This window comes from Marinomonas atlantica, assembly GCF_001639725.1.
Lineage (GTDB): Bacteria > Pseudomonadota > Gammaproteobacteria > Pseudomonadales > Marinomonadaceae > Marinomonas > Marinomonas atlantica.
The window spans coordinates 1-53,186 of the sequence record NZ_LTAW01000015.1 but is presented as its reverse complement, the minus strand read 5'-3'; the positions used below and the strand labels follow the sequence as shown (position 1 = coordinate 53,186).

55 protein-coding genes and 2 tRNA genes are annotated in these 53,186 nt (G+C 44.6%); 20 read left to right on the top strand and 37 right to left on the bottom strand.

Going from position 1 to position 53,186, the window contains the following annotated elements; translation table 11 throughout:
- Positions 1-370: 370 nt before the first annotated feature.
- Complete coding sequence (locus tag AYW75_RS17920; protein WP_067102491.1) at positions 371-1,573, bottom strand: EAL and HDOD domain-containing protein; 1,203 nt, start codon at positions 1,571-1,573, stop codon at positions 371-373.
- Positions 1,574-1,734: 161 nt separating this feature from the next.
- Between AYW75_RS17920 and ilvD the strand changes: the two genes are divergently transcribed.
- From ilvD to AYW75_RS17905, 3 genes are all read left to right on the top strand, one after another.
- A complete protein-coding gene (gene ilvD / locus AYW75_RS17915) occupies positions 1,735-3,579 on the top strand; it encodes a dihydroxy-acid dehydratase (RefSeq protein WP_067102488.1) in 1,845 nt (614 codons plus the stop codon).
- A gap of 74 nt (positions 3,580-3,653) precedes the next feature.
- A complete protein-coding gene (locus AYW75_RS17910) occupies positions 3,654-4,496 on the top strand; it encodes a 23S rRNA (adenine(2030)-N(6))-methyltransferase RlmJ (RefSeq protein WP_067102485.1) in 843 nt (280 codons plus the stop codon).
- A 39-nt stretch (positions 4,497-4,535) separates the two neighbouring features.
- Positions 4,536-5,759, top strand: a complete 1,224-nt coding sequence (locus AYW75_RS17905; RefSeq protein ID WP_067102482.1) for a sensor domain-containing diguanylate cyclase — start codon at positions 4,536-4,538, stop codon at positions 5,757-5,759.
- A 52-nt stretch (positions 5,760-5,811) separates the two neighbouring features.
- On the opposite strand, the gene AYW75_RS17900 is transcribed toward AYW75_RS17905, so the two are convergent.
- Both AYW75_RS17900 and folA read right to left on the bottom strand, forming a co-directional pair.
- Entirely contained in the window at positions 5,812-6,231 is a 420-nt protein-coding gene (locus AYW75_RS17900; RefSeq protein WP_067102481.1) for a secondary thiamine-phosphate synthase enzyme YjbQ, read from the bottom strand.
- Between the two features lie 5 nt (positions 6,232-6,236).
- Positions 6,237-6,737, bottom strand: a complete 501-nt coding sequence (folA, locus tag AYW75_RS17895; protein ID WP_067102479.1) for a type 3 dihydrofolate reductase — start codon at positions 6,735-6,737, stop codon at positions 6,237-6,239.
- Positions 6,738-6,835: 98 nt separating this feature from the next.
- Between folA and AYW75_RS17890 the strand changes: the two genes are divergently transcribed.
- Positions 6,836-7,687: a thymidylate synthase gene (locus AYW75_RS17890; RefSeq protein WP_067102477.1), complete on the top strand. Its 852-nt coding sequence runs from the start codon at positions 6,836-6,838 to the stop codon at positions 7,685-7,687.
- 78 nt (positions 7,688-7,765) lie between these two features.
- On the opposite strand, the gene lgt is transcribed toward AYW75_RS17890, so the two are convergent.
- From lgt to AYW75_RS17875, 3 genes are read right to left on the bottom strand one after another with little or no spacing between them, the layout of a single operon-like run.
- On the bottom strand, positions 7,766-8,563 hold the full coding sequence (gene lgt, locus AYW75_RS17885; RefSeq protein WP_067102475.1) for a prolipoprotein diacylglyceryl transferase: 798 nt from the start codon (positions 8,561-8,563) through the stop codon (positions 7,766-7,768).
- 22 nt (positions 8,564-8,585) lie between these two features.
- The gene (gene ptsP / locus AYW75_RS17880; RefSeq protein ID WP_067102472.1) at positions 8,586-10,874 is read right to left on the bottom strand and encodes a phosphoenolpyruvate--protein phosphotransferase; all 2,289 of its coding nucleotides are present in this window, start codon (positions 10,872-10,874) and stop codon (positions 8,586-8,588) included.
- A gap of 36 nt (positions 10,875-10,910) precedes the next feature.
- A complete protein-coding gene (locus AYW75_RS17875) occupies positions 10,911-11,411 on the bottom strand; it encodes an RNA pyrophosphohydrolase (protein WP_067033679.1) in 501 nt (166 codons plus the stop codon).
- Positions 11,412-11,545: 134 nt separating this feature from the next.
- Between AYW75_RS17875 and AYW75_RS17870 the strand changes: the two genes are divergently transcribed.
- Positions 11,546-12,211 carry a histidinol-phosphatase gene (locus AYW75_RS17870; protein ID WP_067102468.1) on the top strand — a complete coding sequence of 222 codons (666 nt, stop codon included), beginning with the start codon at positions 11,546-11,548 and terminating at the stop codon, positions 12,209-12,211.
- 59 nt (positions 12,212-12,270) lie between these two features.
- Here the strand turns inward: AYW75_RS17870 and AYW75_RS17865 are convergent, their stop codons facing one another.
- Entirely contained in the window at positions 12,271-12,771 is a 501-nt protein-coding gene (locus AYW75_RS17865; RefSeq protein WP_067102466.1) for a hypothetical protein, read from the bottom strand.
- Between the two features lie 187 nt (positions 12,772-12,958).
- Between AYW75_RS17865 and AYW75_RS17860 the strand changes: the two genes are divergently transcribed.
- Genes AYW75_RS17860 through AYW75_RS17845 form a run of 4 tightly spaced genes read left to right on the top strand, consistent with a single transcriptional unit; the run spans position 12,959 to position 15,920 of the window.
- Positions 12,959-13,582, top strand: coding sequence for a nitroreductase family protein (locus tag AYW75_RS17860; protein WP_067102464.1), 624 nt, complete (start codon positions 12,959-12,961; stop codon positions 13,580-13,582).
- Positions 13,583-13,595: 13 nt separating this feature from the next.
- On the top strand, positions 13,596-14,414 hold the full coding sequence (locus tag AYW75_RS17855) for an arylamine N-acetyltransferase family protein (protein ID WP_067102452.1): 819 nt from the start codon (positions 13,596-13,598) through the stop codon (positions 14,412-14,414).
- A gap of 11 nt (positions 14,415-14,425) precedes the next feature.
- Positions 14,426-15,322, top strand: coding sequence for a DMT family transporter (locus tag AYW75_RS17850; protein WP_067102450.1), 897 nt, complete (start codon positions 14,426-14,428; stop codon positions 15,320-15,322).
- Between the two features lie 4 nt (positions 15,323-15,326).
- Complete coding sequence (locus AYW75_RS17845; protein WP_067102446.1) at positions 15,327-15,920, top strand: Crp/Fnr family transcriptional regulator; 594 nt, start codon at positions 15,327-15,329, stop codon at positions 15,918-15,920.
- Positions 15,921-15,960: 40 nt separating this feature from the next.
- Here AYW75_RS17845 and AYW75_RS17840 read toward each other — a convergent pair whose 3' ends face one another.
- Positions 15,961-17,157: a class I SAM-dependent rRNA methyltransferase gene (locus tag AYW75_RS17840; protein ID WP_067102443.1), complete on the bottom strand. Its 1,197-nt coding sequence runs from the start codon at positions 17,155-17,157 to the stop codon at positions 15,961-15,963.
- Positions 17,158-17,273: 116 nt separating this feature from the next.
- Here AYW75_RS17840 and AYW75_RS17835 point away from each other — a divergent pair, with 116 nt between their 5' ends.
- Positions 17,274-18,140 carry an HDOD domain-containing protein gene (locus tag AYW75_RS17835; RefSeq protein WP_067102440.1) on the top strand — a complete coding sequence of 289 codons (867 nt, stop codon included), beginning with the start codon at positions 17,274-17,276 and terminating at the stop codon, positions 18,138-18,140.
- A gap of 51 nt (positions 18,141-18,191) precedes the next feature.
- Here AYW75_RS17835 and AYW75_RS17830 read toward each other — a convergent pair whose 3' ends face one another.
- The 8 genes from AYW75_RS17830 to recJ form a co-directional block, all read right to left on the bottom strand.
- A complete protein-coding gene (locus AYW75_RS17830) occupies positions 18,192-19,262 on the bottom strand; it encodes an ABC transporter ATP-binding protein (RefSeq protein ID WP_067102437.1) in 1,071 nt (356 codons plus the stop codon).
- Positions 19,263-19,279: 17 nt separating this feature from the next.
- Positions 19,280-20,944 (bottom strand): ABC transporter permease, encoded by a 1,665-nt coding sequence (locus tag AYW75_RS17825; protein WP_067102434.1) that lies wholly within the window; start codon positions 20,942-20,944, stop codon positions 19,280-19,282.
- A gap of 27 nt (positions 20,945-20,971) precedes the next feature.
- Positions 20,972-21,979: a Fe(3+) ABC transporter substrate-binding protein gene (locus tag AYW75_RS17820; protein ID WP_067102493.1), complete on the bottom strand. Its 1,008-nt coding sequence runs from the start codon at positions 21,977-21,979 to the stop codon at positions 20,972-20,974.
- Positions 21,980-22,261: 282 nt separating this feature from the next.
- Positions 22,262-23,458 (bottom strand): UbiH/UbiF/VisC/COQ6 family ubiquinone biosynthesis hydroxylase, encoded by a 1,197-nt coding sequence (locus AYW75_RS17815; protein WP_067102433.1) that lies wholly within the window; start codon positions 23,456-23,458, stop codon positions 22,262-22,264.
- Between the two features lie 19 nt (positions 23,459-23,477).
- Positions 23,478-24,782, bottom strand: a complete 1,305-nt coding sequence (locus AYW75_RS17810) for an aminopeptidase P N-terminal domain-containing protein (RefSeq protein WP_067102432.1) — start codon at positions 24,780-24,782, stop codon at positions 23,478-23,480.
- Between the two features lie 31 nt (positions 24,783-24,813).
- Positions 24,814-25,404, bottom strand: coding sequence for a UPF0149 family protein (locus AYW75_RS17805; protein ID WP_067102431.1), 591 nt, complete (start codon positions 25,402-25,404; stop codon positions 24,814-24,816).
- A gap of 100 nt (positions 25,405-25,504) precedes the next feature.
- Positions 25,505-26,347 (bottom strand): bifunctional methylenetetrahydrofolate dehydrogenase/methenyltetrahydrofolate cyclohydrolase FolD, encoded by an 843-nt coding sequence (folD, locus tag AYW75_RS17800; protein WP_067102429.1) that lies wholly within the window; start codon positions 26,345-26,347, stop codon positions 25,505-25,507.
- Positions 26,348-26,464: 117 nt separating this feature from the next.
- Positions 26,465-28,189, bottom strand: coding sequence for a single-stranded-DNA-specific exonuclease RecJ (gene recJ, locus AYW75_RS17795; protein WP_067102427.1), 1,725 nt, complete (start codon positions 28,187-28,189; stop codon positions 26,465-26,467).
- Between the two features lie 346 nt (positions 28,190-28,535).
- Between recJ and AYW75_RS17790 the strand changes: the two genes are divergently transcribed.
- Positions 28,536-29,768, top strand: a complete 1,233-nt coding sequence (locus AYW75_RS17790; protein WP_067102425.1) for a sugar MFS transporter — start codon at positions 28,536-28,538, stop codon at positions 29,766-29,768.
- Between the two features lie 34 nt (positions 29,769-29,802).
- On the opposite strand, the gene AYW75_RS17785 is transcribed toward AYW75_RS17790, so the two are convergent.
- The 10 genes from AYW75_RS17785 to ffh all read right to left on the bottom strand — a co-directional run bounded on the left by AYW75_RS17785 (position 29,803) and on the right by ffh (position 38,975).
- Positions 29,803-30,912: a GGDEF domain-containing protein gene (locus AYW75_RS17785; protein ID WP_067102422.1), complete on the bottom strand. Its 1,110-nt coding sequence runs from the start codon at positions 30,910-30,912 to the stop codon at positions 29,803-29,805.
- Positions 30,913-30,989: 77 nt separating this feature from the next.
- Positions 30,990-31,697 (bottom strand): 16S rRNA (uracil(1498)-N(3))-methyltransferase, encoded by a 708-nt coding sequence (locus AYW75_RS17780; RefSeq protein WP_067102419.1) that lies wholly within the window; start codon positions 31,695-31,697, stop codon positions 30,990-30,992.
- Positions 31,698-31,765: 68 nt separating this feature from the next.
- The gene (gene thrC / locus AYW75_RS17775; RefSeq protein WP_067102416.1) at positions 31,766-33,151 is read right to left on the bottom strand and encodes a threonine synthase; all 1,386 of its coding nucleotides are present in this window, start codon (positions 33,149-33,151) and stop codon (positions 31,766-31,768) included.
- A 12-nt stretch (positions 33,152-33,163) separates the two neighbouring features.
- The gene (locus tag AYW75_RS17770) at positions 33,164-34,465 is read right to left on the bottom strand and encodes a homoserine dehydrogenase (protein ID WP_067102408.1); all 1,302 of its coding nucleotides are present in this window, start codon (positions 34,463-34,465) and stop codon (positions 33,164-33,166) included.
- A gap of 151 nt (positions 34,466-34,616) precedes the next feature.
- Entirely contained in the window at positions 34,617-35,324 is a 708-nt protein-coding gene (locus AYW75_RS17765; RefSeq protein ID WP_067102405.1) for a thioredoxin fold domain-containing protein, read from the bottom strand.
- Positions 35,325-35,429: 105 nt separating this feature from the next.
- Positions 35,430-35,792 carry a 50S ribosomal protein L19 gene (gene rplS, locus AYW75_RS17760; protein ID WP_067033609.1) on the bottom strand — a complete coding sequence of 121 codons (363 nt, stop codon included), beginning with the start codon at positions 35,790-35,792 and terminating at the stop codon, positions 35,430-35,432.
- Positions 35,793-35,862: 70 nt separating this feature from the next.
- The gene (gene trmD, locus AYW75_RS17755) at positions 35,863-36,615 is read right to left on the bottom strand and encodes a tRNA (guanosine(37)-N1)-methyltransferase TrmD (RefSeq protein ID WP_067033606.1); all 753 of its coding nucleotides are present in this window, start codon (positions 36,613-36,615) and stop codon (positions 35,863-35,865) included.
- An 18-nt stretch (positions 36,616-36,633) separates the two neighbouring features.
- Positions 36,634-37,179: a ribosome maturation factor RimM gene (gene rimM, locus AYW75_RS17750; RefSeq protein ID WP_067033603.1), complete on the bottom strand. Its 546-nt coding sequence runs from the start codon at positions 37,177-37,179 to the stop codon at positions 36,634-36,636.
- 15 nt (positions 37,180-37,194) lie between these two features.
- Positions 37,195-37,443: a 30S ribosomal protein S16 gene (gene rpsP, locus AYW75_RS17745; protein ID WP_067033600.1), complete on the bottom strand. Its 249-nt coding sequence runs from the start codon at positions 37,441-37,443 to the stop codon at positions 37,195-37,197.
- Positions 37,444-37,595: 152 nt separating this feature from the next.
- Positions 37,596-38,975, bottom strand: a complete 1,380-nt coding sequence (ffh, locus tag AYW75_RS17740; RefSeq protein ID WP_067033597.1) for a signal recognition particle protein — start codon at positions 38,973-38,975, stop codon at positions 37,596-37,598.
- A gap of 128 nt (positions 38,976-39,103) precedes the next feature.
- Here ffh and AYW75_RS17735 point away from each other — a divergent pair, with 128 nt between their 5' ends.
- The 3 genes from AYW75_RS17735 (at position 39,104) to AYW75_RS17725 (ending at position 41,750) form a co-directional block, all read left to right on the top strand.
- Positions 39,104-39,871: a cytochrome C assembly family protein gene (locus AYW75_RS17735; protein ID WP_067102401.1), complete on the top strand. Its 768-nt coding sequence runs from the start codon at positions 39,104-39,106 to the stop codon at positions 39,869-39,871.
- Positions 39,872-39,942: 71 nt separating this feature from the next.
- Entirely contained in the window at positions 39,943-41,199 is a 1,257-nt protein-coding gene (locus AYW75_RS17730; protein ID WP_067102398.1) for an HlyC/CorC family transporter, read from the top strand.
- Between the two features lie 11 nt (positions 41,200-41,210).
- Complete coding sequence (locus AYW75_RS17725) at positions 41,211-41,750, top strand: NUDIX hydrolase (protein WP_067102395.1); 540 nt, start codon at positions 41,211-41,213, stop codon at positions 41,748-41,750.
- On the opposite strand, the gene AYW75_RS17720 is transcribed toward AYW75_RS17725, so the two are convergent.
- The 10 genes from AYW75_RS17720 to AYW75_RS17680 form a co-directional block, all read right to left on the bottom strand.
- Positions 41,737-42,045 carry an NGG1p interacting factor NIF3 gene (locus AYW75_RS17720; protein ID WP_067102394.1) on the bottom strand — a complete coding sequence of 103 codons (309 nt, stop codon included), beginning with the start codon at positions 42,043-42,045 and terminating at the stop codon, positions 41,737-41,739. The genes AYW75_RS17725 and AYW75_RS17720 overlap by 14 nt on opposite strands.
- Positions 42,046-42,058: 13 nt before the next feature.
- A complete protein-coding gene (locus AYW75_RS17715; RefSeq protein WP_067102392.1) occupies positions 42,059-42,925 on the bottom strand; it encodes a DUF72 domain-containing protein in 867 nt (288 codons plus the stop codon).
- On the bottom strand, positions 42,925-43,428 hold the full coding sequence (gene greB, locus AYW75_RS17710; RefSeq protein WP_067102389.1) for a transcription elongation factor GreB: 504 nt from the start codon (positions 43,426-43,428) through the stop codon (positions 42,925-42,927). The genes AYW75_RS17715 and greB overlap by 1 nt, the downstream gene beginning before the upstream one ends.
- Before the next feature lie 81 nt (positions 43,429-43,509).
- Complete coding sequence (locus AYW75_RS17705) at positions 43,510-44,337, bottom strand: mechanosensitive ion channel family protein (RefSeq protein ID WP_067102386.1); 828 nt, start codon at positions 44,335-44,337, stop codon at positions 43,510-43,512.
- 24 nt (positions 44,338-44,361) lie between these two features.
- Positions 44,362-44,730 carry a hypothetical protein gene (locus AYW75_RS17700; protein WP_082856587.1) on the bottom strand — a complete coding sequence of 123 codons (369 nt, stop codon included), beginning with the start codon at positions 44,728-44,730 and terminating at the stop codon, positions 44,362-44,364.
- 2 nt (positions 44,731-44,732) lie between these two features.
- Positions 44,733-45,194 (bottom strand): DUF2489 domain-containing protein, encoded by a 462-nt coding sequence (locus AYW75_RS17695; RefSeq protein ID WP_067102379.1) that lies wholly within the window; start codon positions 45,192-45,194, stop codon positions 44,733-44,735.
- 111 nt (positions 45,195-45,305) lie between these two features.
- A complete protein-coding gene (gene ccoM / locus AYW75_RS19180; protein WP_331709533.1) occupies positions 45,306-45,419 on the bottom strand; it encodes a cytochrome c oxidase subunit CcoM in 114 nt (37 codons plus the stop codon).
- A gap of 77 nt (positions 45,420-45,496) precedes the next feature.
- Entirely contained in the window at positions 45,497-46,312 is an 816-nt protein-coding gene (locus tag AYW75_RS17690; RefSeq protein ID WP_067102376.1) for an inositol monophosphatase family protein, read from the bottom strand.
- Positions 46,313-46,325: 13 nt separating this feature from the next.
- Positions 46,326-46,991, bottom strand: a complete 666-nt coding sequence (locus AYW75_RS17685) for an alpha/beta hydrolase (RefSeq protein WP_067102374.1) — start codon at positions 46,989-46,991, stop codon at positions 46,326-46,328.
- Positions 46,992-47,063: 72 nt separating this feature from the next.
- On the bottom strand, positions 47,064-48,050 hold the full coding sequence (locus AYW75_RS17680) for a hypothetical protein (RefSeq protein WP_067102373.1): 987 nt from the start codon (positions 48,048-48,050) through the stop codon (positions 47,064-47,066).
- 299 nt (positions 48,051-48,349) lie between these two features.
- Here AYW75_RS17680 and AYW75_RS17675 point away from each other — a divergent pair, with 299 nt between their 5' ends.
- The 6 genes from AYW75_RS17675 to AYW75_RS17650 all read left to right on the top strand — a co-directional run bounded on the left by AYW75_RS17675 (position 48,350) and on the right by AYW75_RS17650 (position 52,203).
- Positions 48,350-48,976, top strand: a complete 627-nt coding sequence (locus tag AYW75_RS17675; protein ID WP_067102370.1) for an LPP20 family lipoprotein — start codon at positions 48,350-48,352, stop codon at positions 48,974-48,976.
- Entirely contained in the window at positions 48,976-50,166 is a 1,191-nt protein-coding gene (locus AYW75_RS17670) for a flagellar assembly protein FlgT (RefSeq protein ID WP_067102367.1), read from the top strand. Before AYW75_RS17675 ends, AYW75_RS17670 begins: the two co-directional genes overlap by 1 nt.
- A gap of 49 nt (positions 50,167-50,215) precedes the next feature.
- Positions 50,216-50,437: a cell division protein ZapB gene (locus tag AYW75_RS17665; RefSeq protein ID WP_067033555.1), complete on the top strand. Its 222-nt coding sequence runs from the start codon at positions 50,216-50,218 to the stop codon at positions 50,435-50,437.
- A gap of 9 nt (positions 50,438-50,446) precedes the next feature.
- Positions 50,447-50,914, top strand: a complete 468-nt coding sequence (locus AYW75_RS17660; RefSeq protein ID WP_067102364.1) for a hypothetical protein — start codon at positions 50,447-50,449, stop codon at positions 50,912-50,914.
- A gap of 181 nt (positions 50,915-51,095) precedes the next feature.
- On the top strand, positions 51,096-52,067 hold the full coding sequence (locus tag AYW75_RS17655; RefSeq protein ID WP_067102361.1) for a ProQ/FINO family protein: 972 nt from the start codon (positions 51,096-51,098) through the stop codon (positions 52,065-52,067).
- A gap of 52 nt (positions 52,068-52,119) precedes the next feature.
- Positions 52,120-52,203, top strand: a tRNA-Tyr gene (locus tag AYW75_RS17650).
- 902 nt (positions 52,204-53,105) lie between these two features.
- Here the strand turns inward: AYW75_RS17650 and AYW75_RS17645 are convergent.
- Positions 53,106-53,181: transfer RNA gene (locus AYW75_RS17645), tRNA-His, on the bottom strand.
- Positions 53,182-53,186: the final 5 nt, after the last annotated feature.

Genomic DNA, 53,186 nt, shown 5'->3' with positions numbered 1-53,186 from the left:
GAGGAACTGAGGAACTGAGGAACTGAGGAACTGAGGAACTGAGGAACTGAGGAACTGAGGAACTGAGGAACTGAGGAGTATGGAGCAGAAAATAAAAAGGGCAACCTAAGTTGCCCATCATTATGTTTCAAGTCCTTTACAGCGCTCATCATAGTGAATCGTTATCCATCAAACCACTCACTTGAGATCTGCCTAACCTTGGCCATGTAGCTCTGATCCATATTCGAATTATGGAAGAATGAAAAACATAAAGAGCTATAATGAAAATACAGAAATCATTTAAAATTCAAAAAGATAAGGGTTAGCCTAATACAGCTTTCCAGCAACATCTTACATATATGCAGGAATAATCAGACAAAAAAGCATATTTTTAAAAAGTAGCCTTAAACCCTTCCACCCACTTCACAGCTTCAGCATAAGTTTCAGCCAGCATTTGCAAATCATTTTCTGACTTAATAGGGCGATTTTTTTCGTAGGATTCGATCAAGTCTAGCGTATAGCCAACTCGACCAGAACGCTCAATGATGGCATTAGTGAATTCAAGCGGTAAGGGTAATTCAGACAACACATCATCTAGGTTTATACCGACACAAACATCCATCATAGACAACATGCCAGCTAAAAAATAGCGATCTTCATTGGCGTATTCCTGTGATTGAGCAAACAACTCAGCATGTTTTGCCCGTAACAACACTTGCCCTTGCAATACTTCACGATCCGCTGTCATTTCAGACATTAACAAGAGGTTAGTAATCGACTTTAACTGTTCAGTGCCTATCAGCATAATTGCAAGGCGCAGAGAATCTACTGAAGCAACTAACCCCATTAAAGGCGAATTTAAATACTTGAGCAGCTTGTGCACCAAACCAATGTCTTGGCTAACTATTTTTTCCAGTTCAGCAATTGACATATCGTTGGCACGCATAAGCGATGCCATCAACTGCAATAATGTCATCTGGTTGACGCTGGAAGCTTTTTTCGACATCGACTGAGGTTTTTCAAAGAAATAACCTTGGTAATAATCCACTTCAAGCAATTTTGCAAAATGATAGTCCTCCCATGTCTCCACCTTTTCGGCGATGATCTTCACTTTAAAGGGACGTAGGGCTTCCACTTGCTGATGAAACTCATCTTTGCCTAAAGCAAGAATATCGAGTTTCACATATTCAGCTAACTCTACAAACGGGGCCAATTTAGGCTCAAAAACAAAATCATCCAAAGCAATAGTGAAACCAGCATTATTCCAGCGGCGTAAGGAGGCTAACAGCAAAGCATCAAACCCAGCATCTTCAAGTACTTCAATGACTGTGTGTTCCTTAGGAAGCGGTACACCACTTGGATTGATAAGATAACCACGAGGAAAGTTGATAAAAGCTTTACCTGTACCAACAAGGTTATGCATACCAAGGTCTAGCAAGCAAGCACTTATAACTTGGGCTGTTGCTCCCATTTGATCATAAACATCGGCATCCTTAGCCTTAACATCACGACGGTATAGCAGCTCATAGCCAAACGTAGCCAGTTTATTGTCTACGATCGGCTGTCGAGCGAGCGCAACATTGTGATACATCATACGTTCAACTACCTTATCTCACGTTAATCGCCTTATGATAAGAATTCGGGCGAAACTAGTCATTATTTACGTAGTATATTGCTAAATTTCGCTTTGGGCGAGAGCAATAAACTTGGTAACATGAGCCAATAAATAAAGCAAAACAATTTGTGGGGATACATATGCCAGAATACCGCTCCAAAACGTCCACTGGCGGCCGTAATATGGCCGGCGCTCGCGCGCTATGGCGTGCAACCGGAATGAAAGACGATGATTTTCAAAAGCCTATTATAGCCGTGGTCAACTCTTTTACCCAATTTGTACCGGGTCATGTACACCTTAAAGATATGGGTCAACTGGTAGCTCGCGAAATCGAAGCAGCCGGCGGTGTAGCAAAAGAATTTAACACAATCGCTGTCGACGACGGCATCGCCATGGGTCATGATGGTATGCTTTACAGCCTGCCATCTCGTGACCTGATTGCAGACTCTGTTGAATACATGGTTAATGCCCATTGCGCCGATGCTATGGTTTGTATTTCGAACTGTGACAAAATTACACCTGGAATGTTAATGGCGGCTATGCGCATCAACATTCCGGTAATTTTTGTATCTGGTGGCCCAATGGAAGCGGGCAAAACTAAATTGTCCGAGAACAAACTTGATTTAGTCGATGCCATGGTGATCGCCGCTGATCCAACAGCAACAGATGAAAAAGTAGCCGAGTACGAACGCTCAGCGTGCCCGACTTGTGGCTCTTGCTCAGGTATGTTTACTGCCAACTCAATGAACTGTCTAACGGAAGCACTTGGTCTAAGTCTACCGGGCAACGGCACGACATTAGCTACGCACTCTGATCGACGTGAGTTATTTTTAGATGCAGGCCGTCGTATTGTAGACATCACCAAACGCTTCTACCAAAACGACGAAGCAAACTGGGCTCCACGCTCCATTGCAAGTTTCGAAGCGTTTGAAAATGCCATGACGCTAGACATCGCTATGGGCGGATCAACCAACACCATTCTTCACTTGTTAGCGCTTGCCCGTGAAGCGGGCGTTGATTTCACTATGAAAGATATCGACCGCCTATCCCGAAAAGTACCTCAACTTTGTAAAGTAGCGCCGAATTCACCCAAATACCACGTTGAAGATGTACACCGTGCTGGTGGTATCTTTGCTTTACTGGGTGAGCTGGATCGTGCTGGCATCTTACACAACCAATGTCATACAGTGCATTCTAAAACCATGCTCGAGGCATTAGAGACATGGGACATCATGCGCTCACCTACGCCAGAGATCATGGAGTTCTACAAAGCAGGGCCTGCAGGCATTCCAACGCAAACGGCTTTTAGCCAGTCAACTCGTTGGCCGTCTCTTGATGGCGATCGTGCAGAAGGCTGTATTCGTTCTCTTGAGAACGCTTTTTCCCTCGAAGGCGGCTTAGCTGTGCTTTACGGTAACATCGCTCAAGATGGCTGTGTGGTTAAGAGTGCTGGTGTAGACGAATCGATTCTTGTGTTTGAAGGCCGTGCGCATGTAACAGAATCTCAAGACGAAGCAGTTAAGAACATTCTGGACGACAAAGTAGAGGCAGGTGACATTGTCATCGTTCGCTACGAAGGTCCTAAAGGCGGACCAGGTATGCAGGAAATGCTTTACCCAACGTCTTACATCAAGTCAAAAGGCCTTGGTAAAGACTGTGCTCTACTGACAGATGGTCGTTTCTCTGGTGGCACATCAGGCTTATCTATCGGTCACGTTTCACCTGAAGCGGCTGCGGGCGGAGCAATCGGTCTCGTTGAAAATGGCGACCGCATTTTGATCGACATTCCAAACCGTACCATCAATGTTTTGCTGTCTGATGAAGAAATGGCCCACCGTCGTGCAGCAATGGAAGCCAAAGGTGCTGCAGCATGGAAGCCTATTGAAGAGCGTCCACGCAAAGTATCTACAGCATTGAAAGTGTACGCACACTTTGCAACCAGTGCGGACAAAGGTGCAGTACGCGATCTAGATCAACTAGACTAGTACTCACTTAACCTTATAAAGCCGCACCTTAATAAAAGAGGGGCGGCTTTTTTAATTATATTGGACTCTATGCCATGCTTAGTTATCGCCATATTTATCATGCAGGCAACCACGCCGACATTCTTAAGCATTTAGTTGCTAGCCAAGTCTGCCAACACTTAGTTAAAAAAGAAGCACCATTCTTTTATTTGGACACACATGCTGGAATCGGCCTGTATGAGTTGGCATCGGATCAAGCGCAGCTTAACCAAGAATACGACACAGGCATCAGCCGCTTAATTGAGCGTAATGATTTACCAGAACCTCTTGAACTGTTTGTTGATATCGTCAAAGACCTGAACCCTAAAGGTAAGCTAAAAGTCTATCCTGGTAGCCCGATGGTGATTGATCATTACCTACGTCAGAAAGACAAAATGCATCTATGTGAACTGCATCCAAACGACTACCCAAAACTTGCTGCACTTTTCCCCAAAAAAAGAATCGCAAATGTGGTAAAAGATGATGGTTTTCTTGCCGTAAAGTCCATGCTTCCGCCGCCACAAAAACGTGGCTTCGTACTGATGGATCCACCCTACGAAGTGAAGAAAGATTACCAAACTGTCGTCAAAGCGCTTGAAGATGGTTACAAGCGTTTTTCTCAAGGTACCTTTGCAATCTGGTATCCTGTACTGGATCGACGCCAAGCAGACAATTTGCTTAATGCCGTGGCGGCGACCAAAATAAGAAACACGTTATTATTGGAACTGAATATCCGCGGGACGGAAACCAAGCGTGGCATGGCTGGCAGTGGCATGATTGTTGTTAATCCGCCATGGACCTTGGAAAAAGAAGCCCAAGCGTTTCTTCCCTATTTACGCGACGTATTGGCAGAAGACGACGATGCGCACTTCCAACTACGTTGGATTACACCTGAGTAAAGCTCGATTGGCGAGCAACCGACTTGATAAGGAGTCTTTATGTCCATCCCGTTTACCAACGCATTTCATCATATGCCCACACCCGCGTTTATCGCACAGATCGACAGTGGCGAGATCGTTGCGGCTAACGAGAGCTTAGAGAACCTATATCTAAATGTTGGTGCAGCTCGCCAAACCACTTGGCAATCGTTAACCAATGATAGCGATAGTGATCTAGCTAGTATTGTACATAAAATCCAACGTGGAGAGGTCGAGCGGTTAAGCGCTAAACTCGAAGTCGGTGATCGCTTCATTACCGCTGAAATCACATTAACAGAACTTGATGATCGACATGTGCTCGGATATATCTCACACACCGAACACTTGGATTTCAGTGTCGCGGAAAATACTTTATTAAAGTTCGCTCTGACCGAGTCTTCCGCTGGGATTTGGATGTGGGAAGTCGAAGACGATACCATTTCATGTTCTCAATCGATCGCATCTCTACTCGGTTGCTCACTGGAGAGCACACCTCACAGCAGTCAAGCTTGGCGTGACCGTATCCATCAAGATGACTTGCCAAAAATGACTCGAACGGTTGAAGAGCACATCAACCACAAACAGCGCTATTACGAGTCCGACTATCGCATTCGACGTGCAAACGATGAGTTCACTTGGGTACGAGAGCGTGGCCGTACTTATAGCCAAGGCCCTCAAGGGGAAGTGCTTAAAATCATTGGCTTTATTGAAGACATCAGCCCTCAGAAAGCTCTCGAAGAGCATTTACGTGCTCAAGCAACCTTCGATGAACTGACTGGGTTATTAAACCGTGGTGCAGCGCTAACACATTTCACCAAACAGTTAGGGCTTGCTCGTCGTCAGTACACACCATTAACCATGGCGAAGATTGACTTGGATGCTCGTGGTTTGTTGGCAGACATGCCATTAGAAAAACGCAATACTGCTATTCATACAACGGCACGATACATCTATAAAAAGATTCGTGAAGCCGACATTCTTGCGCGCGTCGCTCATGACAAACTTTTATTACTGCTACCAAATACCAGTTTGAAAGATGCTCAGAAACTGATCAATGAATTTTTATTACCTCGTGAAGAAGAACAGAAAGTATTGGAGTTCAGCGACAGCAGCCATTTAAATCTATGCGTAGGTCTAGCGACTTTCCCAGAGGATGGCGAAACCATTGAAGAGCTGGCTCAAAGCGCCAACTCTGCTGTAGAAAAAGGCCGGACAAAGGGTATCTCTATTTCCATAGCGGAATAAAAGCGTCTCCTATAACAAGGGGCTAACGCCCCTTTACGCTACCGAAAATGCTTTATTCACCCTGCAACGTCAGCACTAGCGTACGCGTGCCGCCGTGGTTACGATGCTCACAAAGATAAATCCCCTGCCAAATACCCAAGTTCAGATCCCCTTGCGTCACCGGTATCGTCAAGCTCGACCCTAGAATACTGCTCTTAAGGTGTGCTGGCATATCATCACTGCCTTCATACGTATGCTGATAGTAAGGCTCATTTTCGGGCACCACGTGATTAAAGAAACTCTCAAAATCCACACGTACCGTCGGGTCAGCATTTTCATTAATCGTCAATGACGCTGAAGAATGCTTAATAAACACATTTAACAGCCCCAGTTTCAGCTTTCTTAGTTCCGGTAGCTGACGCAGTATTTCTTCGGTGACCAGATGAAAACCTCGCTTGCGTGCGGTAAGTGTTACTTCTTTTTGAAACCACATGCCGATTAGCCTTGTTGATACACACTGAAACGGTAGTCATACGGGTTAGGGCCTTCTGCAGCGAACGACTCTTCCCCTATTTTCTCGTAGTTGTCCCAATTAACTTCAGGGAAAAACGCATCGCCCTTAACCTCGGCATCCACATGAGTAATATACAAGCGATCCACACGTGGTAAGGCCAATTCATAAATTTGTGCGCCACCAATGATCATCACTTCTTCGTGACCGTCTATTAAACAAATATCTTCGCCCAGCTTGATGGCCGCATCCAGCGACGACACCACATCCACACCTTCAGGTTGGTAATCTGGATTACGACTGATGACGATATTTCGACGCCCAGGTAAAGGCTTGCCAATGGACTCATAAGTGTTACGACCCATTACAATCGGTTTACCCATTGTCACTTGCTTGAAGTACTTCAAGTCATTTGGCAAATGCCAAGGTAACGAATTATTGATCCCGATTACACGGTTGCTCGACATAGCAACAATAAGTGACAGCATGTTAGCTCCAGATAAATTTGATAGTGTCGAAAACTCTCAGAGCTTTCTTAGATCTGTTATAGTTACCACCATTTTACCCCAACAAAGGGCTCAATTACATGAAACAGTATCTCGACCTTTGTCATCGTATTATTGATGAAGGTGAATGGGTAGCGAATGAACGTACAGGTAAGCGTTGCCTAACCGTGATCAACGCAGATCTCACCTACAACGTTGGCGCAGGTGAATTCCCTTTAGTCACGACACGTAAGAGCTACTGGAAGTCAGCGATTGCAGAGATTATTGGCTACCTTCGTGGTTACGATAATGCCGCAGATTTTCGCGCCTTAGGCACTAAAACTTGGGATGCTAATGCCAACAACAACCAAGTATGGCTCAACAATCCATACCGTAAAGGCGAAGACGATATGGGACTTTGCTACGGTGCGATTGGCCGTAATTTCCCAAAACCAGATGGCGGTTCAGTTGACCAACTTCGCCTAATCGTTGACGACCTTAGCCAAGGCATCGACAACCGTGGTGAAATCTTCACCTTCTATCATCCGGGTGCGTTGCACATGGCGTGCCTACGTCCATGTATGTATAGCCACCACTTTTCATTGCTTGGTGATACCCTTTACCTAAACAGCACACAACGCAGCTGTGATGTACCACTCGGGTTGAACTTTAACATGGTTCAGGTCTACTTTTTATTAGCCATCATGGCTCAGATTACAGGTAAAAAACCGGGTAAGGCGTACCACAAGATTGTGAATGCTCACATCTACGAAGATCAGCTTGAGCTGATGCGTGACGTACAACTAAAACGCGAACCACTGGCCGTGCCAACCTTCAAAATCAATCCAAACATCAAAACCTTGGAAGATCTTGAAACGTGGGTCACATTGGAAGACTTCGAACTGGAAGGCTACGAATATCACGAGCCAATTGCCTACCCATTTTCTGTGTAGCTATATTTTCTGTGTAGCATTTAGCACAACCAAAAACGCCGCATCATGTATGCGGCGTTTTTGGTTTCAAAGACAGGTTTACTTTTGCGGGTAACGTTGCAGCTTATAGCCAACGATCAGTAGACCAACACCTAACAACACCATCGGTGTCGACAGTATTTGACCTTGTGTTAACCAACCAAATGCAATGTAGCCCAACTGCGGATCAGGCTCTCGTACAAACTCGACCAGAATACGGAAAATACCGTAAAACAATAGGAACATACCGGACACACAATAACGCGGCTTTTGTTTCTGAGAGAAAAACCACAGGATCGCAAAAAGCGCGACGCCTTCAAGCGCGAATTGGTATAACTGAGATGGATGGCGCATCAGTTGCAGCGGATCCCCAGGGAAAATCATCGCCCAAGATACGTCAGTCGGTTTCCCCCAAAGCTCACCGCCGATGAAATTACCTAAGCGGCCCAACCCTAGCCCAATAGGCACAAAAGGTGCGACAAAATCTAAGATATCAATGGTATGTTTTTTTGTTTTTCGGGCAAACATCCACATCGCGAATATCACCCCTAATAACCCGCCATGAAAAGACATACCGCCTTCCCATATACGGAATAGCATCAGTGGATTATCTAAGAACGATGGAAACTGATAAAACAGAATATAACCAAGGCGTCCCCCTAGTATGACCCCCATCGCGCCATAAAAGATCATGTCACTGACTTGCTCGGAGGTCCATAAACCATCAGAGCGTTTAGCACGATACACACCTAAGTAATAAGCTGACACAAAGCCTATAAGGTACATTAATCCGTACCAATGAATGGCGATAGGGCCAAGTGAAACCGCTATCGGATCGATATCTGGGTAGGCAATCATAAAAAGTCTTTCGTTGATGTTGTTACTGAAGAGCGGCCGTTTTAGACGGACGAATGAGTCGTTCGACCCCCGCTTCGCGTACGAGTTTCATCATGGTCTGACGAACGGCATCAGAATGCACCAATGGTAGTACTTGATGCAACATATCTTGCGCTTGAGCCATACTAAGCTTGCGTAAGACTGCTTTGACTTTTGGTAAGCTTGTTGAGCTCATCGACAGGGTGTCGTAACCCATAGCCATGATTAAAATCGCACCCAGTGGATCCCCGGCTAGCTCACCACAAACACTCAACTTAACGCCCTCACCTCGAGTACGTTCGACAATGTCGGCTAAAGCTCGCAGCACCGCAGGGTGGAATGTGTGGTACAAATTTGCCACACGAGAATTATTACGGTCCACCGCGAGCAAATACTGGGTTAAGTCATTACTACCCACAGACATGAAATCGACCATTGCCGCTAACTCTTTGGCTTGATAAACCGCGCTCGGCACTTCAATCATCACGCCAACTAGTGGCATCACCACATCAAAACCTTCTTCTTTCACTTCAGCATAAGCGCGTCGAATTAATGCTAAGGCTTCTTCTACTTCAGCCACATTGGAAATCATCGGCAACATGATTTTCAAATTGTGTAGTCCTGAACTGGCTTTGATCATGGCCCGAATTTGCGCCATAAATATCTCAAGATGATCCAATGTGACACGAATACCACGCCAGCCCAAAAATGGGTTTTCTTCTTTGATTGGAAAATAAGGCAGCGCTTTATCACCACCAATATCCAATGTTCGAATAGTCACTGGTGCAGGGGCAAAGCCTTCAAGCTGCTGACGGTAAATTTGCTCTTGCTCCGCTTCAGTTGGGAAGCGATCGCGAATCATAAAGGGCACTTCGGTACGGTATAGACCGACACCTTCTGCACCTCGATCCAAAGAGCGGTTCACATCTGCCAATAAGCCGGTGTTCACGTATAAGCCTATACGCTGACCATCCAAGGTTTCGCATGGCAGATCTTTAAGTTGCTCGTACTCACTTTCAAGCTCACGCTCTTCATCAACAATTTGCTGATAACTGTCGATGATTGCTTCCGAAGGATAGGTATAAATCTGACCAGAGTAGCCATCCACGATCATGTCAACTTTATCAAGCTTGGTATACGGTAAGTCGACCGCCCCCATTACCGTCGGAATACCCATTGCACGCGCCAGAATTGCTACGTGTGAACTGCTTGAGCCCATCACAGACACCAAACCTTTAACTTTTTCGAGCGGGTATTCACCCAGCATCGAGGCAGTCAATTCTTCACCCACAAGAATCACTGGCCCAGTGATCTCCTCACTAACATTGGTCGTTTTTTCTTGTAAGTGAGATAAGATTCGACGTCCTAAATCCCGAATATCCGTTGCGCGCTCACGCAAGTAAGGGTCTTCCATCTGCTCGAATACTGAGATGTGAAGCTTAACGACCTGACGCAATGCTCCAGGTGCCCAGTTGCCTTCTTCGATCTTACGGACGATTTCAGCAGCAAGAGAGTTATCATCGAGAATTTTTAAATACACATCAAACAATGCTTTTTCATCAGTACTAATGTGCTGACTTAAGCGACTACTAACTTTCTTAATGTCTTTACGAACTGCGCCAAGTGCCTGATAAAAATCTTCGATCTCAGAGGCAACACTTTGCGGTGTTCGATCGGGAATAACGTCTAAATCGGCAGGTGGGTAAATCGCAACCGCTTTACCAATCGCCACACCCGAACTGCCAGCAATCCCCTTGTAGCGAAAGTCTGTTCCCGAAGGTGGCGTATTCGGTGTTAAAGACATCATCGCGCCCGTTGCTTCGGCATGCGCGATAACACCTGCAAGCTGGGCTGATAAGGTAATCAGAAAGGCTTCTTCCCCCTCATCAAAGCGTCGGCGGTCTTCATGCTGTACAACAAGCACGCCAAGAACTTGACGATGGTGGATAATAGGCACACCTAAGAATGAACGATAACGCTCTTCACCAGTACCACTTAAGTAATGGAAGGCAGGGTGGACGTGCGCATCTTCTAGGTTAACAGGCTCCGCTCGACGTCCCACTAAACTGACCAAACCCTCATCGGATTTAAGGCTGAGTTTGCCCGCGGCGTCCGCATTTAAACCACGGGTTGCCATTAGTACGTAATCTTGACTGTTAGGATCGACTAAGTAAATTGAGCACACTTCAGAGCGCATTGCCCGACGCACACGACGCACAATAATATCGAGCGCAGCTTGCAACGACTGAGCCGCTGTAACTTCTTGGGTGATTCGTCTCAATAAACTTAACATAAATCCTCTACTGTCTGGCGCAGGATAAAGCGAAGCTTATGCCGGCTTTTTCGTACGCTTTAACCATCTGTGTGCATTGGGAACGAGTTCCTTTAATGCACGACGATAGACATCCTTTTTGAACGCAACCACTTGGCCTAACGGATACCAATAACTTACCCAGCGCCATCCATCAAACTCTGGACAATCACTGCTATCAACACACACGCACGCATCTGCACAGCGAATGGAAAGCAAAAACCATTTCTGTTTCTGTCCGATGCATAAGGGTTTGCTATTGTGACGCAGCATTCGCTTAGGAAGCCTGTAACGCAACCAGCCTCGGGTTCTACCAACGATCTCAACTTGATGTGGCTCTAACCCCACTTCTTCCTTGAGTTCGCGGTATAAGGCTTGTTCCGGTGTTTCATCCGCTTTTATGCCGCCTTGGGGGAACTGCCACGCGTTTTGTCCTACGCGCCTCGCCCAAAGAAGCTGGCCTCGTTCGTTCATCAAGATGATGCCTACATTCGGTCTGTATCCGTCTGCATCAATCACGAGGTCTCACCTTATAACTAAAAACTAATGCTCATCATTGTTCCATAATTCCGTGTTTCACACAATTAATCGGGATGTTATTTGTCAATGCCGCCGTTATACTGTGCAACATAATTCAATTAATAGGTGATGCTGTGACACTGGCAATATTTGACTTAGACGGAACGCTGCTAAGCGGCGACAGTGACTACAACTGGGGGCAGTTCCTAGTTGAGAAGGGCTTAGTTGATACAAAACTCTATAAACAAGCGAACGATCGTTTTTTTCAACAGTATCAAGCAGGCGCATTGGATATTTATGAATATTTAGCATTCAGCCTAAAACCGCTCACGCAATTCAGTAAAGCCGAGCGTGACGCATTACATCAAGAGTTTATGGATGTAAAAGTACGTCCGATGATGCAAGAAGAAGCCTCTAAACTACTGAAGTTTCACAAAGACCAAGGTCATTTTTTGTTATTGATTACCGCGACAAATCAATTTGTAACGGGCCCGATCTCAGATTCTCTCGGTATGGATCACATTATTGCGCCCGTCCCGGAAGTGATTGATGATCAATACACGGGAAATGTCGTCGGTATCCCGAGCTTCCAAGAAGGTAAGGTAACTCGCTTAAATGATTGGCTAAAAGAAACTGGTCATTCTATGGAAGGCAGTTATTTCTATAGCGACTCTCGCAATGATTTACCTTTGCTTGAATTGGTTGAACACCCTATTGCTGTAGACGCTGACCCGACCTTAACAGAGATCGCAAAAGAGCGCGGCTGGCCACATATTTCTCTACGTGGCAATTCTATGTAGTCTCTATCATCATAAAAAACGCAGTCGATGCTGCGTTTTTTATGATTGTTCAGTATTCGCTAGCGCTCAATGCCACACTCATTAATCAGTGCTTGAGACAACGTATTATTGTTAGCGTAGAAGCTTGCAGACGTCACTACTTGCTTATTAATACTAAGCAACGAAACATGGCCCTCTTTACTTGGAAGCGTCGCAGATATATCCCCTTCTCGATCAAGCCAGATAGGATAATCATAAGTACGCATTTTAGGTACTGCCACCATCTTTGAAATCAAACTCGGCATACCACTGATATCAGCAAGGTAAACTAACTTTCCTTCATCCAAACAGCTCTTATCAAGCCTATCAAGCGCACTTTGAAGCACTTCTTTGGCTGACATTCCTTCTACAAACATAAGTGCCTGCATTGAATTTTGGTTTTTAAACGGTTCGCCGTACTGATTCTCTATTCCTTTCAACGTTACTTTTGTACCTACTTCTAGTGGCGTAACTGTCTTGGATGCACATCCGACTAGTGGCAACATCAGCAACAGGGCAAGCAGCCCAATTAACCGTTTCATTTTCTATTACTCCGTGTAGGTGGCTTCGCCACAGGTTTTACAAACATCAAAAACTTGATTGTTGCGGATCTTAGCGTGACTTTAAATTTAGGTAAAATTTTTAGGGTACTAAACTTAGGTTAATTATTTTCAGTTAAAAGCTGGCTAAAGTGACTGAACTTACTTATTAATTCAGAGGTAAACAGTCATGACTACTCTTCCAGCCTTGAAATGGCGGCATTCATTAAAGCACTTTTCCAGCAAGAAAGTTTCCAAAGCACACATTGCTGACCTAACGGAAGCGGCCAGACTTTCCGTCTCTTCTTACGGTTTACAACCTTATCAGGTATGGGTAATAGAAAACCCAATCCTACTTAAACAACTTGCTAAGCATACGTTTAATCAACCCCAACTACACGAATGCTCACATTTAATTGTATTCGCTCATCAAACTAAGATTGGTGATGAGCTCGTTGATCAATACTTTCAACACTACTATGAGCAAACAGGAGCCGAGATAGGCAGTCTCGATGGTTATTCTGATCACATTAAATCTGCAATAGCAGCTAAAAGCCATCAAGAGCAACAAAACTGGGCGCAGCAGCAAGCTTATATCGCTCTGGGTTCTTTGTTAACAGAAGCAGCCACACAAAGCATCGACACATGCCCTATGACTGGCTTCGACATAGAGGCATTTAATCAGCTTTTGGGGTTTGAAAACCAAGGTTTGAACACCTGCGTCATTTGCGCTGTTGGCTACCGAAACGACTCGCTTGAACTTCCAACAAAAGTTCGTATTCCAAGCCAAGATCTTGTTCAATTCTTAGCGTAGGAGCTGAATAACAATGACTTACACCGACTATTTAAAAGCGCTAAATCTGGCTCGTCCTCAAGAGCCTAATTTAGACTTTTTAAACGCTTTTACAGTGCATCATATTGAGCGTTTCACATTTAACAACTTAGCCGTTTTACTACACAAAGATCTATCACTAGACAGTCAATCCATACTTAAAAAAGTCGTTCAGCGCGGTGCAGGAGGCTACTGCTTTGAACATAACAAAATCGCCTATGAAGCACTTGCCGAATGGGGCTTCAATGTCCGTTTGGTTCTGGCAAAAGTCATTAATAACAACGAACGACCGGTACCTAGAACGCATCGATTGACCATCGTTGAGTGTGCGGGGGAAACATATTTAGTGGATGTTGGATTTGGTGCGACGTGCCCTATTTTACCCATTGCTTTCAACCGTAATACACCTCAAAAAGCAGGACTTGAGTATTACCAAATTCGAGCCACCAATCACAATGAGTACGAATTACTGTTACTTAAAGAAGGCGAGCCTTTCATCTTGTACCGTTTTGATCTTGCTCAGTACAGTGATGCGGACTGCGAAGTCGGACATTTTTACTCGCATAAACATGCATCCGCCGTATTTGTAAATAATGTTGTGGTAAGTCAGAAAACACCTACGGAAACATTCTCTCTCGCCAATCAAAGATTTAAACATGCCACAGAATCTTCTGAATCTGTCTCAATTATTGATTCGCCGGAGAAATTATGTGGAATACTCCGAAACACCTTTGATCTCTGTATCGAACCCGAGCTTTGTGAATTTCTATATACTCATCATATCGCCCCGAAACTAGAAATTACGAAAAACTAAAGGAAGCCATTATGCATTCTATTCTAGTGGCGTTGCTTTGGGCTGGGTTGATGGCTTCATCTTTTATTGCCTCAGCCTATATCACCCCCTACGCGTCGCCTCTGGCGACAACAGGGCTGCGCTTTACCTTAGCGCTGCTAGTCATGTCGCCAATCTACTTTTTCATCCAACGTTCGACTAAAAGCTCTCTGATAACCGTGTTCAAATCGCCTATTTTAACGCTTCGCTATTTACTGATAAGCGGGTCCTTAGTCGGGTTCTTCATTGGACTTTTTACCGCTTTGAAAACAACGTCCTCTTTGAATACCTCGGTCATGTATACTTTCGTACCGTTATTAGGTGCCATGCTAATGTTCGCTTTTGGTCAGCGCACGTCGTTCAAACATTGGCTGGGGTATATGATTGGATCCGCTGGTGCAATCAGTGTCTTAGTCTTTACTCGCGAAGGTCAAATGGTCTGGCATATTGGCGATGCCATTTATTTTATCGCGTGTGGATTATTGGCTTTACATATCATTAGTGTGCAGCACTGGGGAGGACACGTCGCCGCTTTTGAAGGCGCTTATAGAATCATGCTGTTTGGCTCGGCTTGGCTCATTCCAATTACCCTAACTTGGGGCGATTTAAGTCATGTCGCTTGGCAAGCCTCTAAATTTTGGCTACTACTTATCTATTTGACACTGTTTACGACGCTACTCACCTTTGTGCTGCAACAACTCGTTATTCGTTATGGGGGCGCATCACGTCTACTGGCGTTTAGCTATACCATACCGATTTGGGTGGCTATTTATCAAGCCACACAAAGCGAAGCCATATTGCTCTTTTCTTATGGTTTCGTGATCGGTACTTTTATGGTGCTACTGGCAATCCTAATGATAGACAGTCATCAGACAACACTCTCGGAATAGAGATATGGACAAACAATATTTGACGCATCAACTGATGCACTTTTTCGACCAGTATCAACAAGGTATTCATTGGGATTCTTTGGCGCTTGAGATCAAAGTGCATTCACTTAGTAAAGGGGAATGCATATTAAATCAAGGTGAGGCAAGCGCAAATATGTTTTTTCTGAGCCGTGGTTTAGTGCGTTATTACAGCCTCTCCGAAAGTGGCAAAGAATACACTCAAACATTGGCCAAAGCGCCTAAGCTGGTAGGTTCGACTCGTGCACTGACGCTTGCTCAGCCTGCATCTTTTAGTATTGAGGCTGTTGTGGACAGTGTTGCCTTTTCATTTTCATGGCAATCCTTTTATCAACAAATGAGTCAAGATCTAGCGTTTACTCAAGCCTATATTAAGTTCTTAGAAAGTATCTTTATTGCCAAGGAACAAAAAGAGCATGCCATGGTGAAATATTCTGCGACGCAGCGATACTTGGATTTTTGCCGAGATTTCTCTGAATTAAAAGACACATTACCCAAACAACAAATTGCATCCTATATTGGGATTACCCCTATTGCTTTAAGCCGCATAAGAAAACAATTACAAAACAACCTCCCTTAAAAAAACGCAGCCGAGGCTGCGTTTTCTAGTATCAACAGGACTATAAGCCCATATTGTTATGTATTCGATAGAACAGTGCTTTTAGGTACTCTGTTTCAGGAATCGCAGGATGTACCGGATGATCAGGTGCTTGCGTACCGCGGTAGACTAACTGAGAGAAGCGCTCTAGCTGACGACTATTACTGCGCACGATATCATGCAAACGGCTCGTTTCTAAATGCATTGAACATGAGCCAGATACAAGAATGCCACCTTTTGCAACCAATCGCATCGCTAATTGATTTGCGCGATGATAAGCCCCTTCTCCAGCTTTGATGTCTTTACGGCGTGCAATAAATGCTGGAGGATCCATAACGACGACATCAAAACGTTGTTTCTCTTCGATCAAAGACTGCATCGCTTCAAATGCATCCCCTTGTAACAGATTGGATTCACCTTCGTACTGGTTTAAAACAAGGTTCGCATCCGCATGATCAAGTGCCGCTTCCGAAGCATCTATGAAAGTCACATCCGTGGCACCGGCTGCAGCAGCTTGGACACCCCAACCGCCCACGTAAGAGAACACGTCTAAAACACGCTTACCTGAACAGAAGGTTTGCATGGTTTTGCGGTTTTCACGATGGTCGTAAAACCAACCAGTTTTTTGACCGTCCCAAACCGGCGCTTGGAAAAGTACGTCGTTCTCTTTTAAATAAACGACTTCTGGCACATGACCAAACACTTCTTCAACGTAGGTATCTAACCCTTCAACATTGCGCATTTTGCCATCGTTTTTCATCAAAATGGCGCTTGGCTTAACCACTTCTTGCAACGCCTCAATGACTTCGTCTTTAATACGTTCAATGCCAGCAGTAGAGATTTGTACCACTAGAATATCAGCAAAGCGATCGACAACCAGACCAGATAAGCCATCTGAGTCACCAAAAACCAAGCGATAGTATGGCTCAGGGTATGTCATATCACGCAACGACAACGCAATTTTCAATCGATGAATAAGAGTCGATTTGTTTAACACTGTATCAACGCTACGGCTAATCAAACGACCACAGATCAGTGTATTAGGGTTAATCATTGCTACACCCAAAGGTTTACCTTGGGCCGTTTCAACAATTACTTGATCTCCAGCATTAAACTGCTTTAAAGGCGTCGCATCCATGTTCACTTCATTGCTATAAATCCACTGATGGCCAGCACGAAGTCTTCTGTCCGCTTGCCCTTTTAACCTAATTACACTCAAAATTCTCACCAAGGTTACGTAAAAAACGCTATTATAATTGTTCAGTGTTGGATTTCTACGATAATGGTGTATTTCGTGATCTTTTCATTAAGTAGATTCAAAAAAAAGAGGCTCCAATGTCTACTGGTATAAATGACGATCAACTCAAACGCGTGCTTCAGGGGATCGCTATTCCGCCACAGCCGCAGGTCATGGTAGACCTACATATGGAACAAGCGATGCCAGAGCCGGATATGAACCGCATCGCACAAATCATCTCGCAAGATGTTGGCTTATCCGCCGCCGTACTTAAATTTGTGAACTCGGCTTATTACGGATTACCCCGTAAAATATCCTCTATTCAACAAGCAGTGATGATGCTGGGTATACATTCTGTCTCAAATATTGTGAATGGCTTAGCGGTCAAAGGAGAACTCTCCGATGGTGCTATTGAGGAAATGCATAACTTTTGGGACAACGCGATGGATGTTGCAGCCGTCTGTTCTAGTATCGCCCATCAAATTGGTTTTAAGTATCAAGACGAATGTTATGCGTTAGGTTTGTTCCACAATGCAGGTATTCCGCTTATGATGAGCCGCTTTAAAGGCTACAAAGCAGTGTTAGAAGAAGGCTATCAAAGTTATGACTTTGAACTCACTGATATTGAAAACCGTACCTTCCGGACCAATCACTCGGTTGTAGGTTACTATCTGGCAAAATCTTGGGCCTTACCCAAAGCCTGTTGTTACGTCATTGCTCATCATCACCGTGCGCAAAAGCTCTACAATGAACGTATTGCTGGCGACAGTAAGTATCTTACCTTTATGTCTATTTTGAAAATGGCAGAGCACATCAGCACAACCTATAAACACTTAGGGAAAGCCGCTGAAGATTACGAGTGGATGCAAATCGGACACTTTGCATTAGAGCATTTATCGCTCACCGAATATGACTTCGAAGGTATTATCGATACATGCCGCGAACAAGGTATTGGTAATCTTTAATCCCCAAACTTAAAAAAGCACCTGAGGTGCTTTTTTAAGTTTGGCGCCCACTCAATTCGTAGGAAACATCACTAGGTGATCTAAATTGACGCTTAGGCCAATTTCTTGGCCTACAGAATGGTTGTGATGCGACGACGCAAAGCAATAAGTTACTTTTCCAGATGGCAATTTCACACGATATAAAAAGTAAGACCCACGGAACCATTTACTGACAATTAGGCCTTTGAAAGCACTGTCATCATCGTGCAAAATGTCATCAGGGCGAACCAGTAAGTCCACTTTCGCACCAGACTTAAAGCCATGATCCATATCACCATGAATCTCACCTAGATCTGAATGCACGCAGTTATCACCACACACAACAGCTGGCAAGAAGTCACCCTGGCCAATAAACATGGCAACAAAGCGAGAGGCTGGCTCATGGTAAATCTCGTAGGGCGTTCCAACTTGTAAAATACGCCCAGCTTCCATGATTGCGACCTGATCCGCCATCGCAAACGCTTCCGCTTGATCATGTGACACAAGAATCGCACCCACTTTTTCATGCTGCAAGATGGCACGAATATCAGGTACAAGCTCTTCTCGCAGCTTCGCATCAAGCCCTGAGAACGGCTCATCCATTAGTAAGAGTTTTGGTTTTGGTGCAATAGCACGGGCCAATGCAACACGCTGTTGCTGCCCACCTGACAAGGAGTGTGGATAGCGTTCGTTATAACCCTCTAAACCTACAAGTTCGAGCAAGTACTCAATGCGAGCCTGAACCTCTTTTTTCGACCAGCCTTTTAGGCCAAACGCAATATTGGCGCCAATAGTTAAATGCGGAAATAAGGCAATGTCTTGAAAGACCATACCAATGCTACGCTTTTCAGGGCTCAGTATTTTCGTTGGAGAGGACAACACTTCATTATCAAGTGTAATTTCACCGCCCATAAGCGGCTCAAAACCGGCAATGGCACGTAGTAAAGTCGACTTACCGCAACCGCTTGGCCCGAGTAAGCAACCTATCTGGCCTTCGACAATTCGAAAGTTAGCCTCTTGCACCACAGGTATACCTTGGTAACCCACTGCGATATTGCTTAATTTGAGTTCTTTTAACATTTTATTGGGTGGCATTGCTGTCATGTTATACCTCATTAAGCCTAATGCTGTGCACTGGATGAAATAGATCGGCTTAACAAAATCACTGGAATTAGGCCTACTGCGACAATCATTAATGATGCAGGAGCAGCATCCACTAGACGCTCGTCAGAAGCCAGTTCAAACGCTCTGACAGCCAGCGTATTAAAGTTAAATGGACGCAAAATTAATGTTGCTGGCAACTCTTTTAAGACATCAACAAAAACAATTAATAATGCTGTGAGTACAGAGCTTTTTAATAAAGGTACATGGATACGACGCAGTACCTGAGCTGGCGTACAACCTAATGAGCGGCCTGCCATATCCATGCTTGGCTTTATTTTCCCTAAACCACTTTGGACCGAGCCTAACGACACCGCCATAAAGCGTACGGTATAGGCAAATAATAACGCTGCAATGGTCCCAGAGAAAAACAACCCGATTTTAGTATCAAAGGTATGCTGAACAAATTCAATGATTCGATGATCTAACCATGCTAATGGAACAATGACTCCAATAGCAGTAATAGTACCCGGTAAAGCATAGCCCATACCTGAGGTAACAATCGCTGTTTGAACACTTCTCTCTTTATTCAGTCGCCCAGCGTACGCTAACACCATAGCTAACGAGACTGCGATCAAAGCCGCTAAAGCCGCCAAATAGAATGAGTTCCAAGCCAGCTGTATAAAACCCCAACCCACTGCCTCGGCTTCAAACACTGCCCAATAGAACAATATCAGTGCGGGGATAACAAAGCCCGCTAAAACAGGAATAGCACACGCCGTAAAGGCTGCGACACCATAAATACCGCGCAACTCGATTTTACGTTGGCTGGCTTTACGCAGACCAGAAGCATGGTACGAAATTTTTCTACGGGAGTAGCGTTCAGCAAAAATGAGCACAGCTACAAACAACAACAAGATACCAGCCAGCTGCGATGCAGCCGCCAGATCACCAAACCCATAAAAAGTACGCATGATGCCCGTTGTAAAAGTCGTCACGCCAAAATACTGCACGGTACCGTAATCGGCTAAAGTCTCCATCATCGCCAATGTTACACCCGCTACGATAGCAGGTCTGGCCATAGGTAATGCTAAACGAAAAAACGCCTGTGGCGCAGAATAACCAAGTGTACGACACACTTCTAAAGTATTCGCCGATTGTTCCAGAAACGCCGCACGGCTCATTAAATACACGTATGGATACAGTACTAACGAAAGCATCACAAAGGCGCCGCCTAAAGAGCGCATTTCAAAGAACCAATACTCACCGTACCCTAATCCTGTTACATCACGAATAAAGGTTTGTACAGGCCCAGCAAAATCAAATAAGCCCGTGTAGGTATAAGCAATGATGTAAGCTGGCATCGCAAGCGGTAGGAGTAACGCCCAAGCGAACATTGATCGCCCTGGGAAATCGCACACACTTGTTAACCAAGCCGCTGGAACGCCCATGGCAAGTGTCCCTAGAGTGACACCCAACATGAGTAAAAGGGAATTGGAAATGTAATCAAACAGCAAGGTATCTAATAAATGCTGCCATACACCACTGCCACCTAAAAAAATATTGACCAAAATGATCAACACAGGCACAGCCAATAACAACGCAATCGTAATTGCGCTGAGCTTTAATAAAGAAATCCTGCTACGGCTTTGCGCAGCAGGATTTACTTGAGTCAATGTCGACATTAATACACTTACTCTAGTTCAGTGAGATTATTTCCAGCCCGCAGTATCCATCATTTCAACCGCCATACGGTTATTATCGCCTAGAACACTTAGAGACATAGAGTCAGCTTTAAATTCGCCAAACGGTTGCAAGCTCTTTGGTGGGGCAACACCGTCAATAACAGGGTATTCGTTATTAACATCAGCGTACCACACTTGGCTTTCATGATTCGTTAAGTATTCCACTAACAACTTGGCATTGTCGATATTTGTCGCTGAGGTTGTTAAGCCAATGCCACTTACATTGACATGCGCCCCACGATCACCCTCCGTTTGGTTGGGCCAAAATAACGCAACTTGATCATATACAGCACGATCTGATGCCTTATCGCTTTGTCCTAGACGGCCAAAGTAATACGTATTCGCCAAGGTCACATCGCACACGCCGGCAGCAACTGCTTTGAGCTGATCGGTATCACCACCAAATGGTGGACGAGCGAAGTTGGCAACAAAGCCTTTTACCCATTTTTGAGTCGCTTCTTTTCCATCCGCTTCAATCATGGACGCTACCAGTGATTGGTTATAGATATTCGAAGAAGATCGCGCACAGATACGACCTTTCCATTTAGGGTCAGCCAGAGCTTCGTAAGTCGATAGCTCACTTGCATCTACTTTTTCTGGATTATAGAAAATCACACGTGCACGCTGTGACAGTCCATACCAATACCCATCGCGATCATGTAAGTTGTCAGGCACGACATCATTCAGCACATCGGTTTCAAAAGGTTGCAACACACCCGCTGCTTTAGCACGGTATAAACGACCCGCATCCACCGTGATAAAAACATCAGCAGGGCTCGCACTGCCCTCAACTTGTAAACGACGCAACAACGCATCGGCATTACCTGTAACAAGGTTTACCGTGACATCATTGGCTTTTGAAAAAGCGTCCAAGGCTGGTGCAATCAACGCTTCTTTTCGCGCCGAGTAAACATTCACTTCACCCTCGGCAGTGACCAATGTACTGCCTAACACAGCACCGGCCACTAGAGCCATTGAGATACTTTTACTAACCAAAGTGCGCGCAGACGCGCCAGATACGCTTACTAATGCATTCATTGTTACAACCTTATAAATTCTGAGGCTCGACACATATGAGTTGTGGCTAAACTATTTGAATATCACTATAAATGAAAACTGTTTTTATTTACATAGCTTTTCCGCTTTGATCGTCGCAGACTTGGCAAAAAACAAAATTCACGGGATGAATAGACAAAAAAAGAGAACCAAGGTTCTCTTAAACGGTTATTAGGTCGCTAATTAATCGCTTTTCTGACGTTAGCGAATACCAGAGGCATGAGCCACCAACTGACGCTTAATGGTCGCCGATGAATGACACAATTCCATCCCCATATTGCGCAACTGTACAACAATAGGCTGTTGCGTCATGAACATTCGTTTGAAGGCTTCCATCGACGCCGACATAGCAATATTGTCCAACATACGCGCACGCTGATAGCGACGTAGGACTTTCATCGATCCGAGCATTTCTCCACGCTGATGCGCTTTTACCAGAATAGGCACCAACGCACTGACATCGGCAAAACCAAGATTGGCACCTTGCCCTGCTAAAGGATGAATCGTATGAGCCGCATCACCAATTAAGGCAATCCCCTCTTGCACATACTGTTTAGCATGGCGCTGACGCAACGGAATTGCCATTCGCGGAACCGTAATCGACAGCGCAGAAAAACGGCGATTAATGGCGTACGTTAAGCGCTTACAGAAATCTGCTTCTTCCAAAGCCACCAACTGCTCAGCATCATCAGGCGCCACCGACCAAACAATCGATACGTAATGTTTGTCATCGACACTCGGCAAAGGTAAAAAGGCTAGAATGCCTTCCTCACCAAACGCTTGCCATGCCGTACTTTCATGTGGCTGATCGATCTCAACTGTCGTCACAATAGCGTGATGACCATAATCCCACTCGACCGTTTCAAAGCCATTTTGATGTCGTACTTGAGAGTTCGCGCCATCCGCCGCAATCAGCACAGAACCCTGTAATTGACGATCAGAAGCAAGGTCTATTTCTACACCTTGATCTACTTGGCGTTGAGCAACCACACTGTCATCAAAATACAAATCTATACCGCGGGTATCGTGCACACTTTTCATTAAGGCATTACATAAAACAGCATTTTCCACAAGCTGCCCTAGCGTTTGCCCCTGTTGATAATGTGTATCGAAATCCACATAACCATCCCCAAGTCCGTCCCAAACCGCCATTTTATGGTAGGGAGCAAGTCGATCTTGCGCAATGCGCTGCCAAGCACCTGCTTCTTCAAGCAATTTCTGGGATAACTTTGAGATAGCACTCACGCGTGCATCGTACGCAGGAGGTGTGGATAACGTATAACGGCCAGAGTGTTTATCGATCAAAGCGACAGTTAAGCCTTTCTGAGCGGTTAATACTGCGGTTAACGCGCCAACCATTCCGGCTCCCACAATGACTACATCGTATTCTCTGGCCATACCAAACCTCTACTCCAACTTATTTAGACGCCATCAAGGCTTCAATCTCAGCAATCTCTTTTACCAATCCGTGAGTTAATACGTAGGGACCTTCTTCACGGATGAGTATGTCATCTTCAATGCGTATGCCAATACCACGCCACTTAGGGTCGACTGACTCATTATCTGGATTAATATAAAGTCCTGGCTCAAGGGTCAAAACCATACCCGCTTGCAAAAGGCGGGATTCACCTGCTTCTTTATAACGGCCGCAATCGTGTACATCCAAACCTAACCAGTGCCCAGTATTGTGCATGTAAAAATCTCGATAGGCTTTGTTCTCTATCAGCTCATCGACATCCCCTTGCAACAAACCTAGCTTTACTAGTCCAGTAACCAACACTTCTACGGCTTTGTTATGAAAGGCTTCATACGGGTTACCAACGGTCATTTGGGCTAAGCCGGAATGATAGGCATCCAACACCAGCTGATATAGCTGAGCCTGCGGCTCACTAAACTTACCGTTTGCAGGGAAAGTACGGGTTATGTCGGAAGCGTAACAACCTAATTCACCACCCGCATCAATCAGAATTAAGTCGCCATCGGCAATTTCTTCATCGTTCTTAACGTAGTGCAGGACACAGGCATTATGACCAGAGGCCACGATATTATTGTAAGCAGGAACGCGTGCTCCATTTTTCATAAAAACGTAGTTAAGCTCAGCTTCCAACTGGTATTCCATCATACCCGGCACAACCGTTTTCATAGCTTGGGTGTGTGCTTGAACACTAATCTGCGCTGCGCGTTCCATAATGTCGATTTCAGCAGCGTCTTTAATTAGACGCATCTCATACAATGCATCGCTCAAGTCGACAATACTGGTTGGTGCAACAGCGCCTTGGCGAGCACGTGCTGCTAATGCATCACGCCAAGTTAACGCTTGATCACGCAACAGCTCGTCTTCCATTAACAAAGCGATTTTATCAGCGCCATCGAACAGCTCTAAAGCCAAGCCATCTAACTCATCAAGCTCAACCGCTTGGTCCATACCAAAGGTCTGCATCGCTCCAGTCATGCCATGACGAAAACCATCCCACTGCTCTCGCTCAGGATCTTTTGGCAGCACAGCCATGTGGCTCTCACCTGTCGGTAGAATAAACAGCATCGCGCTGGGTTCATTGAATCCAGTTAAGTAAAAGAAGCTCGAATGCGGGCGAAACTCATAGTCGCAGTCATTATTACGCGTGGCTAACTCACCTGCTCGAATCACCGCAACGGTATGATCACCCAGCGCACTCATTAGGCGCTGACGACGCTCGCGATAAATTTCTTTAGACAGTTTCATTGCATACTCCTTTTACTTCACTCAAGTGCGATTAGTGGAAAAGCGGTGCTTGGCTGGCATCCGTTTTTTCCGCAACACTACCGTGCTCTGAATATAACATCATGGCAGACAAGCGAACGTATTCGACCAGTTCAATTAAATCGGTTTCGTTGTCATTATTCTCTTCAAGGTCTTCCATTTCAGCCTGCATGGCCGAGATGTTGGCAAAATCTTGTAGTACTTGTTTCGCATCGTCTGACAAGTTTGGTTTATGCCCAGATAAGCCGTAACCAACTAAAAAGCCATGAGCCCATTGCGCTAGCGTTGTACCACGTTCACTAAGTGGCGCATCATCGTCGCTCATACAAGGCACCAAGGCGTACTCACCATTGCGGTACAACTCGATCGTTGATTGATACAGTTCAACAATTGCATCACGACTAGCGTCTTCTTTCCAACCTTCGATATCACAGAACTCTGCTACCATGGCTAGCCAGTCTTCTAAAGGTAATGCAACGCCTGACGCCAGATACCCACACAGTTGGCCATGCAATTCAGCCGGTGATGCCGAAATAGATTCGGTAACAAATACATCCGCAATTAAATCGAAGTCCAGCGTATCCAATAACATTTCTGTGGACATGGGGAGTAACCTTTTTGTCTGAATTAAAAAAACAAAGCCGCGCCCATGGGCACGGCTCTTTATGATCTATATATGAGGATCATAAGCAGTCACTTCAAGCTTAGCTTAATTGTTTTAAGCCAGACTCCAGTGTTTGCAAAATCAATGTATTGATTGTCATTGGGCCAACACCACCTGGAACCGGTGTGATCGCTGAAGCTCGCTCATATAATGGCGCAAGCTCAATATCGCCGATGCCACCTTGGTGATAACCAGCATCAATAACAATGGCACCATTTTTGATCCAGTCCGCTTTGATCAGTTCAGGTTTGCCTACTGCGCCAACAATGATGTCCGCTTGTTTAACAATGTCAGAGAGGTTTTGCGTGCGAGAATGGCAAATAGTCACCGTTGCATTGGCATTCAACAGCATCATCGCCATTGGTTTACCTAGAATTGGGCTTCGTCCCACTACAACCGCATGTTTGCCTTCAATGTCGATATCGTAGGCTTCCAATAGACGCATAACACCTGCAGGTGTCGCAGCGCCAAAAGCTGGCTCTTTCATTGCCATACGACCAAAGCCAAGACAGGTAACACCGTCTACGTCTTTATGGGCCGCAATCGCATCGAAGCAAGCGCGCTCATTGATTTGCTCAGGCACGGGGTGCTGAAGCAAGATACCGTGAACATCAGGATTTGCATTTAGATCTTCGATCTTTGCCAGCAATTCTTCTGTGGTGGTGGTTTCCGGCAGTTCAATCGCAAGAGAGTCCATTCCAACGCGGCGACATGCATTGCCTTTCATCTTAACGTAAGTAGCAGATGATGGATCTGCACCTACAAGGATCGTAGCCAATATAGGGGTACCGCCGGTACGTTCTTTTAGTTTAGCAACTTGTTTTGCTAAACGCTCTTCGGTCTCTTTCGCGCATTGTTTGCCGTCAAGAACCAGTGCAGCCATGAATGAACTCCTGCAAAAATTATTCGGTGGTTAAGTGAGGGACGCAGATTATATCCTATTATCAAAGGAATGCCGCCCCTATGTATGCAAATACCTAGGTATTTATTGTGTTAAAATTCAACTCAATGGCTCGATATGATCGACCATTAGCTGCAAATTGCGCTGACCGCGGAATTCATTAATGTCCAATTTATAAACCAACCTCGCTCGCTGCGCAGTATTTGGCCAAACAGTAAGATCGGCAAAAAAGTGTATGCCATCGATCAACATGCTCGTTTGTGGATCGCGTAAGGTTAGCTTAAGGTGTTTTTCCCCAACAATACGCTGCTGCAGTAATTCAAACTCGCCATCAAAACAAGGCTCGGGGAATGCTTGCCCCCAAGGCCCAGCTACGCGTAACTGTTCAGCAAATTCCAGACTAAAATCTTGAGAAGCTAAAGCACCGTCCGTATGAAGCGTCGCTTCCAGTTGCTCTGGGGTCACCCACTCTTCAATAATGTCATCAAAGGCTTTGGCAAAGGCAGGGTAGTCTTCTGTTTTAATCGACATGCCTGCGGCCATGGCATGACCGCCAAATTTGGATAATAAAGCAGGATGGCGTTTTGCTAATAAATCCAGCGCGTCACGAATATGCACACCCGGAATAGAACGAGCAGAACCCTTTAATGTCTCTTCATCCGCTTGGGCGAAGGCAATCACAGGGCGATGGCACTTCTCCTTCATCCGTGAAGCCAGAATCCCGATAACCCCTTGGTGCCAGTCCTCTTTATAAAAGCACATACCATAAGGGAGCTCGCTACCCGTTTCTAGATCTTGCAAGGAACGCTCTGCCTGCTGTTTCATATCGGACTCTATGGCTTTACGCTCCCGATTAAGCATATCCAGCTGCTCGGCATAAGATCGTGCTAACATGGTTTGTTCCGCTAACAAGCATTCAATACCAATAGACATATCATCTAAGCGCCCAGCGGCATTCAATCTCGGGCCCACCACAAAACCTAAATCCGTCGCTTTGATTCGACTCGCATCGCGGCCCCCTATTTCCAGCAATGCTAAAATACCAGGGCGCGCTTTACCGGACTGAATTCGAGCCAACCCCTGTTGAACTAGAATGCGGTTATTGGCATCCAGCGGCACCACATCGGCGACCGTACCAAGCGCCACAATATCTAGATAATCCGACATATTAGGACGAGGGATATGCGCTTTTTCAAACCATTGACGCTGGGTAAGTTGTGCTCGAAGTGCAGACATCACATAAAATATCACCCCAACACCAGCTAAGGCTTTGCTAGGAAAGCCACAGTCTGGATGATTAGGGTTAACAATCGCATCGGCATTCGGCAAGGTATCACCGGGTAAATGATGATCGGTTACAATCACTTTCATACCTGCGGCTTTTGCTGCAGCAACCCCCTCCAGACTCGCAATGCCATTATCGACCGTGACCAATACATCGGCCTCCAGCTCTTGCACTAAAAGCACGATTTCTGGCGTCAGACCGTAACCGTATTCAAAGCGGTTAGGGACAATGTATTGTGGCTCAATCGCCCCCATTGCGGTCAACGCTAATATACCCAGTGTTGTCGACGTCGCACCGTCTGCATCAAAATCGCCAACAATAACGATACGCTGACCCAGCTCAACCGCATCCGCTAAAATGGCCGCGGCATTATCGATGTCAAAAAACTGCTTGGGATGCTCTAAACTCGCAAGTTTGTACTCCAGCTCTTTTAGCCCAGTCACGCCACGGGATCGGTAAATACGTGACAAGGTCGCTGGGAAGTGCGCTGGAAAGTCATTGACTAAATCATCAGGCAGGGTTCGTTGAATAATGCGCATGTAGGAGTCTTTATAATCGGTAGGTTTGAAATACGGTGGAGCGGCTACTGTAACATATTTCCTTTTAAACTTTGCCGTCCCTCGTACTACCACCGCGAGCATGCTTTAGGACCACAGGTTGTAACCACTTTTTTACTTGCCTATCGTCTAACAAAAGTCAGGCTCACCCGCAAAAAAATAGGTGCGGTAACGCTTCGCAAGAAACCGTTACAAAGCAGGTTTGAAATTGCATCATTAATGGAATTTAACACTCATTCACGTATTTTTAACTCTTTTCCGAAACAAGCTCAGTTATTATCCGCGCCCACTAATGATCCCTTTCCATAACGATAAAAAGGTTGGTTTTATGAGCACTCACGCCTCATCAGTGAGCCAAAGCAAGTCGGGGCAACGTTTCGCACTTGTAGCACTCACATCATTATTTTTCATGTGGGGTTTTATTACCTCACTGAATGACATTTTGATCCCACATCTTAAATCTGTCTTCTCACTAAATTACACGCAAGCCATGCTCATACAGATGTGCTTCTTCGGAGCCTATTTTTTGGTCTCTGTTCCAGCCGGTAACTTAGTGAAAAAAGTGGGCTTCCAACGCGGCTTAGGGATTGGACTGATGATTGCAGCCGCAGGTTGCTTACTGTTTATCGGCGCAGCCAAAGTGCAGACCTACTGGGTTTTCTTAACGGCACTATTTGTGCTGGCATCGGGTATCACTATTTTGCAGGTTGCAGCCAATCCTCTTGTGACCATTATGGGCCCTGAAGAGACTGCATCAAGCCGTCTAACTATGACACAGGCGTTTAACTCGTTAGGCACAACGGTTGCACCTATCATTGGTAGTATCCTGATTTTTTCAGCAACGGTTGAGTTCGCGAGCAAAGCACAGGAAGCTGAAAGTGTCATCGTGCCTTATTTTGGTCTAGCGATCGCACTGGTTATTTTGGCTTTGATTTTTACTCGTATTTCGTTACCTACACCAGACCTCGAAGAGAGCAGTCAAACAATTGGAAATACGCAAAGTAGCTTAATGGAATATCGCCATTTGGTCTTAGGTGCTGTGGCTATCTTTATGTATGTAGGAGCAGAAGTATCAATTGGCAGTTTCTTAGTAAACTATTTTGGCCTCGAGCACATTGCAAACATGCCTGAGTCTGAAGCAGCCCACTACATTGCATACTACTGGGGCGGTGCGATGGTTGGTCGCTTTGCAGGGGCTGTATTAATGCAGAAAATTTCAGCGGGTAAGTTATTAGCATTTAACAGTATTGCCGCAGCTGCATTGATTGCTCTGTCTATTAGCAGTGACGGTGTATTAGCAATGTGGTCAATTTTATTAGTGGGCCTATGTAATTCGATTATGTTCCCAACTATTTTTAGCTTGGCCTTGAAAGGTTTAGGTGTTAACACAAGCAGAGGCTCTGGCTTACTATGCCTAGCGATTGTAGGAGGTGCAGTTGTACCGGTTATGCAAGGTGCTTTAGCCGACAACATTGGCTTGCAGATCTCTTTTGCTCTTCCTGTTCTGTGTTATCTATACATTGCTTATTACGGCTTAATAGGCTCTAAAGTTCGCAATTAATCTATTACTAGGTACTTTCTTGATTTGAAAGTACCTAGTGATCACAGCTTTTCTCTACCACTTCTACCCGATTTCGTCCTCTATTCTTCGCTGCGTACAACCCTTGGTCGGCACGAGAGATTGCTTTCAATATGCTCTCTCCGGCTTCAACTTGAGTCACACCTATACTAACGGTCACCGCTATATTAGCGCCTGTTTCCGTGCTTAAAGTGATTTCTCCAAGCTTTTTTCGAAGCGCTTCTGACACGTCTTTGAGGTTATCGGTTTTCTCTAAAACAACCAAAAACTCTTCCCCACCCCAACGCGACACCAAGCTTTCATGCTCCAGTGAAAACATTTCAATGGTTTGAGCAAACAGGACTAAATATTCATCACCACATTTGTGTCCGAATTCATCATTTATCTGTTTAAAATAATCAATATCCAGTAGTAATAATGCTGGGGCAGGCCACAGCAGTTCTTCAAGGCGCTGCTGCAGTCCTCGTCTATTTAGTAATCCTGTTAAAGGGTCCGTGGTCGCAGCTATTTCAAGCTTTACTGACAGCTCTTGAAGAGACTGATTAAAGCGTGACGATATGTACTCATAAATAGTCGACAAAAAGGCAATCAGAATAAATGAGTAAATAATCCTTGTTTTCAAATCAGGGTGATAACCCAACTCATCAAAAGGAGTTGGAGTCACAAAAAGTATGAATGTCAGCGCAATTAAAAATAGGAAGACCTCTAGCAAGCCTCGCTTCAAACCATGAAGAAACAAAGAAACAGGAGGAATACAGTAGATCCAAACATGCCCGGTACCATTAACGCCTCCGCTGTAAACGAGGTAAAGCATCAAGGTGTAGAGCGGATATAAAATAACGTTTGCAGAGAAAAGATAATTTCGCGTACGGCGAAGATAAAGGTGATTGAGGATATAAACTGTTGCGATCAAAAGAAGACTTAAGCCAACAAACACATTGCCTTCTACTAGCGAAAGAATGCCCAAGGGGGCAGTAAAAAGTACACCAACAAGGCAGAATAAGTTAATGATGAATGTACGTCGAGAGTTATTGGTAAACGAATGATTGATCGCGCCAGCGTTTAAAGTCACTGAGAACCATCGCTTACAAATCAAATGCCATGATTGCTTCTTATAGTCTGGCATATACACTTTTCCACTCTCTACATATAATCTAGAAAGATAGCTTAAAAGTTGACCAAATTGATAGTAAATTTTTATTATTACGCTGGGTAAAGCCGTGATAAAAGCACAGGTACAGCGGTTTCAACCTTTAATATTCGATCCCCTAAATGTACTGTTTTCATGCCGGCTTCACCCCATTTTTGCATCTCAAACTCATTCCATCCACCTTCTGGTCCAATGGCCAAGATGCTTGGCTCAGACAAAGCAACAGGACAAGCCTCAGCTTGATAAGGGTGTGCTACCAGTCCAATTTTGCCATCCATTATTGTAGGCAATATATCTTCCACAAAGGGTCGAAAGCGAACTTGTCGATGCAAGGTAGGAAGTACCGTATCGCGGGCTTGCTCTAACCCCTCAATTAAGTACGAATGTAATGACGCTTCAGTAAGGACTGGACTTTGCCAGTAGCTTTTTTCCACTTTTGCGGAGTTCAATAAGTGAATGGTTTTAACGCCCATCGCCGTAATATTCATCAGCGTACGCTTAAGCATATTCGGTCTCGGCAGTGCTAGTACCAGCTCCAGCGGTAACGCTTTCGGTGGCTCAATGGATAAACTTTGAATAACAGCTTCCCCTTGCACGGCATCGAATTTAGCATCACCTATCGCACCATTGAGAACGCCAACACGTAACGTATCTCCTTGGCCTTTTTTCAGAACCTGTTGAATGTGCTTTAGTTGACGTTCGTTGAGCGCATAGCGATCGTCTGAAACGACTTGTTCCGGAGCTAATAAAATAAGATTCATAGGATAGGAGAAATCGATAAAAGGGAGAGGAAGAGAGCAAGTAGAAGGCCTACTTGCTCTGCTTAGAACTAAATACGATCTGCAACAAAGCCTTGTACGGCAGATAGATCGTTATCAATGACTTCGTACGCTTCATCACGCTCGAATAAGTCTTTCATGTGCTCAGGTAAACTTGGTAAGTCACAACCTGCTTTTTCAACAGCTTCTGGGAACTTCACAGGATGAGCCGTTGCCAACGTAATCATTGGTACAGATTTGTCTTTCCAACACTGACGTGCCGCTTCAAGACCGATCGCAGTGTGTGGATCAAGCAAGTACTGAGTTGACTGGAACACTTCAGAGATCACTTCACAGGTACGCGTATCATCTACTTTGTAACTGTCAAAGTTCTCTTTCACAAATGACCAAGCCTCATCGTTGAGTGTAACGTCACCTGCGTTAAAGCGCGCCATCAAATCAGCTAATGCTGCACTGTCACGACCATGAGCATCAAATAGCAAGCGCTCGAAGTTGCTTGATACCATGATGTCCATACTTGGAGAGAGCGTCACATTCAGAGATTGGCGGCTCATATCATTCGTAGCGATCGTACGGTGCAAAATATCATTCTGGTTTGTTGCCACAACCAACTGATCAATCGGCAAGCCCATTTGCTTAGCCAAGTAACCAGCAAAAATGTCACCAAAGTTACCCGTTGGCACAGAGAATGATACTTTACGATGCGGACCACCGACTGCCAATGCCGAAGAGAAGTAGTAAACGATCTGAGCCATAATACGTGCCCAGTTGATCGAGTTTACCGCGCCCAATTTCGCACCTTTTAAGAAATCTTGATCTGCAAAACTTGCTTTAATCATGCCCTGACAATCGTCAAAGTTGCCTTTCACTGCAATATTGAAAACATTGTCATCAATCACAGTCGTCATCTGACGGCGCTGTACTTCTGAAACACGCTGATAAGGGTGCAAGATAAAGATGTCTAGGTGCTCAGAATGGCGGCAACCTTCAATGGCAGCGGAGCCCGTGTCACCGGATGTTGCCCCCATAATGACCAGTTTTTCACCGCGCTGACCCAAGATGTAGTCCATCAAACGGCCCAATAACTGCAATGCAAAATCTTTAAACGCTAACGTTGGCCCACGGAATAACTCCAATACCCATTCGTTGTTGTCGGTTTGCACCATCGGCGCGACAGCAGAATGATTAAAGCCAGCGTAAGCTTCATCAATCATGCGCTTGAATTCGCCTTCAGGCACATCGCCTTCAACAAACGGCCACATTACCTTGAATGCAAGTTCTTGGTAGCTCAATGATGCCCAAGATGCGATTTCTTCTTGTGAGAAAGTTGGCAGCTTTTCTGGCACATAAAGGCCACCGTCGCTAGCCAAACCGGCTAACAAAACATCGCCAAAGCCTAATGCAGGAGCTTGGCCACGAGTAGAAACGTATTTCATTACCTAATCCTCTTACGCCAGATTTTCAACACGGATTCGTTGAACAGAACCCGCAACATCTGGCAAAGCTTCGATCGCTGCAATGGCAGCATTCATGTTGCGCTCTTTCACGTCATGCGTCATGACAACCAATGGCACTAGATCACTGCCTTCACGCTCACGCTGGATAACAGATTCGATGCTGATGCCGTTCGTCGAAAGAATTTGTGTAATGTTGGCTAATACACCGGCACGATCTTGAATCGTCATATTTAGGAAGAAACCACATTCGATCTCATCCATCGGTAAAATCTGAGCATCAGACAGCTGATCAGATTGAAATGCTAAGTGAGGAACACGATTAGTTGGATCTGCCGTTAACGTGCGCGCGACATCAATGATGTCAGCAACAACGGATGATCCCGTTGGCATTGCGCCAGCGCCAGCGCCATACGTTAGAGTAGGTCCGACCGCATCGCCTTTTACCATCACAGCATTCATCACGCCGTTTACATTAGCCAGCAATGCTTTTTGGGAAATCAAAGTGGGATGAACACGAAGCTCAACACCTGCTTTAGTTCTACGTGCTACACCAAGATGTTTGATGGAATAGCCTAACTCGCTAGCAAATGATACATCTTCCGCGGTGATACGGCTGATGCCTTCAGTATAGGTTTTCTCAAATTGTAGCGGAATGCCGTAAGCAATCGACGCTAAAATAGTCAGTTTATGTGCGGCATCGATACCTTCTACATCGAATGTAGGATCGGCTTCAGCGTAGCCCAGCTCTTGAGCCTCTTTAAGCACATCATCAAAGGCACGGCCTTTTTCGCTCATCTCAGTCATGATGAAGTTACCTGTACCGTTAATGATACCAGCTAACCATTCAATCTTGTTTGACGACAAACCTTCACGCAACATCTTGATAATTGGGATGCCGCCTGCAACAGCCGCTTCAAACGCAACCATAACGCCTTTTGCTTGCGCTTTTGCAAAGATTTCATTGCCGTATTCTGCAATCAGAGCTTTGTTCGCTGTCACTACATGCTTACCATTTTCGATCGCCGTTAACACTAGCTCACGAGCAACGCTTGTGCCGCCAATCAATTCAACCACGATGTCGATATCAGGATTGTTAGCAACCTCAAAAATATCACCCGTGGTATTAATGTCAGTGGTGTCACAGGTAGGGTTAACTTGACGCGCGCCAATTTGTTCTACAACAATGCTACGGCCTACACGTCGTGTAATTTCTTCTGCGTTATTACGCAGGATGTTAAACGTACCGGAACCTACTGTTCCAAGACCACATATTCCGACTTTTACCGGTTTCAAAACGATACCCCACAACTGACGGTTTTAATAATTTTGTTCTCGCTGATAATAAGCGATCAGGTGACCAAAGATTATACCGTCAGTTGTGGCTAAACCCAACGAAGAAAAGCCTGAACTAGACCTTAGTTTAGTAGATTATTTCATTAATCATCTAAAGGTTTAGCTCTTTTGCTAACTCTTTTGCTGGCAAGTAGCCAGGAATGAACTTACCGTTGTCTAAAATGATACTAGGTGTACCACGCACGCCAACACTGTTTCCTAAGCGAAACTGGCTGGCAACAGGATTAGTACACTTATTATCCGGTACATCTTTACCTAACTTCGCGTTAGTCATCCATTGCTTAGGATCATCTGAACACCAAACATTCACCATTTGATTGTAAGACTCCGATCCCACACCTGCTCGCGGATAAGCCAAATAACGAACCGTTATACCCAGATCGTTTAGCTCTTCAACCTCTTTGTGTAACATACGGCAGTAGCCGCATGAAATATCAGTGAACACCGATATATGAGCTTTTTCATTCGCAGCTTTATAAACAATCATTTCAGATTCAGGAAGCTGCTCGATCTTAGCCAGTTTTTTTTGCTCAGATTCATTGATCAGGTTTTTACCATCGACTTGAAACAGATCTCCGGCAATAAAATATTCACCGTCTGGTGTCACATGCAGGATCGGTCCGTTATCAAGCGTTACTACATACAAGCCACTGCCCGAGTGCTGCTCAATCGACTCAACGGCATATTGCGGTAGCGCATTCTCCATAGCGGTTCGAACTTCTTGCTCACCCGCTTGCACTTGTGTAATCCCTATTAGTGTTAAAGCGACTGCTGACACACTCTTGGCTACGTATCCCATATCAACCTCTATTCGTTATGATTGCTCTATTAGGCCACCATACCCTGCTGAAGTTCCATAAAAAAAGGCGACCGAAGTCGCCTTTTTTTATCACTACAGAAGAAATTAACGTTTTGCCAATTTCTCTTTGATACGTGCAGATTTACCTGAACGCTCACGTAGGAAGTAGATCTTAGCTTGACGCACGTCACCGCGACGTTTCACTTCAATGCTATCCACAAGCGGGCTGTAAGTTTGGAACGCACGTTCCACACCGATACCGCTAGAGATTTTGCGAACTGTGAACGCAGAGTTTAGGCCACGGTTACGTTTTGCAATTACAACACCTTCGTAAGCCTGTAGACGCTCACGAGTACCTTCTTTTACTTTAACCTGAACAACAACAGTATCACCAGGACCGAAGGCCGGGATCTCTTTCGTCATTTGCTCTGACTCTAGCTGTTGAATCAGCTTAGTTTTATTACTCATGGATGTGACTCCTAATGATATGGTTTCTTATCAGCGCGAAGGTTATAACGTTCTGATAAGCTCGTGATTCCTACTCTGCCGAGGTTGAAACTTCAGTTTCACGAATAAACTCTTTTAACAACTTCTGCTGTTCCTTGTCCAACTCAAGGTCTTGCAGAAGGTCAGGCCGGCGTTGCCAAGTTCTTCCGAGCTTTTGCTTTAAGCGCCAGCACCGTATCGCCTCATGGTTGCCACTAAGTAGTACAGGTGGTACAGGTTCACCTTCAAGTACTTCGGGGCGAGTATAATGTGGACAATCAAGTAAACCATCTGAAAATGAATCTTCATCTGCAGAGGCCTGTTTGCCTAACACGCCAGGTATCATGCGAAAGACAGAGTCCATCAACACCATAGCCGGCAACTCACCACCACTTAGGACAAAGTCGCCAATGGACCATTCCTCATCAATCTGAGATTGAATCAAACGCTCATCAACGCCTTCATAACGGCCTGCTACCAGAATAAATTCTGCTTGTTTAGCAAGCTGTTGCACGCCTTCCTGCGTCAGCGTACGCCCCTGAGGGGATAGATAAATAACTTTTGCATTGGGTACCCATTGCTTGGCACTCTCAATCGCATCTTTTAGGGGCTGAACTTTCATCAGCATCCCCGGGCCACCACCATAAGGACGATCATCGACCGTCTTGTGTTTGTCGTGCGCAAAGGCTCTTGGATTAAAATAATCCACTTCGACGAGTCCAGATTTGACGGCTCTGCCCGTTACACCATGTTGGGTAATGGCTTGAAACATCTCTGGGAACAGCGTCACTACACCGATTCGCACGCTAGGCCTCGTTAGATCTTAGAAGTCTGGATCCCAATCTACGACCATTTCTTGTTTTTCTAAGTCAATGCTTAAAATAAACTGATCCGGTACATAGGGAATCAAACGCTCTTCACGATCGTAACTGCCTTCACAACTCCGAACCACTACCACATCATTTGCGCCAGTTTCCATCAGTTGCGAGACTTTACCTAGAAGAACACCCTCATTAGTAATTACCTTAAGACCTTCCAATTGCGACCAGTAATAATCACCGTCCTCAAGTTCAGGAAGATCATTAGCATCAATGTAGATATCCAAGCCACAGATCTCTTTAACAAGATCGCGGTCGTTATACCCTTTAATTGCTGCCACCAAGCCACGCCCTTGTGTGCGCCCTTGGCTTAACTCTATAACTTTCCACCCACTAGGGGTTTTCAGCCACCAATGTTTGTAATCAAAGATTCCAATCATTGGGTCGGTATGGGAATACAACTTCACCCACCCTTTAACACCATATACTGATGTAATGCGTCCAACTACAAGCGCCTGCTCAGGAGCTTTCGCCTGTTTTACAGTAGACATAGCATTACTCCAGTATTAAGCGTTTTTGCCAGCTTCTTTAACAAGCTGAGCAACACGGTCAGAAAGTTGCGCGCCTTGGCCTACCCAGTGATTAACACGGTCTAGGTCTACACGTAGACGTTCTTCTTGACCACGAGCAACAGGGTTAAAGAACCCGATACGCTCGATAAAACGACCATCACGAGCACGGCGGCTGTCAGCCACGTTCAAGTGATAGAAAGGGCGCTTCTTAGAGCCACCACGAGAAAGACGAATAGTTACCATATGATTGGTTCCTTATTGCTTAACGAAACACCTCTTGTTGGGCTCTTTGTGAGTCCTACTACAAGAAGGCGGCATATTCTAGTCGATTCGACCGAAAAACAAAAGGGCGAATTGATCGCCCTTTAAACATTTTTTCATTCTAAGGTAAAAGTTTAGAATTTCGGGAAGTTCCCGCCACCTGGCATACCACCAGGCATCATTCCGCCCAAGCCGCGCATCATTTTTTTCATGCCGCCTTTTGAGCTGAATTTCTTCATCATCTTCTGCATCTGTTTGTGCTGTTTTAGAAGACGATTTAAATCTTGAATCTGTAAACCAGCACCCGCCGAGATACGTTTTTTTCGTGAGCCGTTGATTGCATCAGGGTTACGGCGCTCTTCTGGTGTCATAGAGTTGATCAGGGCTTCCATCTGTACGAACATTTTATCGTTCACTTTGTCTTGGATATCACCTAACTGCCCCATACCAGGAAGCTTGTCCAACATCGACGTCATACCGCCCATGTTTTTCATTTGCTGCAATTGCTCACGGAAATCTTCAAGATCAAAGCTTTTGCCTTTTTTAATCTTGCCAGCGAGTTTTTCTGCCTTTTCTTTGTCGATCTTTTGCTCGGCTTGCTCGATCAGGGACAACATGTCACCCATACCAAGAATTCGAGACGCTAATCGGTCAGGGTAAAACGGCTCTAATGCATCCGTTTTTTCACCCACACCTAAGAACTTGATTGGCTTACCTGTAATATGACGCACCGATAAGGCGGCACCGCCACGGGCATCACCGTCTGTCTTCGTCAAGATCACACCGGTCAGCGGCAGAACATCACCAAACGCTTTGGCCGTATTTGCCGCGTCTTGCCCTGTCATTGCGTCAACAACGAACAATGTTTCAACTGGATCAATCGCACCATGCAGCGCCTTGATCTCAGCCATCATGTCTTCATCAATGGCCAAACGACCGGCTGTGTCGACAATCAGTACATCTTTGTGGCTCTTTTTCGCCACATCGATGGCATTGTTGGCAATATCAATAGGCTTTTGGGAAATGTCACTTGGAATAAAATCGACACCAATCTCATTAGCCAAGGTTTCTAACTGTTTAATCGCAGCTGGGCGGTAAACGTCGGCACTGACCACAGCCACCGATTTTTTCTGGCGCTCGGTTAAGTATTTAGCTAGTTTCGCTGCCGAAGTTGTTTTACCGGCACCTTGAAGACCTGCTAACAGAATCACCGCAGGCGGTTTAGCACGAAGGTTTAATTCATCGTTCTCTTGCCCCATAACCGCTTCAAGCTCTTGCTTAACGATCTTCAGGAACACCTGACCTGGGCTCAAACTACGCGACACTTCAGTGCCGACTGCACGCTCTTTCACCGCATTAATAAAGTCTTTTACAACGGGCAACGCGACGTCAGCTTCCAACAGCGCCATGCGCACTTCGCGCAATACTTCTTTAATATTGTCTTCGGTAAGTTTGGCACGACCACGGATTCGGTCTAAGGATGACGTTAAGCGTTCGGATAGATTGTCAAACATGTTGCCCTCAAAAATTTGCTTTAGATGGAAAAAACCGCGTATTTCAGTTTATCCAAGGTGAAATTGACTTTATTATAACGAAGAATTGATCGTCACCCTATAGTTTTAACCAGTGGATCGCCTAATACATGACACATCTTTCGCTTTGGCTTGCTTGCATATTATCGCTCACTGCTGGTGGTATCTATTACCAGCGCCCCGGAGTTCGCACGACACAAACCATCGGCGCGATCGCAATTGTCGTTCACACCATGGCGCTTATTCAGTTGCTTGGTAGCAAAGACGGCTTCGATTTTCTGACCATTGGTCTATTGATCGCCTTAATAGGGAACCTATTACTGTGGTTCAGCAACCGTGACAAAGATTTATCTTTGCTACTTTCTATTGCTTTCCCTTTGGCAGCGATCATTATTGCTCTTAATGCGGTCGAACCATGGGATTTGCAACAGCTACACAGTAGCTCATTAGGCACATCTCTGCATATTTTGATTGCCTCTGTCGCCTACAGCCTATTTACCGCCGCTTGTGGCATAGGAATTTTGCTCGCAATACAAGAGCATCAATTAAAGAATCATCATTTAAAGCAACTACTACGAGTACCGCCTTTGCAAGTACTTGAGCGCTTAATGTTTGAATTTATTTGGGCCGCATTTGTCTTATTAAGCATCACCATTGCTACAGGCTTTTATTTCATTGACGACATGTTTGCTCAGCACTTAGTGCATAAGACAGCTTTCACCATTGCATCTTGGTTTGTGTTTGCAGGGTTACTTGGGGGGCGTTTGTATTTAGGCTGGCGTGGCCAGTTAGCGGTAAAACTGACGTTAAGCGGCTTTGCATTATTGATGATCGGGTACTTTGGCACCCAGATTGCGATAGAAATCATTAATAAATGACCAGGATATTTGACAGTCGTCTTACGACCCCTAATAATCCGGTCAGACCATATCATTGAGGCACATTTTTTTTGAACGAAGTTCCCTTAAGTATTCTCGCTGGAATACTGTTTTTCCTAATTATTTTGTCAGCGTTCTTTTCTAGCTCCGAAACAGGGATGTTGTCGATCAACAAGTATCGACTCAAACATCTCGTGAAAAGTGGAAATCGCTCCGCCAAAAAAGCCAGCAAACTTCTTGAGCGGCCAGACCGTCTCATCGGCGTTATCTTAATCGGTAACAACTTCGTCAATATTTTAGCTTCTGCCATCGCAACCATAATTGCTGTACGTATATGGGGTGATGCAGGGGTTGCGATTGCAACCGGTGCATTAACGTTGATCATTTTGATCTTTGCCGAAGTGACACCAAAGACCATGGCGACGATTCACCCAGAGAAGATTGCTTTTCCTGCTTCTTGGGTGCTAACGGTTCTGCTTAAAGTTCTGTATCCATTAGTCGTCATTGTAAACACTATGTCGAACGGCTTAATGCGTTTAGTCGGTGTGAAACATATTCATGGCAACAACGATAAGCTAGGCTCAGAAGAACTTCGTACTGTCGTAAACGAAGCCAGTGGTTTGATTCCAGCAGCTCACCAAGAAATGCTACTTTCGATCCTTGATTTAGAAAATGTCTCTGTTGAAGACATCATGATTCCACGCAACGAAGTAATCGGAATCGATATCGAAGACTCAATCGATGAAATCATTGAGCAAATCTGCCAGTCTCGACATACTCGTATGCCTGTCTACAATGGAGAGATTAATAAAGTCATTGGTATTTTACATGCCCGTCATGCGGCTCAATTCTTAAGAGAGTCAAACCCTTCGAAGGCTGCTCTACTAAAAGCAACCTTAGAGCCTTACTTTATTCCTGAAAGTACATCGATTAACACTGTGCTACTAAATTTCCAAAAAGATCATCAGCAAATGGGCATCGTTGTCGATGAGTACGGTGATGTACAAGGGATTGCAGCACTGGAAGATATTCTCGAAGAGATTGTCGGTGAGTTCACGCCACCACAGGAAGACGAAGAAGAAGAGATTAACTTACTGGAAGACGGCTCCTTCCGGATCGAAGGCTCCACACACATTCGTGACATCAACAAAACACTTAGCTGGCACCTACCGACAGATGGACCTAAAACCTTAAACGGGCTAATCATCGAAACGCTTGAATTCATTCCAGAACACCCCATTAGTCTATGGGTGGATAATTACATTATCGAAATCCAAGAGATTGAAGACAAAGTTGTCAAATACGCTCGCCTAGAACATAAACGCTAGCAGGTAACCTTATGAGATTTTGCCCAAAATGCGGCCACCAAGTGAACATGGCGATTCCAGAAGGCGATAATCGCAAACGCGCGATTTGCCCTAACTGTGAATTTATCGATTACGATAATCCTCGAATGATCACTGGCACACTGCCTCTATTCCAAGGCAAAGTCCTACTCTGCAAGCGCAATATCGAGCCGCGCAAAGGCTACTGGACACTGCCCGCAGGGTTTATGGAAAACAGCGAGACCACGCTTGAAGGAGCCTTACGAGAAACGTTAGAAGAAAGTGGCTCGATTGCCATTGCGAAGCAACCTTTCTCAATGATCAGCATTCCGCATGTTAACCAAGTACACATTTACTATTTAGCAGAATTACAGAAAGCAGACTTTCACCCAACCTCGGAGAGCTCCGAGGTTGAGTTATTCGAATTAACAGACATTCCGTGGGATGAGATGGCTTTCAGCAGCGTCACCAAGACACTTAAGTTCTTTATAGAAGATCATAAATCTGGCGAATATGGTTTCCATGAAGACAGCATTATTGTTAACACTCAATAGGAATTAAATGGTAAGCCACTTCTTCGTAGGGGTGGCTCAGTTTTAAAGCACTTACCACCCCTTCACGTAATGTTTCCAGCAACACCATTTCAACGCGGTATTCGTCCACCTCTTCAAGTTGACCGACTTGACCAATGAACGGTGTGGCTGATTCTGAAGGTCGAAATTGCCCCTGCCCCTTCACTTGCCAACAACATGCTTCATAATCCCCTATTTTTCCAGCTCCAGCCTCAAAAACCGCTTCTTTGACTTGTTCCAAGTGTGTTTCAGGCACGTAAAACACTAAGCTATACATCAATAATACTCCTCTATAACAATCCCATCTGTTCATGCTGAACAGGCAAAGCTAGCTGTTTCTGATAACCGTCAATTTTGATCGATAACTTCTCATCTAGCCAACTAGCTAACATCGGCGCCGCAATGTTGTCTGACGAATGCACAAATACTGTCGGCTCTCGCCCCTCAGCCAACCACTTTTCTAGTTTACTGGCCCACTGATCTAGCCAGATATGGTTTCGCTCAAGATCAGGATGTCCAATAAAACGCACGACAGGAAAGCCGCCAGTTGCTAATACATGGCAAGGCACTCGAGGCTTCTTACGTTGTGCATCCTCGAGGCTGTCACAATACGCCTCGGTAGAAAAAACCGGGCGAGAGTCCATAATCACTTTGTCGTATTGACCATCTGCTAATAAACGCAGCAACGCTCTTTCACCGTCTTGTTTATCAAAGTAGCTCAAAGAGCGTACTTCAACACTTAAACTGCTTGTTAAACACCAGTTTTGGCACAACTGTGCTATTGTCATGAGATAGCTACTGTCTACAAAAGCAGGAAACTGCAGCATAGTGGGCCCCAACTTATCTTGAATCGGTTGAAGCAATGCTTGAAATTGCTGCCAGTCATTTAACACCTCAGATAAAGGTTTTTCATTAATCTGATGCGTAATGCGACGCGGCGCTTTGAAAGAAAAACGAAAATCATTCGGTACCTGCTTTGACCAACGCTCAATCTGCTCTGGCGCCACATCTGTATAAAAGGTACTTCCTACCTCTACACTTTTAAAAAACCGTGCGTAATGCCCCAATCGAGCACCAGTTTTTTCCGACCTTGGGTAGATCCAATCGATCCAAGCAGGGTGTTGCCATTGAGCCATACCAAAACGAATCATCGACATCAGGGCTCTAGGTATTCAATTTGTTCAATAAAGAAGGTTCTGTCTCCGCCCGCACGCCGTAACACGACTTCATCCCCATCACGTCGTTTTAATAATGCTTTCGCAACAGGCGAATCCATACTGATATAAGCCTCATGATGATCTATTTCATCAGGACCTACAATACGATAACGTTCTAGATTTCCCTCTTCATCTTCCAAAGTCACCCAGGCACCAAAAAATACAATGCCACGATCAATAGGTAATCGATCCACGATCGTACATTGATCTAAGCGTTTCTCTAAGTAGCGTACGCGGCGATCAATTTCCCGCAATTGCTTTTTTCCGTAGATGTATTCTGCATTCTCCGATCGATCGCCAAGCTTGGCAGCGTCACTCACACTTTGGGTGACTTCTGGGCGCTTTTCTTTCCACAGATATTTGAGTTCAGCTAATAACTTATCAGCACCCTCTTTGGTTATGTAGGCAGCTTTAGGTGCCCCTGGTGGACGATATCGACTCATAATTTTCTACTTACACGTATATTCTAGATACAAAAAAGGCGCTTCGAAAACGAAGCGCCTTTGACTTATAAAGGACGACTATTAGCCTTCTTTTGAGACATGCACATCCATTTGAGGGAATGGGATACCAATACCGTTCTCATCAAATGTGTATTTAATTTTTTCTAATAAATCTGAACGCAATGCCCAGTAGTCTTCTGCTTTAACCCAAGGGCGAACGGCAAAGTTCACGGAACTATCCGCCAACTCAAAGACCCAAATAATTGCTTCAGGATCTTTTAGTACACGCTCATCACTAGATAAAACCTCGTGCAACAAATCACGCGCTTTCTTGATATCAGCATCATAGCTAATTCCCACAATAAGATCCAAACGACGTGTTGACTCTCGCGAGAAGTTAACAATTGAGCTGTCCATAATATCCGAGTTTGGTACGATAATAACTCGATTATCCGGCGTTTTCATATGAGTATGGAACAGTTCAATACGATTTACTGTTCCCATTTGGCCGCCAGCGTCTACGAAATCACCTGCACGGAATGGACGTAGAAGAATAATCAACACACCCGATGCGAAATTTGACAACGACCCTTGTAAAGCAAGACCTACGGCCAAGCCAGCCGCACCTAAAATGGCAATAAATGATGTGGTTTCTACACCAATTTGGCCCAAGGCCATTAACACCACGCCCGCAAACAATAGAGCGTACATAATACTCGACGCAAAGCCTGCTACTGCTTTATCCACTTTGGATTTAAGCATGCGGTTTTCGACCCAGTCCGATACACGTCTAGCAAGCCATTTACCAATAAAGAAGATGACGATGCCAGCAATGATAGCCACACCTTTCTCAGTTATCCAAGGTAGCCATTGGCTTCCTTCGTCGATCCACTTTTCCAAGTCATCCATAAGTAGTTCCCACTCTCTCGTTAGTTAAGCTAAATAGTCTTTTTTATGCTGCCAATGATCTAACAGATCTTGGAGCACTAGCGTTCCCTGTTTTGAGAACACCATGTACACCTTTCCGTTTTTAGTAACGGTATTTATAACATGCCTATCATCCACTTCAAGGCACGCCAACCGCAAAGCCTCAATTTCATTATCATAGCGTACCTGCATACCAATAAAGACATGCCAGTCACGCTCTAACAACGAGCCTGAGATGGCTTCTTGGAGCAATTTGATACACCCGTCTTGATCTACCTGATAATACGGCATACGCTGACGATGCTTTATGAAAAACAACAGTATGGTGATAAACACCACAAAGCTAATTAAAAACGCCAATATAGCTTGAGCCATGATTAGCCAAATTTATACGCTAACAAATCAATTTTTGCCTGACGCAGTTTCTCGATATGCCTGACTTCCAGCGCATCCATTTCATCTCGGTATTTCTGACGAGCTTTTAACGGTAGCTCGTTCCATTTATCATGAGTTGGAATATGTTGCGTATTTTGCTCGATCACATAAATAGCACTCACACTTTCATGTTCAGACAAATCAATACTTAGTTGATCCAGCAAATTTTTGACACGTATTGCAGCCTCGGTCCAAGTCAGCTTGTCATCCTCCTCAATAGCCTGCATCAAAATACGAATACTTTCGATACGTTTCGCACGCTCTTCTTGGAGGCGCTGCTCACCCGCTTGAATGCGATCCGTACGCTGTTGATTAAGCTTTAGCTGTCTGGATATGAAGTAAATAGACACTACGATGGCAAGTAAACAAACTGCCAAAGCAATAAAAAATGAAGTTGTGGACATAAGTCTCCTGAGATCTGATCATAAACTCAGAATCTATTCTACACAGGGTTCAGGAAACGATCAGCAAAAGAAGGAAGATGGGCACTACAAATACTGCAATGCCCAGTATTTTCACTTTTTGTCATGGGTTATATGACGATATGCAATAACACCAAAGCCAATAAAAAAGACACACATCAACCCAACTGTCACAACACCCGCTACTACTACATTGTCTATAAACATAACAACCTCCTATCTGGTTATAACACGCATTATCAGATTAGAAGTAAATGCCATAAACGACGCTGACACGAGTCAGACTACATTTTAGATAGTTGCAAAACATCTAATAAAGGATGATATAAATCAGGGGGAGCCACCAGCAAACTGTCGCCATTAATAGCAGATGGCCAAGAGCTAACTTGTGCCGAATAGCTTCCAACTAAAGCGCCCGCTTCGTTAGCAATTAATGCCCCAGCAGCCATATCCCATGGTTTAACTGTCTCGTAATACGCATCAATAACACCACTCGCCACTGCACACAGATCCAGTGCCGCAGAACCATTGCGACGTATATCTTGGCACGTTGCTAATACAGAGCCTAGCGAATGCATCAGCTGCGGTAAGGATCCTTTATTATAAGGAAAACCTGTTGCAACAATTGCATTGCGAATATCGGATCGTTTACTGGTATGGATCTCTTCTCCGTTTAGCCAAGCCCCTCGTCCTTTTATCGCACTAAATGTCTGATCTAGAAACGGCGCATGCACAACCCCTACCCAGCGCTCACCTTGATATAAAACAGCAATAGACACGGCAACGTAAAGCAGACCTTGCGAAAAATTAATCGTCCCATCAATAGGATCAATAACCCATACTGGGACATCACTTTTTTGCGCTAAAGCTAAATCAGGAGAAGACTCTTCAGATAAAATTAAATGATCTGAGAAAGTCTGCTTAATTTGTTTGCACAAGTAATCATCTACAGCCAAATCTGTTGTCGTTACTAGCTCATGCCCAGACTTATATTGCTCAGAAAAATCTGCCAGATTGCGAGCTTCTTGAATCATTCCACCTGCATGTACCGCCCAACTTTTAGCATAGCTGAGCCACTCTTCAACGGTTACTTCATCCATTAGTGCGTGCCTTTCATGTAAAACGTTGATTTAACCACGAAGCGATATCGCGTACCTGATCAGGGCAAACAGCATGAGGCATCTCATAAACTTTATGCTCACAATGATAGCCGAGATCATCCAGTTTCTGCTTAGCTCGATCAGCTAGAACAGGTGCCACTACAGGGTCATAAGAACCATGATGAATTAAAAAGGGTGTTTCTTGATTTGCATTCGAAACAGCGTTTTCAATGACTTCAGGGTCTGCAAGATAAGTAGACAATGCCATTACGCCAGCAAAGCGATGCTGACCGAATAAAGCGACTTGATAAGCAATAACACCACCTTGAGAGAAACCTGCCATAACAATTTTATCACTTGAAATCCCTTGCTCGGCTAATTCTGTAATGATGACCTCAATTTGCTTCGCAGACTCATAGATGTTGTCCATATCAACTTTACGATCAAGTGTCATTTCTAATATGTCATACCAAGCACGCATCTTCATGCCACCATTGATGGTCACGGGACGAATCGGTGCATTAGGAAAAACGAAACGTACAGCTTTTCCTGATAACTCTAACTGCGGAACCAAACCTTCAAAGTCATGGCAATCGGCACCCAGCCCATGCAACCAAATCACGCCATACTGCGGATTTTCTGCTGTATCAACTGTTATATATTCAAGTATTTCAGACACTGTTATCTCCAAAAAAATAGGCCATCGTTAATTACGATAGCCTATCATATTTCAACACAGTTGCTGTTCTACTTAGTGAGAGCGTGGCAATTTCGTTTCCAACACTTTCTGATGCTCATCTAATACAAATTGGACATCCGCTTGCTGTAACATCGAACAGATCATATGACGCGTGATTCGTTCATAATACTGCATAAAGCCTTTTAACATTTCAGGCGACATTACTTTTATGTCAAGCGTATCTAAAACACCGCCGTGAATATCGTGCAAGTGCGCTTCGAGAACACGCTCTTGCTTATTACGCCAATCATATACCACCTCAAAACTTGGTGGCTGCATCCACATCTTCACATCAATTAAATCAAATAACGTTTTATAATCCGCTTGCAAATGCTGATTCACCTCTCTACGCCAAGTGCCATCAGGGTCTTTATCTTTTTCTAATGCATTCATAGACGCCATTAAATGCTCTTCAGGCATGGCCTGAGCACCAACACACCATCCTTCAAAAAAAATCACGTCAACAGGTCCAGAAACTTCTTGCCAACGATGAACAGGTTTACGGTCATCTAAAGACTTATCAAACGTTGGCACATACATGACTTCGCCCGCTTTTAAATTCTTTAATCGATCAAAAATAGTAAGTGCTAACTGAACGTCATGTGTACCTGGAGCACCTCGAGTTGCAAATAAGGGGTGTACATTTTCGGCATAAGATAAACGATCAGAACGCTGCAAATATAAGTCATCTAAGCTGACAACAATCGCATTCAAATCGAAACCTTTTGCCAGAATATGACTGACAACCGAACAAAAAGTGGTTTTGCCACAACCTTGAGGCCCGCCTAGCCCAAGAATAAGCGGCGAATGCTTAGGCTTGGTGTAGTCACTTACCCATCGAGAAAAGGGTAAAAAAAGATCGTCTATTCGGTCTGCTAAAGACTCATCAGCATATAATCCTTTTAGGGTTTGCTCGACTTCAAAACGCAAACGTTCCGCTAATGAGGCTGGCAGGTTATGAGCTTGACTTAACAAGCTAAGTTCAAGGACATTTATCATATGCTACCTCCCGCTTTCAACGAGATAAGTATAGACACAGATCAGACTTTAACCAGAATGAGTTTCCTTTACTCAAACTTCGCAAGGCACCTTTTACGCAAGAATCACTGATTTAAGATGCAATTTTGTGCAAATTTACTTCAAGATTGGGTGGTAAACACCGTACACTATAGAGGAACATAATTTTAGCGATCCTATGGCCTCCTTGCATACCTACCTTTAATGAAGTCGAGCCGCTGTTAAACAATCGCTAAATTGCATGCCTAGTAAATAAGGCACACTGAAATGGAGAAGTTTCAATGAATTTAAAAGGTAATCTGCTAACGGTAGTTTGCACAGCGACCTTATTACTTTCAGGTTGTGTGACCACGCAACCACGTACGCCCATCTGTACCTCCACATCGCCTTGTGTTGATGGCATGGCTTCCGTAGCAGGAAACCCCGTTGCAGTACAGCAACCCCATGATATTGAAATCATTGATGTTGTACCAAGAGAGCCAATAGTGATTAATGCAACAGGCTACTCTTCTCCGATATCAAATAAGTCTATGTCTAAATCTCAAGCTCGACTTATGACAATGAGAGGCTCAAAACTGGATGCATATCGAAATTTATCTGAGCGCGTATACGGCATTAGCTTGGATGGCACCAGTTCCCTAAGCAACATGATGATTGAGCATGATCAACTACGAACGTACGTAAATGCTTATTTAGTCGGTGCAAAAGTTATTTCACAGCGTGAATTAGAAGACGGTACATTCGAAACCGTTGTTGAACTAGCACTGCAAGAGAATTTTAGGCAATGCGCTAGCTCTCCTGAATCCATTCGCTCCAACCCTAACTGCCAGTTACGTAAACGCAATGCGACTTCGAATACTATGACAACCCCCAAGAAGCAACCGTCCTCATTTTATAGCGTGCAATAATGAAAGTTTTTATTTCATCATTAATTTTGCTTTTCTCTTTTAGCCTGTCTGCTCAAGTCATTCGAGCAGATGGCCAAGCTATCATTTACAACCAAGATATAAACGATGCTCGCTATCGCGCTACTCAACAGGCTATAAAACAAGCAACCCTTCAAGCCAGTGCATTGGTACGAAGTAATGACAGTTTAAGCAATGGCACCCTTAATTCGAACCTCTCTATCCAAGCTTCTGGGCAAGCCGACAATGTCGATATCATTTTGGAACAAGTGTTCGATAATATTTTAAGCCTTACCATCGAGGCAAATATCAATACCGACGACATGTGCGATAACGGAACCGTTAACCCTTATCGAAAGTCCGTTGGCGTAACAGGCTTTGCCTTACAATCTCCACAACAAGCAACACTCGGTGCATTACATAACATTGGTCGTCAATTACCTAAAAACTTGGTCGACGCAATGAACCAGCAAGGTTATATAAGAGCTTTGGCGGCAACCAATCTGAGTGTCTACCCTGATCTTATCAACGCTCCTACCTCAGCGAATAATGATGGTTCCCTAACTGATGTCGCTCGTATCGGCGAAGACCTTGGTGTTCAATACGTCATTAGTGGTGTGATTCGAGATATCAGTGAACTGTACCCCAAACACCCCAAAGACAAGACCCCTCTTAACTCTTTACTCAGCTGGGCGAATAAAGAGGATGGACAACGTAATTTTGTACTCGACTTATATATTTACGATGGTTTTAGTGGTGCTTTGATCTTTCAGCATCGTTATGATGAGGTCGGTAACTGGGATACCAAAGAAAACAATAAAGTTGGCTTTGGATCTTCACAGTTTTGGGCGCTACATTATGGTAGAGTCGTGGCACAGACAATTAATGCTATGTCTATTGATACGAGCGATGATTTACGTTGCCAACCATTTGTTGCAAACATCTTTCGTACGCAAGGGAATCAGATCTATTTAAACGCTGGAGCCCTAGCAGGAATTAAGAAAGGCGATCAGTTTCAAGTTTTTCGTCGCTATGAGATATTTGATCAACTACAAAATGCGCAAACGCAGCTTAATAACGCCAACATCAATGTTACTATTACGCAAGTTCAACCGAATTTTGCTATTGGCGAACTTGCTGTGGAAGCTAGAATTCTAAACGTACAACAACAAGATGTTGTGATTGCTTGGTAATTGAATAAAATCAGGCCACAATAATCGATATGATCAGGATAGAAGTTACATGAACAACGAATTATTACATCACCTAGAGCAGCGTATCAATGCAGCAGTAGAAGAGATCTCAACACTTCGTCAACGTATCTCAGAACTTGAAATGCAAAACTACGAACTGTCAGAAGAGCGTGACGAAACTAAAGCGCAACTAGCGCAACAAGCTGAGCAAACTACAAACTGGGAAAGCAGCTTGAATCAGATGCTGAGTAAACTTAACCAACTGGATTAATTAAAGCTTATGAAAAAATTTGTTACAGCGGCACTGCTTGCAGGGGCCACCAGCGCATTTGCCGCTGGACAATTTTCTCCCTTAGTCAGCTTTGAAGGCGTATATAGCAAGCCGACCACAGCAACAGGCACGACCTCAAGCTTTATAAACGCCTCAATGGAATACACCTTCCCCCGTAGCCTGTCGGTTTATGGTGGCGTGTCTTTCGTTTTAAGAGACAGCTTTGAAACAGGCGTGCATGCTGGTGCACGATTTTATACTCCATCTCCCCTATTTTATATAAACGGCGAGGCCCCGGTCTGGAGCTACCTCGGTGCTGGCGTTAATATATTGGATGACGCTGTATTTTACCCAGAAGCTGGGTTTCGTATCGGACTTACGGAAGATACTCGAGTGGATCTATTTATGAAAGTTTACAACACAAATGATAGTGCTTACGACAGACATGCAACCATTGGCGTAGGCCTAACATTCTAACGCCATGAAGCTGTTTGCAATTTTCATTATTTGTATTGCTCTGATTAGTGTCTATCGCTGGATGAACCACAGCACAACTTCTCTGGTGGTGCTCCCTACTCCCCAGCAGCTAAATAAAATGGTTGGCCTTGAAGACGCTCCGCGTGTACCACTATGGCTTGCTGATGCAGGAAATTAACTTATGGACCACTTAATCAAAGCCTTAGAAGGCAAAATTGATGATTTAGTGAATCAGTTAAAACTCGCTAAACTTGAAATTGAGCAATTAAAAGAGCCTCTCCATTCTAGTGAAACCAGCGTACCAAGCGACGCGTCATTAGATCTACTTTCATCAATGAGCCAGCGCCGTTCAACCGAAGAACAGCTACAACTGTACATTGAAGACAGTTTAGACCTGCTCAACCCTGTTGAATCAGATGAGCCAGAAACTAACAACAACCAAACCACTTTAAACTTTGACCTTCTTCACTCTGCTTTGGAAGATCAACCAACTGAAGACATTCAAGAAATAAAAGACTCTCCTATGACTACTGAACAACAAACAACGATCACCGCTGACATCCAAGAGACTGCTGCGACTGAAGTTGAGCATACTGAAACAACCTCTACGACGTCTAGCGAAACTCCTGAAACAGCATCACTCAGTGCCGAGGAGAAGCGTCGTCAGAAAAATCAGAAGAACAATCGTCGCCTGATTAAAATGTTGGAAGATCGTTATCCTAAAGCATTTGACTGGAACAACCCCCGCCCACTTAAGGTTGGTATCGATAAAGATATGACTTTGGACGATGATTTTAACGCTAGCAAGCAGAAGCGTGCCATGGCGGCTTACACACGCTCTGACCGTTACAAGAAGTGTCTACAATCAGGTCAACCTCGTATTGATCTAGAAGGTGTCGCAGTCAGTGATGAGCCAGCACTACCTAACACTAAGAAGCCTGCTGCACCTGAGAGCAAGAAACCAATGCCTAAACACAACAAAGGCAAGCGTCCTCAAGGCAATAAGCCCCAAACAAACAAAAGCAAGAGCCAATCTAACTCTCGCCCATCAAACAAAGAGCGCAACCAACCAAAACAAGACCCTCAATTCGATAATCTGTCGCCTGAAGAGCGCATGAAAGCGAAATTAGCACTTTTAACGAATAAAAGTTAAAAAAAGGGTTTACAAAGGGCGGGGGCATACGTAATATATGCCTCGCTGCTGTGGAGGGGTTCCCGAGTGGCCAAAGGGAGCAGATTGTAAATCTGCCACGAAAGTTTCGGTGGTTCGAATCCACCTCCCTCCACCATTTTTCTTTTCTCGATTTTTCATTTATAAAAATCGCTCGAAATTAGAAATTTATCTATCAAGTCATCCTGACTTAAGCAATTAAAAACCATTTTTATTATTTAAGCACTCCAAAGATAGCAATATTATTTATATCAGAGAAAACCCTTCAAACCCTCTCCATCAATAAACCAGATACCCAACCCTCTCAAACACATCTAAAACTAAATACCAACTAGCTCAGATACCTTTTAGCTAAACAACACCCATATCAATAGCCATTTACGAGCCATTAAGAAAACCTCGGAATGCCACAGAAATCACTGATACTGAGGCATCCACACACAAACTTTCTCTCAGGCCCACACATCACAGAACCCCTTAACGAAGCACCAGTCAGCCCCGTCAGCGATCAACCCACCCTACAAAGCCAAACACACTAAGACTGACTATATTCACCCATGACATGAAGCCTGCACCCACATCGAATCACCCGATAAAACCTCAGACCAACCACAGCGAAATAGCTTGTTATTGATACGTAAATAATGGGAGCACAACAAAGAAAACTCTAGCAAGCAGCAACGACCCACCCAAACCAGTCAATCTACGACCCACGATTGGTGCAGACTTTTAAATAAGCATGACTCAAACAAGGAGCAAGCAAGATAGACCCACTCAATAGCATAGAAATACTTTGCAGACCCATCAAACACCAAAGCAACCACAACACCTAGGCAACAAAACGGCTTGAAAGGCTATCAAAGAAACCCTGTCAAGACTTACGGCTATTCATAGCAACCACTCAAGGGACGACAAATAACAGAAATATAGAAATGTAGAAATGTAGAAATGTAGAAATGTAGAAATGTAGAAATGTAGAAATGTAGAAAACTATAGGAGAGAAACAAGAAAGGCAACTAATGGGGTGGACGATGGGGCTCGAACCCACGACCGCCGGAATCACAATCCGGAGCTCTACCAACTGAGCTACGCCCACCATAT

Excerpts from the sequence above, each read along its gene's own strand:
- AYW75_RS17920 (WP_067102491.1), bottom strand. The coding sequence starts at position 1,573 with ATGATGTATCACAATGTTGCGCTCGCTCGACAGCCGATCGTAGACAAT.
- ilvD (WP_067102488.1), top strand. The coding sequence starts at position 1,735 with ATGCCAGAATACCGCTCCAAAACGTCCACTGGCGGCCGTAATATGGCC.
- AYW75_RS17910 (WP_067102485.1), top strand. The coding sequence starts at position 3,654 with ATGCTTAGTTATCGCCATATTTATCATGCAGGCAACCACGCCGACATT.
- AYW75_RS17905 (WP_067102482.1), top strand. The coding sequence starts at position 4,536 with ATGTCCATCCCGTTTACCAACGCATTTCATCATATGCCCACACCCGCG.
- AYW75_RS17900 (WP_067102481.1), bottom strand. The coding sequence starts at position 6,231 with ATGTGGTTTCAAAAAGAAGTAACACTTACCGCACGCAAGCGAGGTTTT.
- folA (WP_067102479.1), bottom strand. The coding sequence starts at position 6,737 with ATGCTGTCACTTATTGTTGCTATGTCGAGCAACCGTGTAATCGGGATC.
- AYW75_RS17890 (WP_067102477.1), top strand. The coding sequence starts at position 6,836 with ATGAAACAGTATCTCGACCTTTGTCATCGTATTATTGATGAAGGTGAA.
- lgt (WP_067102475.1), bottom strand. The coding sequence starts at position 8,563 with ATGATTGCCTACCCAGATATCGATCCGATAGCGGTTTCACTTGGCCCT.
- ptsP (WP_067102472.1), bottom strand. The coding sequence starts at position 10,874 with ATGTTAAGTTTATTGAGACGAATCACCCAAGAAGTTACAGCGGCTCAG.
- AYW75_RS17865 (WP_067102466.1), bottom strand. The coding sequence starts at position 12,771 with ATGAAACGGTTAATTGGGCTGCTTGCCCTGTTGCTGATGTTGCCACTA.
- AYW75_RS17860 (WP_067102464.1), top strand. The coding sequence starts at position 12,959 with ATGACTACTCTTCCAGCCTTGAAATGGCGGCATTCATTAAAGCACTTT.
- AYW75_RS17855 (WP_067102452.1), top strand. The coding sequence starts at position 13,596 with ATGACTTACACCGACTATTTAAAAGCGCTAAATCTGGCTCGTCCTCAA.
- AYW75_RS17850 (WP_067102450.1), top strand. The coding sequence starts at position 14,426 with ATGCATTCTATTCTAGTGGCGTTGCTTTGGGCTGGGTTGATGGCTTCA.
- AYW75_RS17845 (WP_067102446.1), top strand. The coding sequence starts at position 15,327 with ATGGACAAACAATATTTGACGCATCAACTGATGCACTTTTTCGACCAG.
- AYW75_RS17835 (WP_067102440.1), top strand. The coding sequence starts at position 17,274 with ATGTCTACTGGTATAAATGACGATCAACTCAAACGCGTGCTTCAGGGG.
- AYW75_RS17830 (WP_067102437.1), bottom strand. The coding sequence starts at position 19,262 with ATGACAGCAATGCCACCCAATAAAATGTTAAAAGAACTCAAATTAAGC.
- AYW75_RS17825 (WP_067102434.1), bottom strand. The coding sequence starts at position 20,944 with ATGTCGACATTGACTCAAGTAAATCCTGCTGCGCAAAGCCGTAGCAGG.
- AYW75_RS17820 (WP_067102493.1), bottom strand. The coding sequence starts at position 21,979 with ATGGCTCTAGTGGCCGGTGCTGTGTTAGGCAGTACATTGGTCACTGCC.
- AYW75_RS17815 (WP_067102433.1), bottom strand. The coding sequence starts at position 23,458 with ATGGCCAGAGAATACGATGTAGTCATTGTGGGAGCCGGAATGGTTGGC.
- AYW75_RS17810 (WP_067102432.1), bottom strand. The coding sequence starts at position 24,782 with ATGAAACTGTCTAAAGAAATTTATCGCGAGCGTCGTCAGCGCCTAATG.
- AYW75_RS17805 (WP_067102431.1), bottom strand. The coding sequence starts at position 25,404 with ATGTCCACAGAAATGTTATTGGATACGCTGGACTTCGATTTAATTGCG.
- folD (WP_067102429.1), bottom strand. The coding sequence starts at position 26,347 with ATGGCTGCACTGGTTCTTGACGGCAAACAATGCGCGAAAGAGACCGAA.
- recJ (WP_067102427.1), bottom strand. The coding sequence starts at position 28,189 with ATGCGCATTATTCAACGAACCCTGCCTGATGATTTAGTCAATGACTTT.
- AYW75_RS17790 (WP_067102425.1), top strand. The coding sequence starts at position 28,536 with ATGAGCACTCACGCCTCATCAGTGAGCCAAAGCAAGTCGGGGCAACGT.
- AYW75_RS17785 (WP_067102422.1), bottom strand. The coding sequence starts at position 30,912 with ATGCCAGACTATAAGAAGCAATCATGGCATTTGATTTGTAAGCGATGG.
- AYW75_RS17780 (WP_067102419.1), bottom strand. The coding sequence starts at position 31,697 with ATGAATCTTATTTTATTAGCTCCGGAACAAGTCGTTTCAGACGATCGC.
- thrC (WP_067102416.1), bottom strand. The coding sequence starts at position 33,151 with ATGAAATACGTTTCTACTCGTGGCCAAGCTCCTGCATTAGGCTTTGGC.
- AYW75_RS17765 (WP_067102405.1), bottom strand. The coding sequence starts at position 35,324 with ATGGGATACGTAGCCAAGAGTGTGTCAGCAGTCGCTTTAACACTAATA.
- rplS (WP_067033609.1), bottom strand. The coding sequence starts at position 35,792 with ATGAGTAATAAAACTAAGCTGATTCAACAGCTAGAGTCAGAGCAAATG.
- rimM (WP_067033603.1), bottom strand. The coding sequence starts at position 37,179 with ATGTCTACTGTAAAACAGGCGAAAGCTCCTGAGCAGGCGCTTGTAGTT.
- rpsP (WP_067033600.1), bottom strand. The coding sequence starts at position 37,443 with ATGGTAACTATTCGTCTTTCTCGTGGTGGCTCTAAGAAGCGCCCTTTC.
- ffh (WP_067033597.1), bottom strand. The coding sequence starts at position 38,975 with ATGTTTGACAATCTATCCGAACGCTTAACGTCATCCTTAGACCGAATC.
- AYW75_RS17735 (WP_067102401.1), top strand. The coding sequence starts at position 39,104 with ATGACACATCTTTCGCTTTGGCTTGCTTGCATATTATCGCTCACTGCT.
- AYW75_RS17725 (WP_067102395.1), top strand. The coding sequence starts at position 41,211 with ATGAGATTTTGCCCAAAATGCGGCCACCAAGTGAACATGGCGATTCCA.
- AYW75_RS17720 (WP_067102394.1), bottom strand. The coding sequence starts at position 42,045 with ATGTATAGCTTAGTGTTTTACGTGCCTGAAACACACTTGGAACAAGTC.
- AYW75_RS17715 (WP_067102392.1), bottom strand. The coding sequence starts at position 42,925 with ATGTCGATGATTCGTTTTGGTATGGCTCAATGGCAACACCCTGCTTGG.
- greB (WP_067102389.1), bottom strand. The coding sequence starts at position 43,428 with ATGAGTCGATATCGTCCACCAGGGGCACCTAAAGCTGCCTACATAACC.
- AYW75_RS17705 (WP_067102386.1), bottom strand. The coding sequence starts at position 44,337 with ATGGATGACTTGGAAAAGTGGATCGACGAAGGAAGCCAATGGCTACCT.
- AYW75_RS17700 (WP_082856587.1), bottom strand. The coding sequence starts at position 44,730 with ATGGCTCAAGCTATATTGGCGTTTTTAATTAGCTTTGTGGTGTTTATC.
- AYW75_RS17695 (WP_067102379.1), bottom strand. The coding sequence starts at position 45,194 with ATGTCCACAACTTCATTTTTTATTGCTTTGGCAGTTTGTTTACTTGCC.
- ccoM (WP_331709533.1), bottom strand. The coding sequence starts at position 45,419 with ATGTTTATAGACAATGTAGTAGTAGCGGGTGTTGTGACAGTTGGGTTG.
- AYW75_RS17690 (WP_067102376.1), bottom strand. The coding sequence starts at position 46,312 with ATGGATGAAGTAACCGTTGAAGAGTGGCTCAGCTATGCTAAAAGTTGG.
- AYW75_RS17680 (WP_067102373.1), bottom strand. The coding sequence starts at position 48,050 with ATGATAAATGTCCTTGAACTTAGCTTGTTAAGTCAAGCTCATAACCTG.
- AYW75_RS17675 (WP_067102370.1), top strand. The coding sequence starts at position 48,350 with ATGAATTTAAAAGGTAATCTGCTAACGGTAGTTTGCACAGCGACCTTA.
- AYW75_RS17670 (WP_067102367.1), top strand. The coding sequence starts at position 48,976 with ATGAAAGTTTTTATTTCATCATTAATTTTGCTTTTCTCTTTTAGCCTG.
- AYW75_RS17665 (WP_067033555.1), top strand. The coding sequence starts at position 50,216 with ATGAACAACGAATTATTACATCACCTAGAGCAGCGTATCAATGCAGCA.
- AYW75_RS17660 (WP_067102364.1), top strand. The coding sequence starts at position 50,447 with ATGAAAAAATTTGTTACAGCGGCACTGCTTGCAGGGGCCACCAGCGCA.
- AYW75_RS17655 (WP_067102361.1), top strand. The coding sequence starts at position 51,096 with ATGGACCACTTAATCAAAGCCTTAGAAGGCAAAATTGATGATTTAGTG.